This is a genomic window from Enterobacter sp. SST3 (assembly GCF_000286655.1).
Lineage (GTDB): Bacteria > Pseudomonadota > Gammaproteobacteria > Enterobacterales > Enterobacteriaceae > Enterobacter > Enterobacter roggenkampii.
In genome coordinates this window covers 1-57,671 of the sequence record NZ_ALNS01000015.1, presented here as the reverse complement: position 1 = coordinate 57,671, position 57,671 = coordinate 1, and the positions used below count along the sequence as shown (strand labels likewise).

The 57,671-nt window shown below is 54.5% G+C and carries 54 protein-coding genes and 1 pseudogene (1 of these 55 running past the window's edge); 25 read left to right on the top strand and 30 right to left on the bottom strand.

The genetic code is table 11. The features are described from left to right. The 3 genes from B498_RS11595 to B498_RS11600 form a co-directional block, all read left to right on the top strand. Positions 1-398: the final stretch of a sensor domain-containing diguanylate cyclase gene (locus B498_RS11595; protein ID WP_008501261.1), read on the top strand. 838 nt of this gene lie to the left of the window's left edge; only the last 398 of its 1,236 coding nucleotides appear in the window; its start codon lies beyond the left edge, outside the window; its stop codon occupies positions 396-398. A 74-nt stretch (positions 399-472) separates the two neighbouring features. Beyond that, positions 473-613 (top strand): Ecr family regulatory small membrane protein, encoded by a 141-nt coding sequence (locus B498_RS23110; protein ID WP_021240268.1) that lies wholly within the window; start codon positions 473-475, stop codon positions 611-613. A 217-nt stretch (positions 614-830) separates the two neighbouring features. Further along, positions 831-1,394, top strand: a complete 564-nt coding sequence (locus B498_RS11600; RefSeq protein ID WP_008501260.1) for a DJ-1/PfpI family protein — start codon at positions 831-833, stop codon at positions 1,392-1,394. 89 nt (positions 1,395-1,483) lie between these two features. On the opposite strand, the gene B498_RS11605 is transcribed toward B498_RS11600, so the two are convergent. Then, positions 1,484-3,100: a peptide ABC transporter substrate-binding protein gene (locus B498_RS11605; protein WP_008501259.1), complete on the bottom strand. Its 1,617-nt coding sequence runs from the start codon at positions 3,098-3,100 to the stop codon at positions 1,484-1,486. A gap of 185 nt (positions 3,101-3,285) precedes the next feature. On the opposite strand from B498_RS11605, the gene mpaA reads away from it, so the two are divergent. Next, positions 3,286-3,999, top strand: a complete 714-nt coding sequence (gene mpaA / locus B498_RS11610; RefSeq protein ID WP_008501258.1) for a murein tripeptide amidase MpaA — start codon at positions 3,286-3,288, stop codon at positions 3,997-3,999. On the opposite strand, the gene ycjG is transcribed toward mpaA, so the two are convergent. Then, positions 3,990-4,955 (bottom strand): L-Ala-D/L-Glu epimerase, encoded by a 966-nt coding sequence (gene ycjG / locus B498_RS11615; RefSeq protein ID WP_008501257.1) that lies wholly within the window; start codon positions 4,953-4,955, stop codon positions 3,990-3,992. The two genes, mpaA and ycjG, sit on opposite strands and share 10 nt — an antisense overlap. A gap of 107 nt (positions 4,956-5,062) precedes the next feature. On the opposite strand from ycjG, the gene tpx reads away from it, so the two are divergent. Both tpx and B498_RS11625 read left to right on the top strand, forming a co-directional pair. Further along, entirely contained in the window at positions 5,063-5,569 is a 507-nt protein-coding gene (tpx, locus tag B498_RS11620) for a thiol peroxidase (RefSeq protein WP_008501256.1), read from the top strand. A 275-nt stretch (positions 5,570-5,844) separates the two neighbouring features. Next, a complete protein-coding gene (locus B498_RS11625; RefSeq protein WP_008501255.1) occupies positions 5,845-7,053 on the top strand; it encodes an aldose 1-epimerase family protein in 1,209 nt (402 codons plus the stop codon). A gap of 44 nt (positions 7,054-7,097) precedes the next feature. Here the strand turns inward: B498_RS11625 and tyrR are convergent, their stop codons facing one another. The 3 genes from tyrR to B498_RS11640 all read right to left on the bottom strand — a co-directional run bounded on the left by tyrR (position 7,098) and on the right by B498_RS11640 (position 11,198). Further along, positions 7,098-8,639 carry a transcriptional regulator TyrR gene (gene tyrR / locus B498_RS11630; protein WP_008501254.1) on the bottom strand — a complete coding sequence of 514 codons (1,542 nt, stop codon included), beginning with the start codon at positions 8,637-8,639 and terminating at the stop codon, positions 7,098-7,100. Between the two features lie 112 nt (positions 8,640-8,751). Beyond that, on the bottom strand, positions 8,752-9,804 hold the full coding sequence (locus B498_RS11635) for a YcjF family protein (RefSeq protein WP_008501253.1): 1,053 nt from the start codon (positions 9,802-9,804) through the stop codon (positions 8,752-8,754). Then, a complete protein-coding gene (locus B498_RS11640; RefSeq protein ID WP_008501252.1) occupies positions 9,801-11,198 on the bottom strand; it encodes a YcjX family protein in 1,398 nt (465 codons plus the stop codon). Before B498_RS11640 ends, B498_RS11635 begins: the two co-directional genes overlap by 4 nt. A 155-nt stretch (positions 11,199-11,353) precedes the next feature. On the opposite strand from B498_RS11640, the gene B498_RS11645 reads away from it, so the two are divergent. After that, the gene (locus tag B498_RS11645; RefSeq protein ID WP_008501251.1) at positions 11,354-12,364 is read left to right on the top strand and encodes a LacI family DNA-binding transcriptional regulator; all 1,011 of its coding nucleotides are present in this window, start codon (positions 11,354-11,356) and stop codon (positions 12,362-12,364) included. A gap of 35 nt (positions 12,365-12,399) precedes the next feature. Here B498_RS11645 and B498_RS11650 read toward each other — a convergent pair whose 3' ends face one another. The 15 genes and pseudogenes from B498_RS11650 to pspA all read right to left on the bottom strand — a co-directional run bounded on the left by B498_RS11650 (position 12,400) and on the right by pspA (position 26,833). Continuing rightward, on the bottom strand, positions 12,400-13,314 hold the full coding sequence (locus B498_RS11650; protein ID WP_008501250.1) for an OmpG family monomeric porin: 915 nt from the start codon (positions 13,312-13,314) through the stop codon (positions 12,400-12,402). A gap of 65 nt (positions 13,315-13,379) precedes the next feature. Further along, entirely contained in the window at positions 13,380-14,462 is a 1,083-nt protein-coding gene (locus B498_RS11655; RefSeq protein ID WP_008501249.1) for an ABC transporter ATP-binding protein, read from the bottom strand. A gap of 13 nt (positions 14,463-14,475) precedes the next feature. Continuing rightward, complete coding sequence (gene pgmB, locus B498_RS11660; protein WP_008501248.1) at positions 14,476-15,141, bottom strand: beta-phosphoglucomutase; 666 nt, start codon at positions 15,139-15,141, stop codon at positions 14,476-14,478. Further along, complete coding sequence (locus tag B498_RS11665) at positions 15,131-17,410, bottom strand: glycoside hydrolase family 65 protein (RefSeq protein WP_008501247.1); 2,280 nt, start codon at positions 17,408-17,410, stop codon at positions 15,131-15,133. The genes pgmB and B498_RS11665 overlap by 11 nt, the downstream gene beginning before the upstream one ends. Beyond that, positions 17,404-18,462 (bottom strand): Gfo/Idh/MocA family protein, encoded by a 1,059-nt coding sequence (locus tag B498_RS11670; RefSeq protein ID WP_085930302.1) that lies wholly within the window; start codon positions 18,460-18,462, stop codon positions 17,404-17,406. The genes B498_RS11665 and B498_RS11670 overlap by 7 nt, the downstream gene beginning before the upstream one ends. A gap of 11 nt (positions 18,463-18,473) precedes the next feature. Next, positions 18,474-19,262, bottom strand: coding sequence for a sugar phosphate isomerase/epimerase family protein (locus tag B498_RS11675; RefSeq protein WP_008501245.1), 789 nt, complete (start codon positions 19,260-19,262; stop codon positions 18,474-18,476). 17 nt (positions 19,263-19,279) lie between these two features. Further along, the gene (locus B498_RS11680) at positions 19,280-20,332 is read right to left on the bottom strand and encodes a zinc-dependent alcohol dehydrogenase (protein WP_008501244.1); all 1,053 of its coding nucleotides are present in this window, start codon (positions 20,330-20,332) and stop codon (positions 19,280-19,282) included. Positions 20,333-20,360: 28 nt separating this feature from the next. Further along, positions 20,361-21,203 carry a carbohydrate ABC transporter permease gene (locus B498_RS11685; RefSeq protein WP_008501243.1) on the bottom strand — a complete coding sequence of 281 codons (843 nt, stop codon included), beginning with the start codon at positions 21,201-21,203 and terminating at the stop codon, positions 20,361-20,363. Then, positions 21,190-22,071, bottom strand: coding sequence for a carbohydrate ABC transporter permease (locus tag B498_RS11690; RefSeq protein ID WP_008501242.1), 882 nt, complete (start codon positions 22,069-22,071; stop codon positions 21,190-21,192). Before B498_RS11690 ends, B498_RS11685 begins: the two co-directional genes overlap by 14 nt. A gap of 22 nt (positions 22,072-22,093) precedes the next feature. Continuing rightward, positions 22,094-23,386 (bottom strand): annotated as a pseudogene (locus B498_RS0121440) (ABC transporter substrate-binding protein). A 14-nt stretch (positions 23,387-23,400) separates the two neighbouring features. Then, on the bottom strand, positions 23,401-25,098 hold the full coding sequence (locus tag B498_RS11695; protein ID WP_008501239.1) for a sugar phosphorylase: 1,698 nt from the start codon (positions 25,096-25,098) through the stop codon (positions 23,401-23,403). 196 nt (positions 25,099-25,294) lie between these two features. Beyond that, the gene (pspD, locus tag B498_RS11700; RefSeq protein WP_008501238.1) at positions 25,295-25,519 is read right to left on the bottom strand and encodes a phage shock protein PspD; all 225 of its coding nucleotides are present in this window, start codon (positions 25,517-25,519) and stop codon (positions 25,295-25,297) included. A gap of 12 nt (positions 25,520-25,531) precedes the next feature. Continuing rightward, positions 25,532-25,891: an envelope stress response membrane protein PspC gene (gene pspC / locus B498_RS11705; protein WP_008501237.1), complete on the bottom strand. Its 360-nt coding sequence runs from the start codon at positions 25,889-25,891 to the stop codon at positions 25,532-25,534. After that, positions 25,891-26,115 carry an envelope stress response membrane protein PspB gene (gene pspB, locus B498_RS11710; RefSeq protein WP_008501236.1) on the bottom strand — a complete coding sequence of 75 codons (225 nt, stop codon included), beginning with the start codon at positions 26,113-26,115 and terminating at the stop codon, positions 25,891-25,893. The genes pspC and pspB overlap by 1 nt, the downstream gene beginning before the upstream one ends. Before the next feature lie 49 nt (positions 26,116-26,164). Next, entirely contained in the window at positions 26,165-26,833 is a 669-nt protein-coding gene (pspA, locus tag B498_RS11715; RefSeq protein ID WP_008501235.1) for a phage shock protein PspA, read from the bottom strand. A 151-nt stretch (positions 26,834-26,984) separates the two neighbouring features. Between pspA and pspF the strand changes: the two genes are divergently transcribed. Then, positions 26,985-27,977: a phage shock protein operon transcriptional activator gene (gene pspF / locus B498_RS11720; protein ID WP_192812205.1), complete on the top strand. Its 993-nt coding sequence runs from the start codon at positions 26,985-26,987 to the stop codon at positions 27,975-27,977. 81 nt (positions 27,978-28,058) lie between these two features. After that, positions 28,059-28,334 (top strand): hypothetical protein, encoded by a 276-nt coding sequence (locus B498_RS11725; RefSeq protein ID WP_008501233.1) that lies wholly within the window; start codon positions 28,059-28,061, stop codon positions 28,332-28,334. A gap of 62 nt (positions 28,335-28,396) precedes the next feature. Here B498_RS11725 and B498_RS23105 read toward each other — a convergent pair whose 3' ends face one another. Next, entirely contained in the window at positions 28,397-28,945 is a 549-nt protein-coding gene (locus tag B498_RS23105) for a hypothetical protein (RefSeq protein ID WP_008501232.1), read from the bottom strand. Positions 28,946-29,322: 377 nt separating this feature from the next. On the opposite strand from B498_RS23105, the gene sapA reads away from it, so the two are divergent. From sapA to B498_RS11755, 6 genes are all read left to right on the top strand, one after another. After that, entirely contained in the window at positions 29,323-30,963 is a 1,641-nt protein-coding gene (gene sapA, locus B498_RS11730) for an ABC transporter substrate-binding protein SapA (RefSeq protein ID WP_008501231.1), read from the top strand. Beyond that, the gene (gene sapB, locus B498_RS11735; RefSeq protein WP_008501230.1) at positions 30,960-31,925 is read left to right on the top strand and encodes a putrescine export ABC transporter permease SapB; all 966 of its coding nucleotides are present in this window, start codon (positions 30,960-30,962) and stop codon (positions 31,923-31,925) included. Before sapA ends, sapB begins: the two co-directional genes overlap by 4 nt. Then, positions 31,912-32,802, top strand: a complete 891-nt coding sequence (sapC, locus tag B498_RS11740; RefSeq protein WP_008501229.1) for a putrescine export ABC transporter permease SapC — start codon at positions 31,912-31,914, stop codon at positions 32,800-32,802. The genes sapB and sapC overlap by 14 nt, the downstream gene beginning before the upstream one ends. After that, on the top strand, positions 32,802-33,794 hold the full coding sequence (gene sapD / locus B498_RS11745; RefSeq protein WP_008501228.1) for a putrescine export ABC transporter ATP-binding protein SapD: 993 nt from the start codon (positions 32,802-32,804) through the stop codon (positions 33,792-33,794). The genes sapC and sapD overlap by 1 nt, the downstream gene beginning before the upstream one ends. 1 nt (position 33,795) lies before the next feature. Further along, the gene (gene sapF / locus B498_RS11750; RefSeq protein ID WP_008501227.1) at positions 33,796-34,602 is read left to right on the top strand and encodes a putrescine export ABC transporter ATP-binding protein SapF; all 807 of its coding nucleotides are present in this window, start codon (positions 33,796-33,798) and stop codon (positions 34,600-34,602) included. Between the two features lie 148 nt (positions 34,603-34,750). After that, positions 34,751-35,692: an ATP-grasp fold amidoligase family protein gene (locus B498_RS11755; protein ID WP_008501226.1), complete on the top strand. Its 942-nt coding sequence runs from the start codon at positions 34,751-34,753 to the stop codon at positions 35,690-35,692. On the opposite strand, the gene B498_RS11760 is transcribed toward B498_RS11755, so the two are convergent. Together B498_RS11760 and B498_RS11765 are read right to left on the bottom strand one after the other, a co-directional pair. Continuing rightward, complete coding sequence (locus B498_RS11760; RefSeq protein WP_008501225.1) at positions 35,673-36,737, bottom strand: ATP-binding protein; 1,065 nt, start codon at positions 36,735-36,737, stop codon at positions 35,673-35,675. The genes B498_RS11755 and B498_RS11760 overlap by 20 nt on opposite strands. Beyond that, positions 36,734-37,438: a response regulator gene (locus B498_RS11765; RefSeq protein ID WP_008501224.1), complete on the bottom strand. Its 705-nt coding sequence runs from the start codon at positions 37,436-37,438 to the stop codon at positions 36,734-36,736. Before B498_RS11765 ends, B498_RS11760 begins: the two co-directional genes overlap by 4 nt. Before the next feature lie 271 nt (positions 37,439-37,709). On the opposite strand from B498_RS11765, the gene B498_RS11770 reads away from it, so the two are divergent. From B498_RS11770 to pdeR, 6 genes are all read left to right on the top strand, one after another. Next, entirely contained in the window at positions 37,710-38,096 is a 387-nt protein-coding gene (locus tag B498_RS11770; protein WP_031274911.1) for a hypothetical protein, read from the top strand. A 95-nt stretch (positions 38,097-38,191) separates the two neighbouring features. Beyond that, the gene (locus tag B498_RS11775; protein WP_008501222.1) at positions 38,192-41,287 is read left to right on the top strand and encodes a multidrug efflux RND transporter permease subunit; all 3,096 of its coding nucleotides are present in this window, start codon (positions 38,192-38,194) and stop codon (positions 41,285-41,287) included. A 270-nt stretch (positions 41,288-41,557) separates the two neighbouring features. Further along, positions 41,558-42,346, top strand: coding sequence for an enoyl-ACP reductase FabI (gene fabI / locus B498_RS11780; protein WP_003856831.1), 789 nt, complete (start codon positions 41,558-41,560; stop codon positions 42,344-42,346). Positions 42,347-42,500: 154 nt separating this feature from the next. After that, the gene (locus B498_RS11785) at positions 42,501-43,487 is read left to right on the top strand and encodes a CMD domain-containing protein (protein WP_008501221.1); all 987 of its coding nucleotides are present in this window, start codon (positions 42,501-42,503) and stop codon (positions 43,485-43,487) included. 88 nt (positions 43,488-43,575) lie between these two features. Further along, positions 43,576-45,510, top strand: coding sequence for an exoribonuclease II (locus tag B498_RS11790; protein ID WP_008501220.1), 1,935 nt, complete (start codon positions 43,576-43,578; stop codon positions 45,508-45,510). 323 nt (positions 45,511-45,833) lie between these two features. After that, the gene (gene pdeR, locus B498_RS11795) at positions 45,834-47,825 is read left to right on the top strand and encodes a cyclic di-GMP phosphodiesterase (RefSeq protein WP_008501219.1); all 1,992 of its coding nucleotides are present in this window, start codon (positions 45,834-45,836) and stop codon (positions 47,823-47,825) included. Here pdeR and B498_RS11800 read toward each other — a convergent pair. Continuing rightward, positions 47,822-48,691, bottom strand: a complete 870-nt coding sequence (locus B498_RS11800) for a crotonase/enoyl-CoA hydratase family protein (RefSeq protein ID WP_008501218.1) — start codon at positions 48,689-48,691, stop codon at positions 47,822-47,824. The two genes, pdeR and B498_RS11800, sit on opposite strands and share 4 nt — an antisense overlap. A gap of 193 nt (positions 48,692-48,884) precedes the next feature. On the opposite strand from B498_RS11800, the gene B498_RS0121435 reads away from it, so the two are divergent. The 3 genes from B498_RS0121435 (at position 48,885) to osmB (ending at position 50,342) form a co-directional block, all read left to right on the top strand. Beyond that, positions 48,885-49,067: a hypothetical protein gene (locus B498_RS0121435; protein ID WP_021240294.1), complete on the top strand. Its 183-nt coding sequence runs from the start codon at positions 48,885-48,887 to the stop codon at positions 49,065-49,067. 44 nt (positions 49,068-49,111) lie between these two features. Beyond that, entirely contained in the window at positions 49,112-49,864 is a 753-nt protein-coding gene (locus tag B498_RS11805) for a DNA-binding transcriptional regulator YciT (protein WP_021240295.1), read from the top strand. Between the two features lie 259 nt (positions 49,865-50,123). Beyond that, the gene (gene osmB, locus B498_RS11810; protein WP_008501216.1) at positions 50,124-50,342 is read left to right on the top strand and encodes an osmotically-inducible lipoprotein OsmB; all 219 of its coding nucleotides are present in this window, start codon (positions 50,124-50,126) and stop codon (positions 50,340-50,342) included. 105 nt (positions 50,343-50,447) lie between these two features. On the opposite strand, the gene yciH is transcribed toward osmB, so the two are convergent. The 5 genes from yciH to pgpB form a co-directional block, all read right to left on the bottom strand. After that, a complete protein-coding gene (gene yciH, locus B498_RS11815) occupies positions 50,448-50,774 on the bottom strand; it encodes a stress response translation initiation inhibitor YciH (RefSeq protein WP_008501215.1) in 327 nt (108 codons plus the stop codon). Further along, entirely contained in the window at positions 50,774-51,511 is a 738-nt protein-coding gene (gene pyrF / locus B498_RS11820; protein ID WP_008501214.1) for an orotidine-5'-phosphate decarboxylase, read from the bottom strand. The genes yciH and pyrF overlap by 1 nt, the downstream gene beginning before the upstream one ends. Before the next feature lie 185 nt (positions 51,512-51,696). Next, the gene (gene lapB / locus B498_RS11825; RefSeq protein ID WP_008501213.1) at positions 51,697-52,866 is read right to left on the bottom strand and encodes a lipopolysaccharide assembly protein LapB; all 1,170 of its coding nucleotides are present in this window, start codon (positions 52,864-52,866) and stop codon (positions 51,697-51,699) included. A 6-nt stretch (positions 52,867-52,872) separates the two neighbouring features. Then, complete coding sequence (locus B498_RS11830; protein WP_008501212.1) at positions 52,873-53,181, bottom strand: LapA family protein; 309 nt, start codon at positions 53,179-53,181, stop codon at positions 52,873-52,875. A 148-nt stretch (positions 53,182-53,329) separates the two neighbouring features. Next, positions 53,330-54,097 carry a phosphatidylglycerophosphatase B gene (pgpB, locus tag B498_RS11835; protein WP_008501211.1) on the bottom strand — a complete coding sequence of 256 codons (768 nt, stop codon included), beginning with the start codon at positions 54,095-54,097 and terminating at the stop codon, positions 53,330-53,332. Between the two features lie 196 nt (positions 54,098-54,293). Between pgpB and ribA the strand changes: the two genes are divergently transcribed. Then, positions 54,294-54,884 carry a GTP cyclohydrolase II gene (gene ribA, locus B498_RS11840; RefSeq protein ID WP_008501210.1) on the top strand — a complete coding sequence of 197 codons (591 nt, stop codon included), beginning with the start codon at positions 54,294-54,296 and terminating at the stop codon, positions 54,882-54,884. A 184-nt stretch (positions 54,885-55,068) separates the two neighbouring features. Here the strand turns inward: ribA and acnA are convergent. Continuing rightward, a partial coding sequence (acnA, locus tag B498_RS11845; RefSeq protein ID WP_008501209.1) for an aconitate hydratase AcnA occupies positions 55,069-57,671 on the bottom strand: 2,603 nt, incomplete at its 5' end.

Genomic DNA, 57,671 nt, shown 5'->3' with positions numbered 1-57,671 from the left:
GACCTGCCCAGCAGCAGTTTAGCCTGCTGCTGGTTGACACCGATCACTTCAAAAACATCAACGACCTGTTTGGTCATTTGAAGGGCGATGAGGTGCTTATTGCCCTCTCCCGAACGCTGGAAGCCTGTAGTCGGGAGAACGACATGGTGTTCCGCTGGGGGGGCGAAGAGTTCGTCATCCTGCTGCCGCATACCTCTCTCGACACCGCGTTGCAGATTGCCGAGTCGATCCGTGCAGCCGTTGCCCGCATTACGATTCCGGGCTTACCACGGTTTACCGTCAGCATTGGCGTGGCGCGACATAACCCGGGGGAGACGATTGATGAGCTGTTTAAGCGTGTAGACGATGCGCTGTATCGCGCTAAAAATGATGGGCGCAATAAAGTCCTTGCAGCATGAAACTGGAGTATACGGGAAAGCCCCGCTACAATGCCTGCCTCGAATAAATTAACGTCAGGTGGGTAAAATCTGCAATGGGCAAAACAGAAATAATACTCACCTTAATTATTTTGCTCCTTATTATATTTGGCTTCTGGTTTATTTTTAGCGGGGAAATCTGGTATCTCGTCGAGTTTCTCGAAAATAGTCTTTACCCGACCTTCGACGCCCCTTAACGCACGTTTAATATCGTGTTTCACCTACCGAATTTGTCAGGTATCTGCCAGCCTGACGGCCGCGTAAGATACGCGTCGTTATCCTCCAACTACGTTGATAACGAATCACTTATTCACTTGCTTATGTTGCCCGTGCTCTGACGGGCTTTTTTATTTCCGGCATTTCAGCCACGCCAGGCTATATCTTAATCATCTTTAATGACAAGGGAGAGGAATGATGAGCAAGAAGATCCTGATGCTGGTTGGCGATTACGCCGAAGATTACGAAACCATGGTGCCTTTTCAGGCGTTACAGATGGTTGGTCATCAGGTGGATGCCGTCTGCCCCGACAAACCGAAGGGCGACTACATCATAACGGCAATCCATGATTTCGACGGCGCCCAGACCTATAGCGAAAAACCCGGTCACCGCTTTACCCTCAACGCCGATTTTTCCGCCGTAAAGGAGCAGGACTACGACGCGCTGCTCATCCCCGGCGGGAGAGCGCCCGAGTATCTGCGGCTAAATGAGGATGTGTTAAAGCTGGTACAGGCGTTTGACGCCGCGCGCAAACCGATTGCAGCGGTGTGCCATGGCCCGCAGCTGCTTGCCGCCGCGGGCATCCTGAAAGGCCGTACCTGTAGCGCCTACCCGGCGTGTGCACCTGAGGTCCGTCTCGCGGGGGGACACTACGCCACGATCGGCATCGATCAGGCACATGTCGACGGCAACCTGGTGACGGCTCCCGCGTGGCCCGCCCATCCGCAGTGGCTGGCGAAGTTTAATGCGTTGTTAGAATAATACGTCCCGGTCTCATCGCTGCCGGAAAGCACAGCGCGGTATCATCCATGGTAAAACTGGCGCTCACGTGCGCCAGTTCGCATTAACCATCAGTGCTTCTCAATATACATCGTCCGGCTATACGCCACGTCTTCAGGGTTATTAATCGGATACCCTTTCACCCACGGCTTAATAAGACGACCGTTGGTGTACTGGTAAATAGGCGCGATCGGCGCTTTCTCCATGAGGATTTTCTCCGCCATGTTGTAGTCCGTATTACGCGCTTTCGCCGTGGTTTCGAGCGTCGCCTGGTGGATAATTTTATCGTAAGCCGGGTCGTTGAAACGCGAGATATTGCCGCTGTGGGTAGAGGTCAGCAGGGACAGGAAGGTCGAGGGCTCGTTGTAATCCCCCACCCATGACGCGCGGATCACATCAAAATTGCCGGTGTTGCGGCTGTCGATGTAGGTTTTCCACTCCTGATTTTGCAGCTTGACATCCACACCGAGGTTTTTCTTCCACATGGACGCCACCGCAATGGCGATTTTCTGGTGGTTTTCCGACGTGTTGTACAGCAGGTTCAGCTTCAGCGGACGCTGAGGGCCGTAGCCTGCGGCCTGGAGCAAGGTTTTGGCCTGAGCGTTCAGCTCCTGCTGGGACATCTGCTCAAACGGTGAAGGTTCAGGCGTGAAGCCCGCCGTCACGTCAGGGGTGAAATGCCAGGCCGGTTTCTCGCCGGTACCCAGTACCTTATCCGCCATAATGCGGCGATCGATAGTCATGCTCAGCGCAAGACGGACCCTGGCATCGGCGGTCGGGCCCTTTTGTGTGTTAAACGCGTAGTAATAGGTCCCGAGCTGAGGCGGCGTATACACCTGGCCAGGAATATCCTTCAGGAGCTTCTGATACATGTTTTTCGGGAACGATTCGGTAATATCGATATCCCCTGCCAGATAGCGTTTCGTGGCGGACGATTCCTGATTAATCGGAATAAAGGTCACTTTTTGCAGGACAGTTTTCGCATTGTCCCAGTAGTGGGTGTTCGGCACGACAACCAGTTTTTCATTCACCACGCGCGCGTTCAGAACGTAGGCCCCGTTACCGACCAGCGCTCCCGGACGCGTCCACTCTTTCCCGCTTTCAACATTGGCTTTTTGCACCGGATAGAAGGCGAAGTTTGCCGTTAGGTTGCTAAACCACGGTAGCGGTTTATCCAGCTGGACGCGCAACGTTCTGGCATCCACCGCCGTCACGCCCAGGGTATCTGGCGCCGCTTTACCATCAATAATGGCCTGCGCGTTGCTGATGCCTGCCAGCGCCGCAAACCAGGCAAACGGAGAGGTCGTTTTCGGATCAACCAGACGCTGCCAGCTGTAGACAAAATCCTGCGCGGTAACCGGCGTACCGTCAGACCATTTTGCGTTATCGCGCAGGGTGAACGTCCAGATTCGGTTATCGTTGCTCTGCCAGCGCGTCGCCACGCCCGGAGTCAGTTCCCCTCTCTCATTCTGATTTACCAGCCCTTCGAAAAGATCGCGAATCACCTGAATCTCTGGCAACCCCACCGCTTTTGCGGGATCGAGCGAAGCCGGTTCGTCTTTAATGTGTCTGACCAGCTCCTGTTTTTGCGCCAGCACCGTGCCCTGTGGCACATCAGCAGCGTATGAGAGTGAAGAGAGTCCGCACAGGCACAGTGCGGCAAAAAGACGCGAAACAGGATGCTTCATAAGATCCCCTTTAAAAAATTCAGGTAAAAAGCAGATGCGTAATTATTTGTTTCGACAGTAAGAAATGCAAACAACTTACGCCTGAATAGTGATTTAAGGCAATTCTCAGCCGTTAAGGAAACTATTTGATTAACAGCGGCTTTTGCACAACACTGCCTGTAGAGACTTCGTTATCAGGATATCGTATGGCAACCACCCGACCCCGCGCGGAACGCGGCGCCTTCCCTCCGGGCGCTGAACAATATGGCCGCTCATTTTTAGGCGCATCGCTGATCTGGTTCCCGGCCCCCGATGCCGATCGCGACAGCGGTTTGGTTATTGCCGGCACGCACGGAGATGAGAACTCGTCTGTCGTCACGCTCTCGTGCGCGCTGCGGACGCTGACCCCGGCATTGCGACGTCACCACGTGATTCTTGCCGTGAATCCGGACGGCTGTCAGCTTGGATTACGGGCGAATGCGCGAGGAATCGACCTAAACCGTAATTTCCCGGCGGCAAACTGGCGCGCAGGGGAAACGGTATATCGCTGGAACAGCTCCGCCGAGGAGCGGGACGTGGTGCTGCTCACGGGCGATAAACCCGGATCGGAGCCGGAAACGCAGGCGCTGTGCCAGCTTATCCATAAGATCCACCCCGCCTGGGTTGTCTCCTTTCACGATCCGCTGGCCTGTATTGAAGATCCGCGCCACTCTGACCTGGGCGCGTGGCTGGCCCAGGCGTTCGCCCTCCCGCTCGTCACCAGCGTGGGCTATGAGACACCCGGTTCATTCGGCAGCTGGTGCGCCGACTTGAGCCTGCCCTGCATCACCGCTGAGTTCCCGGCGATCTCCTCCGACGAAGCCAGCGAAAAATACTTAAAGGCAATGATGGATCTGTTGCGCTGGCAGCCTCAGAGGTGAAGTACGCCGCTGGTAAAATTAAGCGCCGGTGAAACGTCAACGGCCAGCCACGTCGGGCCATCCAGATCGGCGAAACGGACCTGATTGACCAGCGGCAGCGCCGCACCGATCGCCCGCGAGGTGCAAAGCATGCATCCCAGCATCAGGGCGAACCCCTGCGCCCGGGCGTCCGCCGCCAGGGCCAGGGCTTCAGTCAGTCCGCCAGTCTTGTCGAGTTTGATATTGACCATGTCATAGCGGCCCTTAAGCGCGCTCAAATTCTCACGGGTATGACAGCTTTCATCCGCACAGACGGGCAACGGATGGATAAAATTCTTCAGCGCCGCATCCTCTTTTGCCGGCAGAGGCTGCTCCAGCATCGCCACGCCCAGATCGGCCAGCAGCTGGCATCGCGCGGCCAGCCCTTCGGGATGCCACGACTCGTTGGCGTCAACAATGAGCGTGGCTGACGGCACCGCCGAGCGAATGGCGACCATCCGCTCGCTGATCAGACGATCGTCGAGCTTCACTTTTAACAACGTGGCCCCGGCGTCATAGAGCGCTTTCGCACTGGCGGCCATCTGCTCGGGCTCCCCAATCACGACCGTTTGCGCGGTCACGACGGACTCCGGCACGACCACGCCCAGCAATGACGTCAGCGATTTTTGCTGCTTAGCGGCTTCAAGGCTCCAGAGCGCACAGTCGATGGCGTTGCGCGCCGCCCCGGCGGATAAGCGCTGCTGTAACGCGTCGCGCGTGAGGCCTTTTTGCAGGTCAGGTACCAGGGTCATGATCTGCGCCATCACGGATGGCAGACTTTCCCCATAGCGCGGGTAAGGCGTACATTCCCCGACGCCTTTAAACCCCTCTTCTTCGATTTCGACCACAACCACGCTGGCTTCACTTCGGCTGCCGCGAGAGATCACAAACGGGGTATGCAATGGCCAGGCTTCTTCATAGACCTTAACGCTTCTCATCACTGACTCCTTGCGGCCCGGAAAGGCGAAAAATTTGGTTTGCCGTGTTATCTGCTGATGGCATACACTAGCCACGACGTTAACTATATGTAAACAGGAAGATATCTATGTCACAACTCGTTCATTTCCAGGGCAACCCGGTTGCTGTAGCAGGTTCCATTCCGCAGGCTGGCAGCAAAGCGCAGGCTTTTACTCTGGTGGCTAAAGATCTGTCTGACGTCACACTGGCTCAGTTTGCGGGCAAACGCAAAGTACTGAACATTTTCCCAAGCATTGATACCGGCGTTTGTGCCGCATCCGTGCGTAAATTCAACCAGCTGGCGACTGAAATGGACAACACCGTGGTGCTGTGCATTTCCGCTGACCTGCCGTTTGCCCAGTCCCGTTTCTGCGGTGCCGAAGGCCTGAGCAACGTTATCACCCTTTCCACCCTGCGCAGCGCTGATTTCCTCGAGAACTACGGCGTCAGCATCGCGGAAGGCCCACTGAAAGGTCTGGCAGCACGTGCTGTACTGGTTCTGGACGAAAACGACACTGTCGTTTTCAGCGAACTGGTTAACGAAATCACCACCGAGCCGGACTACACTGCCGCGCTGGATGTGCTGAAAGCATAATAAGTCCTTAGCATTCTATACAACTTATTCTCAACCTCGCCACGGCGGGGTTTTTTATTAGAAAATAGCTGAATCGTTAAAGCCAAAATATTCATCGATCACAAAAATAATGCAATAAAGGCAGCCACATGTAACTTCCGCGTGATCATTAACGCATTCTAATTGTTAAAATCACCTAATTTTAACCTCAGTGAAGCCCATCACATTTCCCTTTTTGTCTAAACATTAGATTTGCTTACGAAAGTAAATAATCGTTTCAGCAAAAAGGATAAAATATGAAGATCAAATTCGCTTTTACGCTCCTGGCGGTCCTGGTTTCTGGCCATGCCGCGGCTAAAACCTGGGTGCTGACAAGTGCTGAAAGCAGCGTAGAGAAAGGAAACTGGAAGATTTCCAGTGATGAGCTGAAAGTTAAAGATAAGACGTTCAGCATTGAGCAAAAAGTCTTGCGCGGCGGCAAGCAGGAAGGCAGTAAAGTCATCATTATTAGCAGTAAAGATGGCCTGACGATTGCCCTGAGCCCGACACGCGGCATGAACCTTCTACACGTTGAAGGGTTTGGCACCCGACTGGGGTGGGATTCCCCTGTCAAAGAGGTCGTGAATCCGGCTTATATCAACCTTGAGAGCCGCAACGGTCTCGGCTGGCTGGATGGTTTCAACGAGATGATGGTGCGCTGTGGCTACGAGTGGACAGGTCACCCTGTCACGGCGGACGGGCAAATTTACACCCTGCATGGCAGGGCCGGGAATACACCGGTATCACAGGTGGAAGTTGAGGTGGCGGATGCCGCCCCGCATGAGATCCGCGTTCGGGGTTTGATCAAAGAGAGCACGTTCAAAAAAGCGGATCTGCAGACCATGACCGAACTGCGCTACGTTCCCGGAACCAACCAGTTCAGCCTGCATGATGTTCTCACTAACCATGCCGATTATCCTCACGATTACCAAATTATCTATCACAGCAACTTCGGGACGCCGATCCTCGAAGAAGGCGCACGTTTCCTTGCGCCAGCGGCGAGCGTAAGCCCATTCAATGACTACGCCAAAGCGGGCGTTAACGACTGGCAAACCTATGCCGGGCCGACAAAAGGCTTTGATGAGATGGTCTTTAACATTCAGCCGCTCGCCGACAACAACCACGAAACGCTCGCGGCGGTGGTCAATAAAGCCGGCGATAAAGGCGCATCAATCCAGTTTGATACGCGCCAGCTGCCCGTGCTGACCTTGTGGAAAAACACCGATACGCTGAAGCAGGGTTATGTCACGGGCATCGAACCGGGCACCAGCTACGCCTACCCCGTGACGATTGAACGCCAACAGAAGCGGGTTAAGCAGCTGCAGCCTGGCGCCAGCGCGCAGTTTGATCTGACCTATACCCTGCTCCACAGCCCGCAGCAGGTGAAAGAGGTTGAAAGCAGGATTGCGTCGATTCAGGGCGAGACAAAAACAGACATCGTTAACACGCCGCTGGCGAAGGAATAAATCTAAAGTGAAAAGTAAAAAGCCTCTTTGCAGAGGCTTTTTTGTTATTCGTCACCTTTCTTATGATTCAAACCATACTCACGTAGCTTATTGGCGATTGCGGTGTGCGAGACGCCCAGGCGTTTTGCCAGTTTGCGGGTGCTGGGATAGCTGCGGTACAGCTGCGTCAGCACAGAACGCTCGAAACGGCTGGTGATGTCATCAAGTGACCCTTCCATCGCCTCTTCCCCTACCGATACCGTTCCGGCGTCGTAATCCGGCAACAGGATATCCTGCGGGCGCAGCTCATACCCTTCAAGCTGGGTCAGCGCGCGATATACGGCGTTTTTGAGCTGACGAATGTTCCCCGGCCAGCCGTAGCGCATAAGCACCGTGCCAAGATCGGCTGACAGCTTCGGACGAGGAACCCCCTGCTCATCGGCAAAGCGGGCGACGAACAGCTCCGTAAGCGGCATGATGTCCTGCGGACAATCGCGCAGCGGCGGAATGTTCAGCGTCAGGACGTTAAGGCGGTAATAGAGATCCTCACGGAAGATCCCCTTTTGCACCAGTTCCACCAGGTTCTTCTGGGTGGCGCAAATGACGCGCACGTCCACATGCACCTCGTGATCCTCACCGACGCGGCGGAACGTGCCGTCGTTCAGGAAACGCAGCAGCTTAGCCTGCATACGCGGCGACATTTCGCCGATCTCGTCCAGCAGCACGGAGCCGCCGTTAGCCTGCTCGAAGAACCCTTTCTTGCCCTCCGGCGCGTGACCAAACAGCTCGCTTTCAACGGCATCTTCCGGAATCGAGGCGCAGTTAAGTGCCAGATAAGGCTTAGCCGCACGCGGGCTCGCCAGATGCACGGCGTGAGCCAGCAGGTCTTTCCCGGTGCCGGTATCGCCGGTAATCAGCAGCGGCGCGGTCAGGCTTGCGAGCTTACGCGCCTGATCAACCACATGGCGCATTTTCGGGCTGACGGCAATAATCTGGCTGAACGCGCCAACGTCCTGACTGGAGAGGTTTTGCAGCTGACGACCCATGCGTAGCGTCGAGCGCAGCATGATCACCGCCCCGGTCAACACGCGGGTATTCCCTTCCCCTTTCAGATAGACCGGCGTGATCTCCATCAGGAAATTCTGCCCGTTAATCACCACATGCTCGCTGTGCGTGTTCTGCGGATTGCTGTCCAGCCAGCGCTGGAAGTTAAAACCAGGGATCAGCTGCGCGGCGTGATGATTGCTCAGCTTCTCCTGGCTCTGCGCGAAAAGCTGGCAGCTCGCGTGGTTAACGCGCTCAACTTTGCTTTTCAAATCCAGAGAGAGGAACGGTTCAGGCATGGCTTCCAGCAGCGCGCTCAGCGCCAGGTGCTCACGCTCGGACGGCATCCAGGGAATGGTGCGTACATCCGTAACGCCAGCGATACGGCGGATTTCCGCCATCAGGCTGCTGAAGGTATTAAATTCAATTTCGGCAAAATTGAGGTAAATTCGCCCGACAGGATCGATCTCAATGCCACGTAAATCAATGCTACGTAAAACAAGAAGATCGAGTAATTCGCGGGTCAGACCGAGACGGTCTTCACAGAAGACTTCAAGACGCATGGGAAATTCACCGTTTTAAGCCAATAACAGTAAAATGATATGTCAGAACACGGTGATCGGGAAGATGGCTGTCAACAAATATTGACAGCCAGCACGATTAGTGAACAAAACCTCACGGCGAAGGTTTTTTATTGAGCGTCTCTTTGAGCTGGCCGATCAGTTCACGCCTGAAATCCCCCAGCCGGGGCTTATCGCCGTCAATCCAGGGCAGCGGACGGCAGACTTCCATCGCTTTAATCCCCAGGCGTGCGGTTAATAATCCCGCACCGATGCCCTGAGCCGCACGGGCAGAAAGACGCGCCGCCAGATCCTGCGACATCCAGTCCATACCCACTTCGCGCACCAGCTCACTCGCCCCGGCAAACGCGATATTGAGCAGGACCAGCTTAAACAGTCTGATCCGACTGTAGTAACCCAGCTCTATGCCGTAAAGGTTCGCAATACGGTTGATCAGGCGCAGGTTACGCCAGGCGATAAAGGCCATATCGACCAGCGCCAGCGGGCTGACGGCAATCATCAATGTGGATTCCGCCGCAGAACGGCTGATTTCGCGCCGCGCCTGAGCATCCAGCACCGGCTGTACCATGTGGGAATAGAGCGTCACCACTTCCCGGTCATTCTGAGTTTCATGGATGGCGGCATACCAGCGCTGAAGCGCCGGGTGCGACTGATCGATTCCGGCCTGACTGGCCAGCTTTTCACAGAACGCGCGGCCTTTCCCGGTGCCGTGGCTGTGGAGCAGATCCCGCGCTTCATCACGCTCGTGCGCGCGCTGGCGCAGACGCCAGAGTCGACGCCATTCGGTGGCAACCGACCCGACGCCCGCCCCCACAATCAGCGCGCCTGCGGCACATCCGCCCAGCGCGACCCAGTCCTGAGTTTGCCAGGCATTCATCGTCCACTGCACGCCCTGAGCCACCACGCTTACGCCAAACAGCGCCAGACCGGCGGTAACCATCCTGCGCCACAGGCTGCGTTTTGGACGCAGCGCGGCGTCCACGACCGCCTCCGCCGGACCGTCTTCAACAGCGGGCTCGTCCTGCAGCGCCGGGGCAAAGTTATCGGCCTGGCTTCCGCTGAACGTCTGCGCCGTTTTGAACGCCTCCTGAGGGTTCTGCTCAAGCGTTCCGGTAAAGTCAATGCGCGGTTTTAACGGTTCCGTCATCGCAATTTATCTCCAATCAAAAACTCCAGCGCCGCATCCAGACGGATGTGCGGTAAAGGCCTGTCGACGCTCATGGCCTGCGGGCGGAAGGCTTCAAACTGAAAGCCCTGTTTCTGCCAGAAGGCCTGGCCCGGCAGCCGCGCAGGCACTTCGCCTGGGTAGACAGTAAGCGGTTCACCGTCGCTGAGCCGGTTCCCGCGTAATGCCGGTATTTTCTCGCCGTTAAGGTCAATTAGCCCGCTTTGCGTCGCCTGCACGGACGCGAGCCCAAGGCAATCCATGCCGATCCCTTCGAAGGCGGCGTTTTGCCAGGCGTCCTGTACCAGCTGCTGTAGCAGCGACACCATATTGGCATGCTGGTCGACGGTGACGTGATCGGCTTTTGTGGCCGCAAAGAGCAGTTTATCGATCACCGGTGAGAAAAGACGGCGGAACAGCGTCCGCTGCCCGTAGTGAAAACTTTGCATCAGCTGCGTCAGGGCAAGACGCATATCGTTGAATGCCTGTGGCCCGCTGTTGAGAGGCTGCAGACAATCCACCAGCACAATCTGACGGTCAAATCGTAAAAAGTGGTTCTTATAGAATCCCTTGACCACCTTCTCACAATAGTAATGGTAGCGCTCGCGCAGCATACCGGCGTTAGTATGCTTATCCGCCTGCGCCAGCGTCGACTCGCCAACCCCGTCCACATCCGGCCAGGGGAAAAACTGAAGCGCAGGCGCGCCCGCTAAATCACCCGGCAGAACAAAGCGCCCCGGCTGAATGAAGTGTAACCCTTCCTGTTTACACTGGTGTAAATACGCCGTCCAGGCGTCGGCAATGGCCGCCAGACGGTTTTCATCTGCTGGCGCAAGCGGGTCCAGCCCTTCGCACAGCTGTCGCCATTTGGCCGACCACTCGGCGCGTTGCCCCTGCAGCAATCCCGTCATCTGGCGTGACCAGCTGAGGTAATCCTGCGCCAGCATCGGCAGGTCGAGCAGCCATTCGCCGGGGTAATCGACGATTTCAAGGTATAACGTGGAGGTATCCTTGAAATGGCGCATCAGGGATTCATTCGAGCGGAAACGCAGCGCAAGACGAATTTCACTGACCCCTCGCGTCGGCGTCGGCCACGCGGGCGGGTCGCCATAAAGCTGTGCCAGCCCTTCGTCATAGGTAAAACGGGGAATGCCAAAATCACGCTGTGGAACGCGCTTAACGCCCAGCAGACGCTCTTCCCGCACCGCGCCAAGCAACGGCAGACGCGCCCCGGCGTGCAGGTTCAGGAGCTGGTTCACCATCGCGGTGATAAACGCCGTCTTACCGCTTCGGCTCAAGCCCGTCACCGCCAGTCGAAGATGACGGTCAACGCCGCGGTTTACCAGTGAATTGATTTCGTTTTTAAGTCGCTTCATCGCCGTCCTTCGTTGCCTGGAAACCTTGAATGCATGGCTTCAGAATACAATAAATGGGGGCAGATCGTTGATTATCAATTCTTATTTATTGCTATTGCCGTTTTTTCTCCAGTAAGATGAACGCCATTGCTGTCAGTCCTGAGTGAGTAAGGTGTATGTCACCCACCATTTATGATATCGCACGGGTTGCGGGCGTATCGAAATCAACCGTTTCCCGCGTTCTGAATAAACAAACGAATATTTCTCCTGAAGCGCGTGACAAAGTGCTGAAGGCGATTGACGAATTAAATTATCAGCCCAACAAACTGGCCCGTGCCCTGACCTCTTCAGGATTCGATGCCATTATGGTTATTTCGACCCGTTCAACCAAAACCACTGCCGGCAATCCTTTTTTCTCCGATGTTCTTCATGCCATTACGGCAAAAGCGGAAGAAGAAGGATTCGATGTTATTTTACAAACCTCAAAAAGCAGTGAAGACGATCTCCTGAAATGCGTGAGTAAAATAAAACAGAAGATGATCAAAGGGATCATCATGCTGAGTTCGCCCGCAAATGAATCCTTTTTCACCACGCTGGACGCGTATGGCGTACCGGTAGTGGTTATCGGCAAAGTGGAAGGTGAGTATCAGAATATTTATTCCGTCGACACGGATAATTTTCATGACAGCGCCACGCTGACGGAAACCTTTATCAAAAACGGCCGCCGGAAAATTGCCTGCCTGCATGCGCCGCTTGAATATCATGTTTCGATCGATCGCCTGGCGGGTTATAAAGCCAGTCTGGAAAAGCACCATATTGCGATTAACCCGGACTGGATCATGGATGGTGGTTATACCCATGAGAGTGCGCTTAAGGCGGCTCTGGAACTGCTCTCTTCACCCACGCCGCCTGATGCCGTATTTGCTACCGACAGCATGAAGTTACTCGGCCTTTATCGCGCGGCGGACGAGTTAAATCTGATGATACCGGAACAGGTAGTGATAGCCGGATACAGTGACCCGATGCTGTCTCTCATTTTAACGCCCGCACCAGGCGGCTTTGATATCCCCACCCGCAAACTGGGGGAAGAGAGCTGCGATCTTCTCTTCAGGCGTATTGCGGGTCACCCCGCCCCGCAAAAAGTGCTGGTTGATACCCATTTTTTACTGGCGGCCTCGCTGCGCTAAAACCAGGGGCACCAGGCCCCTGGAAGACCCACGGGTCAGAACGCGTAATTTACCCCAACGCCCGCATAGTGGAAGCGGTCGTTTTTACCTTCGTCATGGTTTTCCCATTCGTAGGCGTATTCAAGCGTCATGGATAAACCGTTGTTGAAGTCATAGGCGTACTGCATACCCAGACGGTTGAAATCATGTCCTTCACGCTCAGGATCGTCCTGCCAGTCCCAGTTCGACCAGCGATCGAGCCCCAGTCGGGTGTAAGGCGTTAAGGTCGTCTGACCCAATGAAATAGGCAGGTAGGCGCGAATTTCCTGAGTGGAGAACTCGCCGTTATTACGTGAGCCGTCCATATTGAAACCGCGCTCTAAATAGTAATTCACTTTAGCGGCAAAGGTGTCGTTAATGGTCCAGGTAAAGCCCGTTTCGGTTTCGACGCGGCTGTCTGAATAGCCGGTTTTTTCCAGATCGTTGGCAAACTGATACATGGCAAACCAGCCGCCGAAACGCCAGTCGTCGGTTAATTTAATATCCCAGTCCGGCTGAATTTTGTAGCGCTGCATATTTGCGCTGCCGTCTCTGGCGCCGTGTTCATCCTTAAAGTGATAGCCATAATTACGGAAACCACCGGTCAGACCGAACGTGAAATCATCGGTACCAATAAAACGATAGCGTAATTCAAATTCCGGGCGATCGAAATAGGTCCCACGGGTCATGCTGCTATAATCAACCGGTCCTTCCTGATACATCGCCAGCGAAATAGTCCAGGCATCCCAGGTCGCATTAAACCACACGGAGGGTTCATATAATCCGTCTTTATCTTCTCCCTGGCCTTCGACGTTTTCAATTTCATACATCGCGCCAATATTAAATTCCCATTGTTTAGCCGTTTCTGTTGCATGTGCGCAGCTCACCCCTGCGCACAGCACGAGCGCAGCACTTTTTAGTAGAGTACTCATAAAATATTCCCTTTATAATTAACAAACAAAAAACCGGAAATTTGCATTTCCGGCAAACACCTTTCTTATCTAATAGCCGCTTCGGTATCGGCGTCGAAGAAATGGCACTTATTCATATCGAACTGGATGCCGATATTATCCCCTGCGGCATAATCATTCGCTGCTCCCGCGCGAACCACCAGCTCATGGCCGCCAACGGTGGCGTAGAGCATGAACTCCGCACCGGTCAGTTCGGCTACGCTGACTTTCGCCGCGATATTTTCACCGCTACTCTGCTGGGTGAGAATATCTTCCGGGCGGATCCCAAAGACCACAGCTTTACGCTGATATCCAGCGGCTTGCAGTGCAGCGAGCTTGTCTTCCGGGATCGCCGGGCGCAGCGTTTCCGTGACGAAATAGCGGTCGTCGATGGCACCACGAACAAAGTTCATGGCTGGCGAGCCAATGAACCCCGCGACAAACATGTTTGCCGGCTCGTTGTATACCTGCTTCGGTGCACCGACCTGCTGAATAATACCGTCTTTTAAGATCACAATGCGGGTCGCCATCGTCATGGCTTCCGTCTGATCGTGGGTCACGTAAATCATCGTGGTATTGAGCTTCTGGTGGAGCTTGCTGATTTCAGCCCGCATCTGCACGCGAAGCTTGGCATCGAGGTTGGAGAGCGGTTCATCCATCAGGAACACGCCCGCTTCCCGCACTATCGCCCTGCCCAACGCCACGCGCTGACGCTGACCACCGGACAGCGCGCCGGGTTTACGCTTGAGGTACTCCCGTAAGCCGAGGATTTGTGCGGCCCAGTTGACGCGCTCTTCGATAACCGCCGGAGCGATTTTCTGCATCTTCAGGCCAAACGCCATGTTGTCGTAGACCGTCATATGCGGATAAAGCGCATAGTTCTGGAACACCATGGCGATGTCACGCGATTTGGCGGGCACATCGTTCATACAAACGCCGTCGATCACCAGTTCACCGGCGGAAATCTCCTCCAGCCCGGCAATCATGCGCAGCGTCGTCGATTTACCGCAACCGGACGGGCCGACAAAAACGATAAACTCTTTGTCCTCGATTTCGAGGTTAAAATCCTTCACCACGTGGACCTGGTTATCGTAAATTTTCTGAATATGTTTCAGTGACAGTTGTGCCATTTTTAATTCCTTATCAATACGCCCGGGAGGCCCAGAAATCGGTCAGGCATTTCCAGGTCAGTTCCTGCGTCGAATGAAGCTGTAGTCCCGCATGGGCCAGGCCTGAGCCAATCCCGACCGACAGCATGCCCGCCGCGTTGATCGCCGCCACGCCCGCGGGCGCATCTTCGACCCCAATGGCCGCCTCGGGGCAGACGTCCAGGCCTGCACACGCGGCGAGGAAGATCTCCGGGTCCGGTTTTGAACAGACGATACGGGAAGCATCAGCGCAAAAATCAAAGGCGTCATGAATACCCAGGGCATGCAGTATTCCAGGTGCATTGAGGGAAACGGAGGCGAGCCCAATTTTGACCTTCGCCGCCCGAATGTCCGCCAGCACCTCCCGGATGCCCGGCAGCAGCGACGCCTCGGTCAACGACGACAGCGATGCGACGTAGAGCGCATTTTTCTTCCCCGCCAGCGCCAGGCATTGTTTGTCGTCAAACGCCCCCTCTTTCCCACCGTGTCGCAGGATCCGCTGCAGGGATTCCATGCGGCTAATTCCCTTCAGCTCCTCGTTAAACACCTCATCAATAGTGATGCCGATCTCCTGCGCGACCGAACGCCAGGCGAGAAAATGGAGATGCGCCGTATCGGTGATGACCCCATCAAGATCGAATACAACAGCTTCAGGCTTCATGGCTGGCCTCCGTGGTAGCGGTCCCATTAAAAGACGTAAGAAATTCCCTACGGGACAGTGCCTGCCGCTCCGATACGCATACCGTTTTTCCCCACAGGGTTAACGTGACGGGCGCGGTGGTCTCGATGGTTAAAACGTCATTTTCAAACGCGAAGTGCAGGCGAGCGTTCTGCCAGCGCAGCGGGAAGGCAAGTTTTCGCCAGCGAGCGGGTAGCTTCGGCGCAAGATGCAGCTCTCCCTCAACAATCTGCATGCCGGCAAACCCCTGAATAACGCCGGACCAGATAGCCCCCGTGGCAGCGGCATGAATGCCGTCATCGCTGCTGTGCGGATCGTCGCCCAGATCGATAGCCACGCCAGCGCGCCAGAAGGCGTATGCCCCTTCCGTATCGCCACAGCGGGCGGCCACAATGCCGTGAATAGCCTTGCTCAGCGAAGAGTCATGGATCGTACGTGGCTCGTAAAACGCCAGGTTGGCCGCGCACTGGGCGGGGGTAAATTTCTCCGGCAACAGGTAGTTAAGCATCACCACGTCAGCCTGCTTGAGGATCTGCATCTCGTTAACTTCCGCGCGAGAGTAATCCAGCAGGATGGTCTGCTTACCCGCTTTGGCTTTATAGCGGCTTAAATCGATCGCCGGTTTCGCCATGAACGAATCGTCCTGCGGGATAACGCCCCCGGCGTCGGCTTCCGGCAGCCACAAGCGGGCCAGGAAGGTGGTCGCCTTCTCCATGAAGCAGGCATCTTCACGCTCAAACAACGACATAAACCGACATGCGCTGGCCACGTTGTACCAGGCCAGATAGTTGGTGTAGGCGTTGTTATTCACATGTTCGGTGTATTCGTCCGGCCCAATCACATCATGAATTTCCAGGCGCCCGTTAATCTCCGTAGCGCGGCCCATCCAGAACGTTGCCGTCTCCACCAGCAGGGTCAGCCCTTCATTGCGCATAAATGCGTCATCACGCGTGGCCTGCCAGTAGGCCACAACGGCCCAGGCAATGTCCGCCACGATGTGGTGTTCGGCCAGGGCGGAGGCCACTTTCTGCTGCATGCCCGTACGGATGTTGATGGCTGCAAACTCCGGCGTCTCCTCTTTGCCGCTTGCGGCGCTCTCCCACGGGAACAGCGCGCCCGGCCAGCCGTTGCGGCGGGCTTTTTCCCGGGCCCCGGCCAGGTTCAGCCAGCGATAGCGCAGCAGACTGCGGGCCACCTGCGGACGAGTGAAAAGATGGAAAGGCAGCATGAATATTTCGGTGTCCCAGAAGACATGGCCTTTATACCCCTCGCCGGTCAAGCCCTTAGCGGCAATACTGCTCCGCTCATCATGGGCTGGCGTCATGGTGGTCAGATGCCAGACGGCATAGTCCAGCGCCATCTGATCGTCAGGAGCTGCAGAAGCCACTTCTACCCGGGCGTCACGCCATACGTCTTCCCATGCGCAGGCTGAACTCTCCAGCAGCGAGGCATAACCTCTTGCCGCACAAACCTTGAGATCCGCCAGCACGCTGCGCGCGAAAGATTCCTGCGACAGGGCTTTATCGCTGCGATGGGCCACCCAGACCAACTTATCAAGCGTGACAGTGTCACCCTGCGGTATCGTCAGGGAATAGTGAGCAGAGAGCCGACGATTTTTAGCGGTAAAGCAGCTTTCGCTGTCGGCTGATAGCTGACAAAAAGCCGAGATGACAACGTCAGAGGCCCGGTCCTGTGTTTCATACACACCCTGCATATAGTGCTGGTCGAATACCCTGACAGAAATTTCATCCAGATGCTGACGGCCGGTATTGGTTTGTGTTGCATCAATACCGGTTTTCATCACCACCTGCGAGGCTGCGTCAAGCGGGGTGATCGCAAGCTGCATGGCCACAAGCGGCAGCTGATCCAGAGAGACAAAACGACGACTCTCCAGGCGATAGCGCTTTCCGTTGGGCGAGCGCCACACAACGCGGCGATGCAGCTCGCCGGTGGCAAACGCCAGCTCGCGCTGCCACTCAAGAATGTCCCCGGACAGAAGGGTAAAATTCACCCCGTCCAGCTGAACCTCGATACCGGTGATATCGGGCAAATTGATCAGCTCAGTGGTCTCATTACGTCCCGCCTGGTGATACAAGCCCGCAAGATACATCCCTCGGGTTTGCTGGGTGTAATCTTCTTCATGCGCAGCGCGAATGCCCATGTAGCCGTTACCGCATGCCATAATGGACGCGTACTTATTCAGACTGTGCGGACAAAAGCCCGGATCGGTTAATACAGACACGCTCAGCATAATGTTACGCTTTCTCCTGTTTCTGCCGACTGATAAAGCGCCGCGACAAGCTGCTGAATCACCAGCCCCTGTTCAGCATCTGCAATCATTACGGGCTCTCCCTGCACGTGGCGGACAAAGGCCTCCATGCTGCGTAAATGGCGCTGATCGTCAGCCTCTTCACGCTGAATCAGGGTCTGTAACGCCCCGGCGTCATCCTGATAAATATGTGCCGGGAAAAGCGTCGCCCCCGCTTTTTCACCGCAAAACGCGACATTCATGATCGACTGCTCGCGGATATTCAGCGCAAACGAGGTGTCCAGACGCAAAATGCCGCCGTTGCAGAATTCGATGGTGCCAAACAGGGCATCTTCCACCGTAAACTGAGCAGGATCCCACTCGCCAAACTGGCCGCTGCTTTTCCGGATTCCCAGCCTCTGGAAACCGTGCGCCGTGACCCTTTTGACCGCCGGGAAACCCAGCACGTACATCGCGGCATCCAGCATGTGAATACCAATGTCAATCAGCGGCCCACCGCCCTGCAGCGCTTTATTGGTGAAGACGCCCCAGCCCGGCACGCCGCAGCGCCGCAGCGCCTGCGCCGAGGTGAAGTAGATTTCGCCCAGCGTTCCGTTCATCACGGCCTCGCGCAGCAGTTGCGTATCGAGCGCAAAGCGGTGATGGAAGTCATATGCCAGCACTTTGCCCGCCTTGCGGGCAGCGATCCGCATCTCGTCGGCCTCTTGCGGCGTCATGGCAGGCGGTTTTTCGCACATCACATGACAGCCGGCCTCCAGCGCTGCCATCACATGCTCAAAATGGAATCGGTTTGGCGAACAAACGCTCACCACGTCCGGCTTAACCGCCTCCAGCATGGCGCACGCGTCCTGCCACGCCGACGGTATGGCATGGCGCTCCGCAAAAGCCTGTGCCTGTTCGAGGCGGCTGTCCATGACAGCCACCATCTGAACATCACTGCGCGTGGCGTAATACGAGGCATGCACTTTGTCCGCAACCTGCCCGGCGCCAATGATGGCGACGCGCAGTGGCGACGTTGTTGAAGCACTCATCACGCTCGTCATCCTTAGCATTCGCGTAAATAAGTGAGTGAATCCCGGTAAGCCTGAGCGGGGTCCTCAGCGCGTACGCGGCACTCGTATACCACATAGCCCTGGTAATTATCCGCACGCAGCTGATTGAACAGGCTGGCAAAATCGAGGCTACCGCTTCCCGGCTGATAACGGTGATTATCGGCGATGTGCACATGGCCCAGCAGATCGCTGTGCTGATGCAGCGCCTCCGTCAGCGAATCTTCTTCAATGTTCATATGATAGAAATCGCCGATGATCTGCACGTGCTTGAGGCCGTTCTCTTCGATATAGCGACGTGCGTCAGCCAGGGTGTTGATCATATGATCCTGATAGCGGTTCAGCGGCTCCAGGTAGACGGTGGTTCCGGTGCGCGCGGCCACCTCATCCAGCCAGCGCAGCGATGCACTCACCGCTTTGCGGTCGCCTTCCAGACTGCGTGGAGAGGTCATCGGCGGCAAACGGAAGGTAAACATTCCCCAGGCTGCAGGCACGATAATGCCCTTGCCGCCCACTTCGGCCAGGGCTTCCAGAATGCGTTCAATCTGCGCTAAACCGTTCAGACGACGCTCTTCGATAAAGTCACCAATCCAGCCATCGTATCCGCCGCAGGCGGTCGTGACCGGCAGGCCGGTGGCCTTAATCGCCGCTTTCACCTCGGCGAGATTTTCCACCAGCAGCTTGCCGTCAATCTCATAGCCATCAAAACCCATCGCCTTGATGTACTCGAATTTTTCCAGGATGTTGGACGGGAAAAAGGCCTGATTTTGTGTTGCGATTTTCATGAGTTGCTTTCCTTAGCTTAAAAAGTGACGCCCATTTTGATGCTCAGTTCCGGATGTTGATCCACATATTTCATGTAGCTTTCAGCGCTGGTGGTGAAGGTCACAACCGGGTCGATCAGATCTTCACAATTCAGATAACCGTTCATCAGCAGTTCCCAGCAGGTCTCTTCAATACGCTTGCGGCTCCAGCGCGGGTAATCCGGGTTTGGCTCACTGCAGGCGCGGGAGAAGACAATCTTCGCGTTGTTGAAATGCGCTTCACGCCCCAGGTTAAAGCCTGCTGAGAACGGTTTAGCGAACGCAACGTAGGAGATGGTGCCGCCGTAGGCGAGGCCGCGCAGCGCGGACTGCAGCGCATCGGCAAAGCCGCTGGTCTCGATGATCACGTCTGCGCCCTGCTTTCCGGTCAGCTTTTTAATTTCCAGACCAACGTCTGTGCCGATTGGGTTCAGGCAGTAGTCCGCACCGTGACGACGGGCGATCTCGCAGCGGTGTTCGATCGGATCAACGCCGATAACAACTGACGCGCCAGCTTTTTTCGCCAGCTGAATCGCAATCTGTCCGATGGCTCCCAGGCCGACCACGACAACAAAGTCGCCCACGCGGACGTTGGCATCACGCACGCCGCTCATGGCAAACTGTGCCGGATCGTAGCAGACGGCGTTCTTCCAGGATGCGCCCTGCGGCATTTTGCGCAGCTTGTAGTTGTTGACGGCATTCACGATAACCGTCTCCTGCAGCGGACCGTAGCAGCAGACGCGATCGCCAGCCTGGTATTCCGTGACGTCCGCACCGCATTCAATAATGTCGCCAACAATCATGTTGCCCAGCTGGAACTTACCGAACTCGATTCCGCGCGCTGCGCCCTCTTCACGCGGCGTGAACATCTGCCACTCCGCGTTGAACTCTTCATCGATAAACGGGCTTGCGGCGCGGAAATCGACCACTTCAGTGCCGTGCTTCGGGGCACCAAAGCGGGCACGAATTTTCACTTCATGTGCTTCCACAGCACGATCTTCATATTCCACCAGCGCCGCCACGCGTGGCGCTGTCGCAACTAATTTTTTCATGATTAACTCCTTGTTAAAATTGGCCGCCTCAGCCCTTCACGCCACCGGCGGTCAAACCACTTTTAATAAAACGTTCAGACAGGGCGTACATGATGACCACCGGAAGTGCCGTCACCAGAGATGCCGCCATCATGCGACCCCAGATATAATCGGGTGTGCTAAAGAGCGTATTCAGCCCGACCGGCAAGGTGAAGTTGCTGGCGCTGGACAGGAAAATGGACGCAAACAGATAGTCGTTCCACGCCACCATGAAGCAGTAGACAAACACCGATACGAGCCCGGATATCGCCAGCGGTACGGTAATACGGAAGATAATTTGCAGGCGGTTAAGGCCGTCCATCATTGCGGCTTCTTCTATTTCGTCCGGGATGGTGTCGAAGTAGCTGCGCAGCATGAACACCGCCGTCGGTAACGTCTGCGTCACCATGGTGATAATCAGCGCCAGCTCGGTGTCGTAGATCCCAAGCGCGGTGATGATTTTGAACAACGGCACCACCAGCAAGATGCCGGAGAACATGTAGACGGTGTAAAAACTCGCGTTGATCGTCGTGCGTCCCTTAAAACGCAGCTTGGACAAGGCGTAAGCGCCCAGCGTACCGAGAAACACGGCAATCACCGATGAGGTCAGCGACACCACCATGCTGTTTCGGAAGTAATCCACAAACGGGAAGATCAGCGGGTTAAAGATGTCGATGTAATGCTGCAGCGTCCACGCCTGCGGCAGAATGGTCGGGTGGAGCGAGATCGCCTCTTTGGCGCTCTTGAATGACGTCATCAGCATCACGAAGAACGGGAAGAGCGTGATGATCAGAAATACCGCCAGCCCGAGATAAAAACCAATACGGCTCAGTACGCGTTTATTTGTTGCCATTGAGGTTCACCCTTTTTCTGGTCAGCAGAATCACAGCGAAGATGATCACGAACAGCACCACGGAGATGGCCGCTGCTTTACCCAAGTCGTTGAAAGCGAATGCGGTTTTGTAGAGATAGACGCCCAGAATATCGACCTTCGTGGTCAGCAGGTAGACGTCAGCAAACATGTAGAACATCCAGATGGTGCGAAGCGTGACCACCGTGGCCAGCACCGGCATAATCGCGGGCAGCGTGACGATCCGAAAACGTTGCCAGGCATTCGCGCCGTCCATTTCCGCCGCTTCATACAGGGATTTATCAATCGTCTGTAAAATCGCCAGGAACGAGATAAACGCGTACGGGAAGTAACGCCAGATCGCGAACAGCACCACCAGTACGAAGCTGCTGTTCGGGTTGTCGAACCACAGCGGCGCCTGGTCATACAGATGCAACAGGTCTACGCCCAGATAGTTCACAATGCCGTAGCCGTTGTTGAACATGTATTTCCAGGCAAACACCAGCGAAATAGACGGCGTGACGTAGGATAAAATCACCAGTGAACGTGCCGTCTTACGCAGGCGAAACTCGCGATTAAAGAAGATGGCCACGGCCAGCCCCAGCACCGTGCTGCCAATCACCACCAGCGCGGTGTACCAGAAGGTCATCCACAGCGAGTGCCAGAAAGCGGCATCGCCGAGGATGCGAATGTAATTGTCCAGGCCGACAAACACGGCGCTAATGCGCGGATTGAGCGGCAAGCGTAAAAAACTGATTTCAATATTGGAAATCATTGGCCAGGCCACCAGGCCCCCCAGCAGAATCAGGCTGGGGGCCAACAGCAGCATGGCGAAAGGCATATCTGAACGACCAGAAAACAACGTCTTCATAATTTCCTTCCGCAGAGCGCTCCTATCGTTGTGTAATGAGATCAGTCAGTCGCTTCTGGCTGCTGCTTAACGTTGTGTTAAGTTCCTTCTGCCCCACCGTGACGTTATGCACCATGGAGCTGATAATGCCGGAGCCCGTCACGTCGCCCATGCGGGTGAAGTTTTTATCCCCAACCGCGCCAAACACCTGCACGTTCGGGAACTGTGCGATCAGCTCATATGGCAACTGCCCAAACGCTTTAATCACGTCGTTGTTTTTCCAGGTATCCGTGCCCACCACCCCTTTGTTTACCGGCAGCGCCGCGCCCGGCGACATCATGACCCAGTCCGTCGCGTTTTGAGCCTGTTCCATCCAGGTAACAAACTTCTCGGCCGCTTTGGTCTCCTCTTCGGTTTGTCCGGTGGTGATCGTCAGCGAGGTGATCATGCCGTACACCGCCGAAGAGTTTTCAGTCGGGACAACGAAGCCCAGGTTGGCAGGGTTTCCGTCCTTGTAGACGGCGGGCAGGATGTAGGTGGAGTAAACCGCCATCGGCGCAGAACCGTTCATGAAGGCGTCTTTGATCTCCATAACATCGTTCGAACCCGGCATGGTGGTCGCAGCCAGCGCTTTATAAAACGCCAGCGCTTTGGCCATTTCCGGGGTATCGATGTCGACATTCCCTTTTGCATCAAACACGTTCGCGCCACCGGAAAGGGCAAACTGAGAGAACGACTGTTCGGTCATCACGCTTTCCGCAGTCGGTAACGCGATGCCGTAATGTTTTTTAGCCGGGTCGTTCAGGCGCTGGCTGGCTTGAAGAAGCTGTTCCCAGTTATGCGGCTCCTCAATGCCCGCCGCGGCCAGCACATCTTTGTGGTACCACACGCCGGAGAGCCAGGCGCTGATCGGCACGCCCGTCCAGGCTGCGCCATCTTACGTGCGAACAACGCGCAAGATGCCGTCATAGAAGGTGTTTTCCCCCACCGCCTTAATTGCTTCAGCGATTGCGTCACGATCCAGAAGCTGTTCTTTATCCATCACTTTTGCATAGTCATGGCTGACCTCAATCACTTCAGGCAGCGCGCCGGTTCGCGCCAGCGTAATCACCTTGGTGTTGTAGGCATCCTCTTCTACCGGTACCTGTTTTATCGTGATGCCCGGGTTCTCTTTCTCGAATTTTTCGATCAGTTTCGTAATAACGGCCTGACGCTCCTGCTCTACCGACGAGTGCATAAACTCAATGGTGACAGAGGACGCTTTGTCATCCTTACAACCTGATAACAGGGCGCACGAAACCAGTGCTGATATCAGCACAATTCTGGGTATTTTCATGTTTAAGGTCCTTTTTAGTTTTCTTTAATCCACAATACCTGCCATGGATTTAGGATCAGAGTCGTGTCGGTAATATCTTTTCCGCTAATCAATTCCCTTCCCGAGTGAATATCGGACTCAATCGTTTGAGAATTATCACTGAAATTAAACAGCGCTGTTATTTTCTCACCACAATCCGCCACGCGGACAATTTTTAAAACATGCTTCCCTGACGTACTAAAATAAGCATCACTGTCAGGATGGAATGCTTTTTCCGCCCGGCGCAATACGATTAACTGACTTAACGCACTGTAAACCTGATAACGGAGACTATTTTTATCTTCAAGCGCGCAATCAATTTGACCCGCGGCATATTTCTCACGATTTATCGCACGGTTATATCCAAGACGCTCTACGCCATCATAATCATTACGGGAGCCGAGAATACTCTGAATATAAACTGCAGGCACGCCGGGGAAGCTTAACAGGACAGCGTGGGCCAGAATAAACCGGGCAATGCGTTCGCTATCATGACTTTCTCGCGTACTTAAGGCATCAAGATAGGTCACGTTAATTTCATACGGGCTTCGTGTGCCATCCGGGTTATTTTTCCAGTTAACCAACGCACCTTCGGTCTGGAGCTTTTCTACAAGCGAGAGGATCTCCGACTCCGGTAAAATTCCGCGCAATGGGTTAAGACCAATGCCGTCATGCGAGGCCAGGAAGTTGAACCAGGTGGTTTTGGTGGAAGGCAACGCCAGCGACGCAGCCCACTGGCTCAGCGTGCTGACATCCTGGCTGTGCACCGCATGTAGCACCAGCGGAGGCAACGAGAACTGATAAACCATCTGCGCTTCATTTTCGCCGTTACCGAAGTAAGAGACGTTATCTTTATGCGGAACGTTCGTCTCGGTGATAATCACCGTGCCGGGGGCAACCGCCTCGGTAATGGCGCGGAAAAGCTGGATGAGCTGGTGGGTTTGCTCAAGGTGAATGCAGCGCGTTCCCGGTATTTTCCACATGAATCCTACGGCATCCAGTCGAATATACCGCGCCCCTTCAATAAGGTAATGCAGCAGCACGTCGACCATCGCAATCAGTACCTGCGGAGAGGCGAAGTTGAGATCGATCTGGTCCTCACTGAAGGTGGTCCACAGATGTCGCACGCTGCCATCATGAAGTGTGAAAGGCGTGAGAAGCGGTAAGGCGCGCGGACGCGTCACCGCGGATAAATCTGTCTCGGGATCGACAGAAATGAAGAAATCATCATATCCCGGCATTTGCTTCAGATAATTAGCAAACCAGGCACTTTTGGCCGACATATGATTGCAGACGAAATCAAACATCAAACTGGTTGATTGTTTTAATTCAGCAACGTCTCGCCATGTTCCCGTTTCAGGCGCAACTTCATGATAATCAATTACAGAAAATCCATCGTCCGAAGACCACGGATAAAAAGGCAAAAGATGGACATGAGAAAAAGAATGCGAAAGCCATTTGTTATAAAAACGTGTAAAAACAGGGAGTGCTTTCTCCCCTTTCGCGGAAAACTGATCGGCATAGGTTATCAGAACGATATCTTTTTCATCCCAGCCCATTTTACGCCTTTCAGTAATAACAGAGGCGGCCTTTTCAATATTTTCCAGCAGCATATGAAGATGTGCTTCAGAAAACGTTTTTCCATAAACAAGATTAATGAGTGCTTTAATTTTTTCGTTCACTTGATTTTCCATGGTAGCGGTCCCACTGAGTGGCAATCTACTCCCATGAAAAATATCTGTCAACGGAGCGGGCAGGAGAAAAATGCGATTGCAAAGCAGCTCAGCGCAATATTGTGAGCTGCCGCAAAGAAAGCAGGTGAAATGATGAAGTGCGGGTAATCATCGCCAGCCCCTCTCCTGGAAGAGAAAGGGCTGCTGCGAGCGGAAACTACTGGGATAAGTAGCGGCGTGACAGCCGTTTCGCCACCTTTTGCAACAGCGGTTCGAGCGCCACGGCCAGTACCATTCTGACCGGCTTGCGGGCAACCGATTTAATCGCCCACCCCGCCACGCCGGCCGGACCAAAACGTAACGCGGTCATCAGGACCAGCTTACCTGCGATTTTCAGGCCGGGTTTTACCTTCTGACCGGCCTGTTGCCAGTGTTGTTTCATCTCTTTTCTCTCTTAAAGCTGACGGAAACGACTTCTCAGCGTAAAGGTATCGGATGTGACATAACGTTCCATTTCCCGTAACCGCTTCTCACCGGCGGCGAGTTGCGCATCCACAGCATTGAGGAGATCGCTGCTGGTGGGAGCGCCTTCCGCCGCCAGTTCTCCTTCCGGCATCGGGTCAAGCACAAACGACAACACGATGTACGCAACCAGGGTAATAAATGCCAGACCGAAGAAGATCGACAGCACCGTCACCACGCGTACCAGCTTAACCGGGACGTCAAGATAGTGAGCCAGCCCGGCGCAGACGCCACGCACCATGCCCTGCTGTGGAATTCGCCACAGCTTTTTGTTCAGATTCAGTCCAGACATTAACGGTCCCTCCAGTTTGGATGTTCAGCATCCAGAATGGCTTCCAGCGCCTGAATGCGTTCACGCATTTTGTTCGCCTCATCGGAGAGCTGTATCAGACGCTGTTGTTCACTCTGGGAAAGTTCGCCCCGTGAGGAACGGTTGCTGTAGTGCAGCCATAACCAAATCGGCAAAACGAACAGCACGAAAATCGTCAGGGGAATAGCCAGAAAAAGCGCGCTCATGTGTACTCCTTGTCTTACGATGCGGCACGTTCAGGTGCCGCAGGCATTATTATTGGTTGTCTTGCTTCATTTTGGCTTTCAGTGCCGCCAGCTGCTCGCTGATTTCATCATCGGCCTTGAGGTCAGCGAACTGTTGATCCAGGGACTTCTGCTTACCGATGCCGTGGCTTTCGGCTTCCGCTTCCATCTGGTCGATACGACGCTCAAACGATTCAAAACGGGCCATCGCTTCATCCAGCTTACCGCTGTCAAGCTGACGACGCACGTCGCGGGAGGAGCTTGCCGCCTGGTGACGCAGGGTCAGCGCCTGCTGACGCGCGCGGGTTTCGCTCAGCTTGTTTTCCAGCTCGCCAATCTCTTTCTTCATGCGGGTGAGCGTGTCATCCACCAGGGTCACTTCATGCTCGAGCGTCGCGACCAACTCTGCCAGCTTCTGTTTTTCGATCAGCGCCGCACGGGCCAGATCCTCTTTGTCTTTGCGCAGCGCGAGTTCTGCTTTTTCCTGCCATTCGTTCAGTTGAACGGTGGCCTGTTCAATACGACGCGTAAGCTGTTTTTTCTCAGCCAGCGCGCGGGCGGAGGTAGAGCGGACTTCAACCAGCGTGTCTTCCATCTCCTGAATCATCAGACGCACCAGCTTCTGCGGATCTTCCGCTTTCTCCAGCAGTGAGTTGATGTTGGCGTTCACGATGTCGGCAAAACGAGAAAAAATACCCATAATTGACTCCTCATAGTTCTGTTATCGGGCGAAGCCCTGCTGTACAGATAATACAAATCTCATGCCAACTTTTTATCTTATTGATTTAACAAGAACTGATTGATTTTTATGCAGTAAAGAATTATTCTTACCTGGTGAATATCGCTAAGGAGTGGTTAATTTCATCATGCCCGGATACAAAGACAATTTACTCGGCGAAGCAAACAGTTTTCTTGAGGTGCTGGAACAGGTGTCTCGCCTGGCGCCGCTCAACAAACCGGTGCTGATTATCGGCGAGCGGGGTACGGGTAAGGAACTCATCGCCAACCGTCTGCACTACTTATCCGGGCGCTGGGACGGCCCCTTCATTTCCCTTAACTGCGCGGCGCTGAATGAAAACCTGCTTGATACCGAGCTCTTCGGCCATGAAGCGGGCGCGTTTACCGGCGCCCAGAAGCGCCATCCGGGACGGTTTGAGCGCGCCGACGGCGGTACGCTGTTTCTTGATGAGCTGGCCACCGCGCCCATGCTGGTGCAGGAGAAACTGCTGCGCGTGATTGAGTACGGCGAGCTGGAGCGCGTCGGCGGTAGCCAGCCGCTCCAGGTGAACGTGCGCCTGGTGTGCGCCACGAATGCCAACCTGCCGGAGAGGGTGGCGGAGGAAACATTCCGTGCCGACCTGCTTGACCGCCTGGCCTTTGACGTCGTGCAGCTTCCTCCGCTGCGCGAGCGAATAAGCGACATTATGCTGCTTGCAGACCAGTTTGCGATTCAGATGTGCCGTGAGCTCGGACTGCCGCTGTTCCCCGGCTTCAGCGATTATGCACGGGAGACGCTGCTCGCGTACCACTGGCCGGGCAATATCCGCGAGCTGAAAAACGTCGTGGAGCGTTCCGTCTATCGCCACGGCAGCAGCGAGACGGAGCTGGACAACATCATTATCGATCCTTTTCAGCGCAGCGCCCCGTCCTTGCCCCCACCAGCATCTCCAGGCGACGCCCCTGCTCTTCCCCTTGATTTGCGCCAGTTCCAGCACGACCAGGAGAAACAGCTGATGGAGCAAAGCCTGAAGATGGCGAAATACAACCAGAAACGGGCGGCTGAACTGCTGGGTCTGACCTACCATCAGTTAAGGGCATTGCTCAAAAAGCATCAAATGCGATGACAGTGTCTATCACTTTAAAATTCACTTATTTTATGAAAAAAAAGCAATAGATGAATCAAGAAGAATAAGGATATTATTAAGATGGCTATTTTAGATTTTTTGATTTCTCTCGCATTCTGCTTAGGCGGTATTTTCTACATCTGGCATACAAGTAAAGCTCTGAGGACAGGAGTTTTTATTGGCTGGCTCAACGGAACCTATGAGAAGTATTATGTTTATTGCTCTAAACACCCCTGGAAATTCTATTTTAACCTTTTAACCATGGCGAGCGGTGGTTCGTTACTTTTAGCTGTCGGCATCATTTCACTTGATCAAAAAAACTTTATTTTCAAGACACTAAGCTCACTATTCCAGTGATGCGCTTGCTTCTGGGCACTCTTATTATTCATTATGTAGCTATCTCAGGACACTCTTTTGAATTAGTGAATTGCCTCATGGCTTATTATTTTACCGCCGTGAGCATTGACTTTTTTGACCACACGAATAGAGTCTGTGTAGAAAAAAGACGAAGCGTCATCCCACTGGCAGAATTCAATTTCACGCTTTAAGAATTCGTCATAATACACAACCCCAGCCTTGCAACGGCAATGTTTTCCGCATGAAGGTCCTGGGTAGTTCATCCTGAAAGGGTAAGTTCCGCTAACTGTTTGCGTTGCACTTGAAACGATGATTGCTTCAGTGCTTTCCCAGAGTGTGAAAGATACGACACCCACTACAAACACAAAACAAGCCAGGAAAAACTTAACGCGCTCCAGTTTACCCTCTTTGCTTTTGACGCGTGACGAAACGCGCCATGATGCAAAGGCACCTATAGCGACTGAAATCAAGATAATTGGCCAATAAACAGAACCTGGTTCTATCAAGTACGCATCGCTTGTATAGATGTCAAGCCGACACATCCCGTAAAACCATAATCCCAGGCAAAAGCATGCAAACACTTCGCGTTTGGCGGGTAGTCTGAATGCCATAATTTGTTTTACTTTAGTAAAAAATCATAATATATCAGACACATATTAGAATTAAAATGATATCGCACCTGGAATGTACCCTGCATTCCTGTCATTTTACCCAGCGAAGACGTAACTATACCGGCCGACTTTGCGAAACCCTGTCTGCCGGGTTAAATCCTTCGTTTATAGCGAGTCAGATACGCCACGAAAATGCTAAGATAGTCCATGAGGTATATTCAAAGTGGATTGCAGGTATGAACGTGCATCGGGTTGTGACGCTGAGTGACCGACTGCAAACGTTACTGCCCCCATTATGCCCTCAGGCTTAAACGATACTGGATAATGTCGTTTAAAATTAGTAGGATAGCCACTTCATATTTAATACCTTAAAAATTATGCGTCTGGTTTTATCGTCCTTTTTTGCACTTGGTCTGTTTAGCAGCCAGGCCTTTGCCGCGCCCGGGCAAACGCCGCAGCCTGACATTCGTGACAGCGGCTTCGTCTATTGCGTAAGCGGCCAGGTGGATACTTTCAACCCGCAAAAAGCGGGCAGCGGCCTGATTGTGGATACCCTTGCCGCGCAGCTTTACGATCGTCTGCTTGATGTAGACCCGTACACTTACCGTCTCGTGCCCGAGCTTGCGGAAAGCTGGGAAGTGCTGGATAACGGCGCAACCTACCGTTTTCACCTGCGCGATGATGTCGCGTTTCAGCGTACGCCGTGGTTTACCCCCTCGCGCAAGCTGAATGCGGATGACGTGGTCTTCACCTTCCAGCGTATCTTCAACCGCAATCACCCGTGGCATAACGTTAACGGCAGCAATTTCCCCTATTTCGACAGCCTGCAGTTTGCCGACACCGTGAAAAGCGTGCGCAAGCTGGATAACCGCACGGTTGAATTTACGCTGACGCGCCCGGATGCCTCATTCCTGTGGCATCTGGCAACCCACTATGCGTCCGTCATGTCGGCCGAATACGCGGCGAAGCTGACGAAAAAAGATCGTCAGGAACTGCTCGATCGTCAGCCGGTCGGCACCGGTCCGTTCCAGCTGGCCGAATACCGCGCCGGGCAATATATTCGTCTGCAGCGCCACGAACACTTCTGGCGCGGTACGCCGCTGATGCCGCAGGTGGTGGTCGATCTCGGCTCTGGCGGAACGGGACGTCTGTCAAAACTGCTCACCGGGGAATGTGACGTGCTTGCCTGGCCCGCGGCCAGCCAGCTCACGATTTTGCGCGACGATCCGCGCCTGCGTCTGACGCTACGCCCGGGGATGAACATCGCGTATCTGGCCTTTAACACCGATAAGCCGCCGTTGAATAACCCTGCCGTTCGTCACGCCCTTGCGCTGGCCATCAACAACCAGCGCCTGATGCAGTCGATTTATTACGGTACGGCGGAAACCGCCGCCTCAATTTTACCGCGCGCCTCGTGGGCCTACGACGGTGAGGCTAAAATTACGGAATACAATCCGGCAAAAGCACGTGAACAGCTGAAAGCGCTGGGCGCAGAAAACCTCACGCTGCAGCTTTGGGTGCCCACCAGCTCCCAGGCGTGGAACCCGAGCCCGCTCAAGACCGCCGAACTGCTGCAGGCGGATATGGCGCAGGTGGGCGTAAAAGTGATCATCGTACCGGTAGAGGGCCGTTTCCAGGAGGCGCGCCTGATGGACATGAATCATGATTTAACCCTCACCGGCTGGGCCACCGACAGCAACGACCCGGACAGCTTCTTCCGGCCGCTGCTGAGCTGTGCGGCGATAAACTCGCAGACCAACTACGCCCACTGGTGTAACCGGGAGTTTGACGCCGTGCTGCAAAAAGCGCTGGCTTCCCAACAGCTGGCCTCGCGCATCGACGCCTATGATGAAGCGCAGAAGATCTTAGCCCAGGAACTCCCGGTGCTGCCGCTGGCCTCTTCCCTGCGCCTTCAGGCGTATCGCTATGATATTAAAGGCCTGGTGCTGAGCCCGTTCGGCAACGCCTCGTTCGCCGGCGTATCGCGTGAAAAAGAACAAGAGGTGAAAAAACCATGATTATTTTTACCTTGCGTCGGCTCCTGTTGCTGCTGGTGACGCTCTTTTTCCTCAACTTTGTCGGCTTTAGCCTGAGTTATTTCACGCCCCACGCCCCGCTCCAGGGATCGTCGCTGTGGGATGCCTGGCTCTTCTGGTTTAACGGGCTGCTGCACTGGGATTTCGGCGTATCCAGCATTAACGGGCAGCTTATTTCTGAGCAGTTGAAAGAGGTTTTCCCGGCCACGATGGAGCTGTGCATTCTGGCCTTCGGGTTTGCCCTGATGGTCGGGATCCCCGTGGGCATGCTGGCCGGGATATATCGCAACAAATGGCAGGATAAGTTTATCAGCGCCCTCGCCCTGCTTGGCTTCTCCATCCCGGTCTTCTGGCTGGCGCTGCTGCTGACGCTTTTCTTCTCGCTGACAATGGGCTGGCTCCCGGTTTCTGGCCGTTTTGACCTGCTCTATACGGTTAAATCGGTGACGGGCTTTGCCATTATCGACGCGTGGCTGTCTGATTCCGTGTGGCGGCATGAGATGATCGTCAGCGCTCTGCGCCATATGGTGCTGCCGGTACTGACGCTGGCGGTTGCGCCAACAACCGAAGTGATCCGCCTGATGCGCCTGAGCACCATTGAGGTGTTTGACCAGAACTATGTCAAAGCCGCCGCCACGCGCGGACTGTCGCGCCTGACCATCCTGCGCCGCAACGTCCTGCACAACGCCCTTCCGCCGGTTATTCCGCGTCTGGGATTACAGTTCTCCACCATGCTCACGCTGGCCATGATCACCGAGATGGTCTTTAGCTGGCCTGGCCTCGGGCGGTGGCTGATTAACGCTATCCGCCAGCAGGACTACGCCGCGATTTCCGCAGGGGTGATGGTGATTGGTTCGCTGGTGATTATTGTTAACGTGTTGTCCGATATTCTGGGTGCCATGGCCAACCCATTGAAGCATAAGGAATGGTATGCCCTACGATAACGTATACAGTGAAAAGCGCACGCCCGGTGTGCTGCGTACCGTGTGGCGTAAATTCTATGGTGATACCACGGCAATGATCGGCCTTTATGGCTGCGCCGGTCTGGTGTTGCTCTGTGTCTTTGGATCCTGGTTTGCGCCTTATGGCATTGACCAGCAGTTCCTTGGCTATCAGCTGCTGCCGCCGTCCTGGTCCCGCTACGGAGAGGTCTCCTTCTTCCTGGGAACGGACGACCTCGGACGTGACGTGTTGAGCCGCCTGCTGAGCGGTGCAGCCCCGACGGTGGGCGGCGCGTTTGTGGTGACGTTCGCGGCCACGATCTGCGGGCTGGCGCTGGGTATTTTTGCGGGATCCACGCATGGCCTGCGCTCGGCGGTGCTTAACCACATTCTGGATACGCTGCTGTCGATTCCGTCTCTGCTGCTGGCGATCGTTGTGGTTGCCTTTGCCGGTCCGCACCTGTCGCATGCCATGTTCGCCGTCTGGCTGGCTATCCTGCCCCGCATCGTGCGCTCGGTTTACAGCATGGTGCATGACGAGCTGGAAAAAGAGTATGTCGTCGCTGCGCGTCTGGACGGCGCGACCACCTTCAATATCCTGTGGTTTGCCGTGCTGCCTAACATCGCGTCCGGGCTGGTCACCGAGATCACCCGCGCCCTGTCGATGGCGATTCTGGACATCGCGGCGCTCGGCTTCCTCGACCTCGGCGCGCAGCTGCCGTCGCCTGAATGGGGCGCGATGCTCGGTGACGCGCTGGAGTTAATTTACGTGGCTCCGTGGACGGTTATGCTGCCGGGTGCGGCCATTATGGTGAGCGTGCTGCTGATCAACCTGCTGGGCGACGGTATTCGCCGTGCAATTAACGCGGGGGTGCAATAATGCCGCTTCTTGATATTCGCAACCTCACCATTGAATTCAAAACCGGTGAAGGCTGGGTCAAAGCCGTCGATCGCATCAGCATCACCCTCGCGGAGGGTGAAATCCGCGGGCTGGTGGGTGAATCCGGCTCAGGCAAAAGCCTGATCGCCAAAGCCATCTGCGGCGTGGCGAAAGATAACTGGCGCGTCACCGCAGACCGTATGCGGTTTGATGATATCGACCTGCTGCGCCTCTCTCCCCGCGAGCGGCGTAAGCTGGTCGGGCACAACGTCTCCATGATTTTCCAGGAGCCGCAGTCCTGTCTCGACCCGTCCGAGCGCGTGGGCAAACAGCTGATGCAGAACATCCCCGGCTGGACCTATAAAGGCCGCTGGTGGCAACGCGTGGGCTGGCGCAAGCGTCGCGCCATTGAGCTTTTACACCGCGTCGGGATTAAAGATCACAAAGATGCGATGCGCAGCTTCCCGTATGAGCTGACCGACGGTGAATGTCAGAAAGTGATGATTGCCATCGCGCTGGCCAATCAGCCGCGTTTGCTGATTGCGGATGAACCGACGAACGCGATGGAGCCCACCACGCAGGCGCAAATTTTCCGCCTGCTGTCGCGTCTTAACCAGAACAACAACACCACCATTTTGCTGATCAGCCATGACCTGCAAATGCTCAGCAAATGGGCGGATAAAATTGACGTGATGTACTGCGGACAAACGGTCGAAACCGCGCCGAGTGAAGACCTGATCACCGCGCCGCACCACCCGTATACGCAGGCGCTAATCCGCGCTATTCCCGATTTTGGCAGCGCCATGCCGCATAAGAGCCGCCTGAATACCCTCCCCGGGGCGATTCCGCTGCTGGAATCGTTGCCGATAGGCTGTCGTCTGGGGCCGCGTTGTCCGTATGCTCAGCGTAAATGTATCGAGACGCCACGCCTGACCGGGGCCAAAAATCATCTTTACGCCTGTCATTTCCCGCTGAACATGGAGAGAGAGTGAAATGGTCGAAACCTTGCTGGAAGTCCGCAACCTGAGTAAGACCTTTCGCTACCGCACGGGGCTGTTTCATCGTCAAACTGTCGACGCGGTAAAACCGCTCAGCTTTACCCTGCGTGAAAAACAGACCCTGGCAATCATCGGCGAGAACGGTTCCGGGAAATCCACCCTGGCGAAAATGCTCGCCGGCATGGTTGAACCTACGGCTGGGGAAGTATTGATTGACGATCACCCTCTCACGTTCGGGGATTACTCTTTCCGCAGCCAGCGCATCCGCATGATCTTCCAGGATCCGTCGACCTCGCTCAACCCGCGCCAGCGCATTTCGCAGATCCTCGATTTTCCGCTGCGTCTGAACACCGACCTGGAGCCCGAGGCGCGCCGCAAGCGTATCTTCGAAACCCTGCGCATGGTTGGGCTGTTACCGGATCACGAAAGCTACTACCCACACATGCTGGCACCCGGCCAGAAACAGCGTCTGGGTCTGGCGCGTGCGTTGATTTTGCGCCCGAAAGTGATCATTGCTGACGAAGCGCTTGCCTCGCTGGATATGTCGATGCGTTCACAGCTGATTAACCTGATGCTGGAGTTGCAGGAAAAACAGGGCATCTCGTATATCTACGTCACCCAGCATCTGGGGATGATGAAGCACATCAGCGATCAGGTGATGGTTATGCACCAGGGTGAAGTGGTCGAACGCGGCAGCACGGCGGATGTGATGGCCTCCCCGCTTCACGAGCTGACAAAACGGCTGATAGCCGGGCATTTCGGTGAAGCATTGACGGCCGATGCGTGGCGCAAAGATCGGTAAACAAACGTTGCACCGCATAATAAGGATTAGATAGCCTTAACACGCTGTTTAATCCTTAACTTTTTCATCTCCATAGCTGCTCCATATTCTCAGCAAAATACATCAACAGTTCTTCTCCAGAATATCCGGACATTACGGAGGAGAAGAAATGAACAACGCCACTTACGTTCTCAAATATACCGAGTACCTCATCAGAAAATGTCGTTCATTTTTAATGACGGACCTGTACTTTCATACTGTGAGGCTCAAGAAAAAATCGGGGAAGCACCCTGACATTAAATCCCCCACGACGTTGAGTGAAAAAATATGTCATCGTCTGGTCTATGACCACAATAACGTCTATACCCTGCTTGCCGATAAACTCGCCGTTCGGGAATACGTAATCTCCAGAACAACGCGTGCGAAAACGGTGCCATTACTTGGCGTCTACAGTAAGGTGTCCCAGATTGATTTTTCGACGCTCCCTGAAAAATTTGTCCTTAAGTGCAACCATGACAGTGGCAGCACAATAATATGTACGAACAAAGCGCAATTTAACATCAGGGAAGCGTGTAAAAAACTCAGTCTCGCGTTAAAGAAAAATATGTACTACACCACGCGCGAATGGCAGTACAAAAACATTACGCCAAAAATACTTTGCGAACCGTTTGTCGATCTCTTCGATGATGCAGACAGGAACACAGCGCCCGAAATGCTAAGGTTCCATTGCTTTCATGGCGTTGCCCACTATGTTGAAGCGGATTTTACGGATGATAGCGGCAAAGGTTTCATCAACGTTTACGACAGGTACTGGAACTTACAACCCTTTCAGATGGAATATCCGAATACACCGTTGGCGCCAGGCGAACCGGCCTTGTTCCGACAAGCGTTGCTGGCATCCCAGGAGCTGGCGGATGGTATTGACTACTGCCGCGTTGACCTCATGCTAAAAAAAGATGAAATCTATTTCAGTGAAATAACCTTAAGCCCGAGACGCGGTAAACTGTCGATTACCCCGCAGGAATGGGATGATAAGCTAGGAAAAATATGGCATTTACCGCCGGCAGGCACATTTGACCTGCCGCTGACGCTCACGAGTCGGGCCAGGTGAGTTTAAATATCGAGTGGTTTTGCGTTGATAAGGTATAGGTAACATCGCCACCATGCGCCAGCATGATGGCTTTTACCACCGACAAGCCCAAACCACAGCCTTCCGGGTTCAACTGTCTGGCACCGTTATCGCGCTGAAAGGGCTGAAACAGGAAGTCATGAAACTCCCTGGGAATACCCGGCCCCCCATCCTGAATCAGGATAAAATTGCCTTTATCCGAAACACCATTTTTTACCGTGAGCTTGCGCGAAGTTGAATAATGTAAGGCATTGTCAAATAAAACGGTCAGACACTGATTGATGCGTAAGGGATCGAATACGCACTGCAGCTCCCTCAGTTCAGTATGGACGGTAAATGCCTTACGGTTGAACTCGGGCATGAAGGTATCGAGCGCGTCCTGTATTGTCCCTTTCAGATCCGTTCTGGCCTGGTATAACGTGTATCCTGCCCCGCCATCCGAACTGATAACCCGGAGATCTTCAATCAGACGGGTTAATCCTTCCGTCTGTTTGAGGAGGTTAGTAAACAGCACCGGGTCCGGGGTAAACACCCCGTCAACCAGCCCCTGAAGCCTTCCGCGTAAAATGGTGACCGGGGTTCTCAGTTCATGCGCAATCGCAGCATTCCAGGATTTCCGCTGGATATCCAGCGTTTGCAGCTTTTCTGCCATTTCATTGAAATCCGTAACCAGGTGATTGATCTCTCCCAGCCGGGAACTGGCACAGAATGCCCTGGCGTCCAGATCGCCCTGAGAAATTTTTTTCAGGCTGGACGCGACCGCGTTTAGCGGGGTGAGTATTCGCGATGAAAGTTTGACCGTAAAGAATACGGCAATGATCAGGCTGATCGTTGTCGCGGTCCCAATCCATACCCAGTCCCACATCGTCATCTGCTCGTCATCGCCCGCAGCAGGGCCGCCGGGAAGATGATCCAGAATAAAGGAGTAAAAAAACCAGGAGCCCAGTATGGCGATGGCAATTATCGTAAACGTCAGCAACAGCATATACGTTAAGATCTGACGACTCAGGACAGACTCTTTATTCATTTCTTTTCCCCAAGCCGGTAACCCATGCCCCTGATGCTCTCGGGAACGCCATAAAGACCGGCCAGCTCCAGTTTTTTTCGCAGCTTGCTCATATGGCTGTCGACGGTTCTGTCGAGCGTATCGCCTTCCGGCAAACACGCGTTGAGCAACTCTTCACGGGAACAGACCTTGCGCGGATACCGCACCAGGTAAGAAAGCAACTTAAATTCGGTCGTCGTTAAGACCGGGGAGATAACCTCAGGCCCCGCAGTAACCTCCACGTAGAAATCATCCGGATAGACCGTAATGAATGGCGTTCTGAGCGGCAGGGCCCCCGCCTGCTGAAGCGCAGGCTTTGTTCTACGCAGCACCGCCTCAACCCGCGCGACAACTTCCGAAGGGTTGAAGGGTTTGATGACGTAATCATCCGCGCCGAGCCTCAGACCCATAAGTTTATCGACGTCCTGATCGAGAGCGGAAACCATAATGACGGGGACAGCGCTTTCATGGCGAAGCGTGGTAAGCACGCTCCAGCCGTCACACACGGGCAGGTGAATGTCCAGCAAGATGAGATCCGGTTTATGGAGGCGATTGAGCGTTATCGCCTGCTCGCCCTGCCTGGCCCTGAGCGTTTTCATTCCCGAACGCTCTAAGTAGCTCATCAGTATATCGGCGATTTCGTCTTCATCTTCAACAACAAGGATAAGCGTATTTTTGTTCATATTATCTCCGCGGGTGAAATCCCTTTAAGCACGCTATCAGATATCTTGAGCACAATAAGACACAGCCTCCGGGAAAAAGTGCCGTAGTCACGAAAATTTCCCGGTTGATTTAAATGCCCGGTTATTTCTCCACACAGCCTACACATTCAGTCAATAAAGACTCGACAATGTCCGTTCAAAATCGCTAATGAGGCATAACGCGTTGTGCATTGCGCGCTGCAAATTACCACTGTTTCTTAAAGATTTTATGAAGTTGGCTGAAATAATGAACATGGAACTTTCTAAATATTTTTCTCCTAAAAAACTGGGTATATATTCCCTGTTTCTGCTGCTGTCGTGGGGATTACTTTATGCCTGGCTGGTGCTGGTACACAGAATGGATGAGAAAGTCGCCTCGACGCTGCTCTCTTCACCCCTTATCTATGGCTGCATCGCATTGTCAGTGGTTTCTCTGGTCATACAAAATAAAGCCGGCGCGTTCATTGAGCTTCTTATCATCGCCTTCTGGCTGATGGTGATTTTTGTTTATCTCATTATTACGTTCACCGTGCTGTTAAACGCGATGCCCGATATTGAGGATCTGATCTTTTACTATGAATGTTATTTGATCATTTTTTTTGGTGGAGCACCGCTGTACCTCATTATGAGAATGATCTGAGCCCTTGCTCCACACATCCTCCATAAACCGCCCACTTCCGCTAAACAGGTGCGCGGTAGAGTCTCTGCCTCACTCTTTTGCACAAAAATAACCCAATGCCTCATTTTTTTATCGAACGTCCCATTTTCGCCTGGGTTGTGGCGCTGTTTATCGTCCTGACGGGTCTCCTGTCTATTCCTCGTTTGCCGGTTGCGCAGTATCCGGCGGTGGCACCGCCGGGCATCATTATTTCCGTCAGTTACCCGGGGGCCAGCCCCGATATCATGAATACGTCGGTGATATCGTTAATCGAGCGCGAAATCTCTGGCGTAGATAATTTGCTCTACTTCGAATCATCCAGCGACACAACCGGTTCGGCGTCTATTACCGTCACGTTTAAACCCGGCACGGACATCAAGCTGGCACAGATGGATCTGCAGAACCAGATTAAGATCGTCGAGCCTCGTCTTCCTCAGGCGGTAAGACAAAACGGCATTAACGTCGAGGCCGCTAATTCTGGATTTTTAATGATGGTGGGGCTGAAGTCCACCAGCGGTCAATTCGAGGAAGCCGACTTAAGCGACTATTTTGCCCGAAACGTCAGTGACGAGCTTCGTCGCGTGCCCGGCGTAGGGAAAGTTCAGCTGTTTGGCGGCGAAAAAGCGCTGCGTATCTGGTTGGATCCGATGAAGCTCCACAGCTACGGCCTTTCGGTGAGCGATGTACTTACTGCTGTTGGCCAGCAAAATGCCCTGGTTTCGCCCGGCAAAACGGGAGATGAACCAGCATCTGCGGGACAAGGCGTAACGTATCCCATCACCGTGAAGGGGCAACTCACTTCGGTAGAGGCGTTCAGAAACATTACCCTGAAATCAGATGCATCGGGCGCGAGGCTGAAACTGTCCGACGTCGCGCGCGTTGAGTCCGGCCTGCAAAGTTACGCTTTCGGTATCCGCGAAAATGGCGTGCCTGCAACGGCTGCGGCAATCCAGCTCTCGCCGGGTGCCAACGCAATGAGTACAGCTTCAGGCGTACGCGCGCGCATCGGCGAGCTTTCCCAGGTATTACCGGAAGGAATGGCGTTTACGGTTCCCTTCGATACCGCGCCGTTTGTGAAACTGTCTATCATGAAGGTGGTTCAGACCTTTGTAGAAGCGATGGTCCTGGTCTTCCTGGTGATGCTTCTGTTTCTGCATAAGATACGCTGTACGCTTATCCCGGCGATTGTTGCTCCCGTCGCACTTCTTGGCACCTTCACGGTGATGTTATTGAGCGGATACTCCATCAATATTCTGACGATGTTCGGCATGGTGCTGGCGATAGGGATTATCGTTGATGATGCCATTGTGGTAGTGGAGAACGTCGAACGACTGATGGCGGAAAAAAGCCTCTCCCCACGGGACGCTACCCGACAGGCCATGCAGGAGATCGCCCCGGCGATTATCGGGATCACGCTGGTGCTCACAGCCGTCTTTATCCCCATGGGGTTTGCTGAGGGTTCGGTCGGGATTATCTATCGACAATTTTGTATTTCTATGGCGGTCTCCATACTGCTGTCCGCGTTTCTGGCCCTGACGCTGACGCCTGCCCTGTGCGCAACGTTACTCAAGCCGCACAAGGCAGGAAAGAGCGGAAGTGGAAGGTTCGCGGCCAGGTTTAACGCGCGCTTCCGTTTGCTCACCGTCTGTTACGAAGCCGGGCTGGGTGCCGTTCTGAAGCGAACCGGGCGTATGCTGCTCCTGTACGTTGCGCTCTGCACGGCGCTGTTTGTTGGATTGTCTTCGCTACCGTCGTCCTTTCTGCCGGATGAAGATCAGGGCTACTTTATGTCCTCTATCCAGCTGCCTTCTAATGCCACGATGCAGCGCACCCTCGACGTGGTCAAAAAATTTGAAGCGGAAATTGCGGCCCGGCAGGACATTGAAAGCAACATTATGATCCTGGGGTTTGGCTTTTCAGGTTCAGGACCGAATTCGGCTATGGCCTTCACCACGCTGAAGGACTGGAAAAATCGGCAGGGCTCGACGGCTCAGGATGAAGCCGACCACATACAGGCCAGCATGACGAACGTCTCTGATGCCGTCACGATGAGCCTGCTCCCGCCGGCCATTTCGGATATGGGCACCTCCTCGGGCTTCACATGGTACGTTCAGGACAGAGCGGGAGCGGGCTATGACGCTCTAAAGAGGGCCGCCGACGCGCTGGTTCTGCAGGCTAATCAACGCCCTGAACTCAGCGATGTCTATATAGACGGTCTGCCGGAAGGAACCAGCCTTGCGCTCCAGGTTGACCGGGAAAAGGCGGAAGCGATGGGCGTCTCATTCGATGAAATCAACCAGACGCTCTCCGTCACCCTGGGCTCAAATTACGTCAACGACTATACGAACAACGGCCGCGTTCAACAGGTGATTATGCAGGCCGATGCCCCTTACCGAATGCAGCCCGAGCAGATACTGAAACTATCAGTGAAAAACCGGATGGGTGAGATGGTGCCGGTATCATCGTTTGCGACGATCTCCTGGAACGTTGCGCCGCAGCAGTTGACGCGCTACCAGGGTTATTCTGCTATACGGATTACCGGAAGTGCGGCGTCAGGCGTATCCAGCGGCACCGCAATGAAGGCCATGGAGGGCTTGTCCAGGACTCTACCTCAGGGCATGGCGGGTGAGTGGGCCGGGAGTTCGCTACAGGAGATAAAATCGGAATCGCAGCTTCCGGGCCTGATCGCCCTGTCGATACTGGTCGTGTTTATGGTGCTCGCCGCCCTGTATGAGAGCTGGTCTATTCCTTTTGCGGTCATGCTGGTCGTTCCTCTGGGCCTTATCGGCGCGGTGATAGCGGTGTTTGTTGCCGGCATGACCAATGACGTGTTCTTTAAGGTCGGTCTGATTACGCTCATCGGCCTGTCGGCCAAGAACGCCATTCTGATTGTGGAGTTTGCCAGGCAGCTGCATCGCGAAGGGCAACCCCTGCTGGCGGCGACCATTCATGCCGCCAGTCAGCGTCTGCGCCCCATTCTGATGACATCGTTAGCCTTTACCTTAGGGGTTGTTCCTCTGATGCTGGCCACCGGTGCGAGCGACAGTACGCAGCATGCCATCGGTACCGGCGTATTTGGCGGCATGATTAGCGGTACGCTTCTCGCGATCTTCTTCGTACCGGTTTTCTTTATCGTTATTGCGCGCTTCATCGGCAACATCAGGAAAGCATGAACACCCTTGCGGGATCGCGCCTCCTCGCTGGTTGGATGAGGCGAAGCTGTTGCCGGGTGATATACTGGACGAATGCTGAAATTTCGCGCCCCCGCGAGTCCGCGGCGCATTCTTCGGGGCATGCGACTTCGGAGAAGTGCGAGAAATATCGTGACACAAAGGGCCGTGAGTGGGCTATAATTTCGAGCTAATTTCGAATGATTTTGAAATACTGCCTGTAACGCTATGAATTACAAGGCAAAATAAGCAATGAATATAAGGATTAAAGCTATGGGTTTTCTTTCCGGTAAGCGCATTCTGGTGACTGGCGTTGCCAGCAAACTGTCCATCGCATACGGCATCGCACAGGCAATGCATCGCGAAGGCGCTGAGCTGGCGTTCACCTACCAGAACGACAAGCTGAAAGGCCGTGTTGAAGAGTTTGCCGCGCAGCTGGGTTCCAGCATTGTTCTGGAATGTGACGTTGCACAAGACGAAAGCATCGACGGCATGTTTGCTGAACTGGCAAAAGCATGGCCGAAATTCGACGGTTTCGTTCACTCCATCGGCTTCGCGCCTGGCGACCAGCTGGACGGCGACTACGTGAACGCGGTAACCCGTGATGGCTTCAAAATCGCGCACGACATCAGCTCCTACAGCTTCGTTGCGATGGCGAAATCCTGCCGCGCGATGCTGAACCCGGGCGCAGCCCTGCTGACCCTGTCCTACCTGGGCGCAGAACGTGCGATCCCTAACTACAACGTAATGGGTCTGGCTAAGGCGTCTCTGGAAGCCAACGTACGCTATATGGCGAACGCAATGGGTCCTGAAGGCGTGCGCGTTAACGCCATCTCTGCGGGTCCAATTCGCACCCTGGCCGCTTCCGGTATTAAAGATTTCCGTAAAATGCTGGCACACTGCGAAGCGGTTACCCCGATTCGTCGTACTGTTACCATTGAAGATGTGGGTAACTCTGCAGCATTCCTCTGCTCTGACCTTTCCGCGGGTATCTCCGGCGAAGTGGTTCACGTTGACGGCGGCTTCAACATCGCTGCAATGAACGAGCTGGAAATTAAATAAGCTGTGACTCTCTTCCCGCCCGGGAAGAGAGTATTTCCCCCCGCGTCACCCTTTCGTTATTCCGTTCTGCTATTTGTTATCACCTAACAATATTTTTCCCTTTATGTGCCTTACGCCAGGATATTGATCGCCATTTTGAGATCAAGGAACGCACATGGAACAACGCCGTTTTTCCGGCAAAGGCCACTGGTATCATGAAACCCAGTCAAACCACGCGCAGACGGATGTTCTGCCCCTGGTGCCCGAAGCCGCTAACGTCGACGATCGTTTTTTGCTCGATTTAGCCCTGCCTGATGAGATTGTCGCCGCCTGTTCTGGCTGGCTTACTCCTGCCAGAGCCTTATGCCACCAGCTGTTTCCACTCTCAATTCCCGTGAACCGACTGCATACGCTCAGCGCTTACGATCGGCTCAGTACCGCGTTAACGGTCGCACAGGCCTGCGGCGTTCAGCGGCTCTGTAACCACTACGCCGCCCTCCTCGCCCCGCTTCCCGGCCCGGACTCCTCGCGCGAAAGCAACCGCCGCCTGGCGCAAATCACCCAGTATGCCCGCCAGCTCGCCAGCTCGCCTGATGTCATTGATGATAAAGCCCGGAACCAGCTTGATGAGGTGGGCCTGTCCACGTACGACATCGTGGTGATTAACCAGATTATCGGCTTTATCGGTTTTCAGGCGCGCGTGGTCGCGATTTTTCAGGCGCTGTTGGGACATCCTGTTCGCTGGTTGCCGGGGCACCATATTCAGCCGCACACGCTTCCCGCGAGCCACGATGCGTGGATGCCGCTTTTACCCGTCGTCGAACTGCGCTACGCGAATGCGCATCAGCTGGAGTCCCTCTCCCGCTGGCAGGCCGAACCCGCGCTCGAGGCGTTGACGCCGGTGCTTTGTCATGAGCCGACGCTGCTCGACCTGACCGGAGAAATCCTGTTAAACAGCCGCGCGGAGATCCCGCAGACGTCACCCGCACTTTCGGCAGCGGTCGAACTGCTGACCCGCTCGCCGGACCGCTTCAGTGCCGCACAGTTTACCCCGCTCACGGATCAAGGACTCCAGGGCGAATATGCCATCACGCTGCTTACCCAAAGTGCGTTTGATGGCTGGCTTAATCGTCTGAAAGTGGCGTTTGGTAAAGAGGAATAACCACACTCATTACCCAAAGACCGCTTGCTGAGACAGTGAGAATCGCGTAAAACTGTCAGCCGCTCAATGGCTACGAAAATAGAACATTATGTTTCAGGACAACCCGCTGCTAGCGCAGCTTAAACAGCAACTGCATTCCCAGACGCCGCGTGCAGAAGGGGTCGTAAAAGCCACGGAAAAGGGCTTTGGCTTCCTTGAAGTTGACGCGCAGAAAAGCTACTTCATTCCGCCACCGCAGATGAAGAAAGTGATGCATGGCGACCGCGTCATGGCCGTCATTCATACCGAAAAGGAACGTGAGTCCGCCGAGCCGGAAGAACTGATCGAACCGTTCCTGACCCGCTTTGTGGGCAAGGTGCAGCGAAAAGACGATCGTCTTTCTATCGTGCCGGATCATCCTCTGCTGAAAGATGCCATTCCCTGCCGCGCCGCCCGTGGCGTTGAGCATGATTTTAAAGAAGGTGACTGGGCCGTAGCAGAAATGCGCCGTCATCCTCTGAAGGGCGATCGCGGTTTTTATGCGGAACTGACCCAGTTCATTACCTTTGGCGCCGATCATTTCGTGCCATGGTGGGTTACGCTGGCACGCCACAATCTTGAAAAAGAAGCGCCGAACGGCGTGGCAACCGAGATGCAGGACGAAGGTCTGACGCGTCGCGATCTCACCGCGCTGGAGTTTGTCACCATCGACAGCGCCAGCACCGAAGATATGGACGATGCGCTGTACGCTGAAGAGAGTGCCGACGGCAAACTGCACCTGACCGTTGCCATTGCCGATCCCACCGCCTGGATTGTTGAAGGCAGCAAGCTTGACGAAACGGCGAAAATCCGTGCGTTCACGAACTACCTGCCGGGCTTCAACATCCCAATGCTGCCGCGTGAACTGTCAGACGATCTCTGCTCGCTGCGTCCGAATGAAGTGCGTCCGGTCCTTGCCTGCCGCATGACCATTGCCGCGGATGGCGCGATTGAAGACGATATCGAGTTCTTTGCTGCCACCATCGAGTCGAAAGCCAAGCTGGCCTACGATAACGTCTCCGACTGGCTGGAAAATACCGGTAGCTGGAAACCGGAATCAGACGCCATTGCCGCGCAGATCCGTCTGCTGCATCGCATCTGTCTGAACCGCGGCGAGTGGCGTCAAACCCATGCGCTGGTGTTCAAAGATCGCCCGGATTATCGCTTTGTTCTGGGTGAGAAAGGCGAAGTGCTGGATATCGTGGCCGAGCCGCGACGCATTGCGAACCGCATCGTTGAAGAAGCGATGATTTCCGCCAACATCTGTGCCGCACGCGTGCTGCGCGACAAGCTGGGCTTTGGTATTTACAACGTCCATACCGGCTTCGATCCGGCGAATACCGAAGCGCTGGCGGCCCTGCTGAAGAATCACGACGTGCACGTCGATCCGGAAGAAGTGCTGACCCTGCCGGGCTTCTGCAAGCTTCGCCGCGAACTGGACGCGCAGCCATCGGGCTTCCTGGACAGCCGCATTCGTCGCTTCCAGTCCTTCGCTGAAATCAGCACTGAGCCTGGCCCGCACTTTGGTCTCGGCCTCGAAGCCTACGCGACCTGGACATCACCGATCCGTAAGTATGGCGATATGGTTAACCACCGTCTGCTGAAAGCGATTATCAAAGGCGAAACCGTTGCCCGCCCTCAGGAGGAGACCACGCTGCAAATGGCCGATCGTCGCCGTCTGAACCGCATGGCAGAGCGTGACGTTGGCGACTGGCTGTACGCGCGCTTCCTGCAGGATAAAGCCGGTACGGATACCCGTTTCGCCGCCGAGATCATTGATATCAGCCGCGGGGGGATGCGCGTCCGCCTGGTCGATAACGGTGCTGTCGCGTTTATTCCGGCGCCATTCCTGCATGCTGTTCGTGATGAAATGGTCTGTAGTCAGGAAAACGGTACGGTGCAAATTAAAGGTGAAACAGTTTACAAAGTCACCGACGTGATTGACGTCACTATCGCTGAAGTCCGTATGGAAACCCGCAGTATTATCGCGCGTCCTGTCGCCTGATAACCTGTTCAATTGTCGGTCATTTCCTTTCCGGAAAGGCCGACAATTTTTCTTTTTATCCCCGCCACAAAATCATTATTTTTTCTTACTATTTTCAGCCTCTCCTCGCCCAAATTCGCCATAATTATCTACAGTAAAAGAGTGTTGTTATATTCGGTTACGTGAATTTTTATACGCTTAGTATCCTTTTAAATCTGACTCGTTTTATTATAAGAATTCAGCGAAAAACAATAAGTTCACTTCGGTTTTGCCGCTGCTTCTCAACGGAAAAGTCGACTGCAAATGAATAATTGGTGCGCTACTGAACAGCTGCGGGAGAAAACATGATGGACGATCTGGAGCAGAATTTGCTGTTTCGCTACATGGGAACCCACAGCCCATGGTGGCGCTTGTCAGCTGACAGCAACGCTCTGCACCTTGCCGCCAGTGAAAATGCCGATGTCACTCAGGTGATTGCGCTGGACGACGATCAGGCCGATCTCATCCGTCATTTAACCGTTATTACCTCCAGCATTTCCATGACGCTCTCGTTATTCGGGGAAGATGTCCCGGTTCACCTTGTGGGCCGTAAAATTACCCGTAATGAGTGGGCCGGTACGGCTTCCGCCTGGAACGATACGCCCTCCGTGGCGCGCGACCTGGCTCAGGGACTCTCTTTTGCGGAACAGGTGGTGTCAGAGGCTAACTCCGTGATTGTTATTCTCGATCAGAATGGCAATATTCAGCGTTTTAACCGACTGAGCGAAGAGTATACCGGCCTCAAAGAGCAAGAAGTGATTGGCCAGAACGTGTTTAAGCTCTTTATGAGCCGAAGCGAAGCGGCTGCCTCAAAGCGCAATATTACCGGTTTCTTCCGCAACGGCAGCTCCTACGAAGTCGAACGCTGGATCAAAACGCGTAAAGGGCAACGACTGTTTCTGTTCAGAAACAAATTCGTTCACAGCGGCAGCGGTAAAAATGAAATTTTCCTTATCTGTTCCGGTACAGATATTACCGAGGAACGCCGCGCTCAGGAGCGGCTGCGCGTGCTGGCCAATACCGATACCATCACCGGCTTACCAAACCGCAATGCGATCCATGACCTGATCTCTGACGCCATCAGTCACCGCGGCGACACGCAGGTTGGCGTGGTGTATCTCGACCTGGATAACTTTAAAAAGGTCAACGACGCTTACGGGCATATGTTTGGCGATCAGCTGTTACAGGCTGTCGCGCTCGCCATTTTGAGCTGTCTGGATGAGGGACAGGTGCTGGCACGACTTGGCGGAGATGAATTTATCGTCATGGCCACCCATACCTCTCAGGGCTCTCTGGAAGCGATGGCGTCGCGCATTTTAACCCGCCTGCGCCAGCCGTTCCGAATCGGCCTGATCGAAATTTACACCGGCTGTTCCCTGGGCATCGCCCTCGCCCCGCAGCACGGTAACGACCGGGAAAGCGTCATTCGTAACGCCGATACCGCCATGTACACCGCTAAAGAGAACGGCCGGGGCAAGTTCTGCGTCTTCTCGCCCGAGATGAACCAGCGCGTGTTTGAGTATCTCTGGCTGGATACCAACCTGCGTAAGGCGCTGGATAACGACCAGCTCCTGATCCACTACCAGCCTAAAATCACCTGGCGCGGAGAGGTCAGAAGTCTTGAAGCGTTGGTCCGCTGGCAATCGCCCGAACGCGGGTTGATCCCACCGCTGGAGTTTATCTCTTATGCCGAGGAGTCAGGGTTGATTGTGCCGCTGGGCCGCTGGGTGATGCTGGATGTGGTTCGCCAGGTGGCGAAATGGCGCGATAAGGGAATTAACCTGCGCGTGGCCGTGAACGTCTCTGCGCGTCAGCTGGCCGACCAGACTATCTTTAGCGACTTAAAGCAGGCGCTGAAGGATCTGAACTTTGAATACTGCCCGGTGGACGTCGAATTAACCGAAAGCTGTCTCATCGAGAACGAAGAGCTGGCGCTCTCCGTGATCCAGCAGTTCAGCAGGCTGGGGGCGCAAATTCATCTCGACGATTTTGGTACCGGCTACTCCTCCCTTTCGCAGCTGGCCCGCTTCCCTATTGACGCCATAAAACTCGATCAATCGTTCGTCAGGGATATTCATAAGCAGTCCATCTCCCAGTCTCTGGTGCGCGCCATCGTCGCGGTGGCGCAGGCGTTAAACCTGCAGGTGATTGCCGAAGGGGTCGAAAATGCAAAAGAAGACGCCTTTCTGACCAAGAACGGCGTCAACGAACGGCAGGGTTTTCTGTTTGCTAAGCCGATGCCCGCTTCCGCATTCGAGCGATGGCTAAAACGATATCAGGCGCGGAAACAGCATTAACTGGCTTTACGCAACCCCGCCGCGTGATGGCGGTTTTGCAGCATGACCAGACGCTCCATGTAGGCGATATCTTTCGGTTCCAGGCAGAAAGCCGCGTCTACCCAGTCTTCCGTGATGTCCATCAATTCACTGCGCGGCAATTGCAGAACGCGCGTACGGGCGCGCAGCATCGCTCTTACGCCATTCAGTTTTGGCCGTAGCGTGTCGATGAAGGTTCGTGTGGAGACATAGCTTTGTCCGGGTTCAAACAGGAGATCCACTAGGCCATGTTGTTCGTACCATTCCGCCGTATGGGATTCCCCCTTGTAGATGAGTTCCTCAGCCAGCTTCATTCCTGAACGGCGAGCTACCAGGGAATATCCCCCCATGCCCGGGAACAGGTTAAAAGCAATCTCGGGAAAACCTAAACGTGCATCGCGCTGCGCCAGAACGAAATGGTGCGCAAGAGCGGCCTCAAACCCGCCCCCTAACGCGCTGCCTTCGACCATGGCCAGCGAGATGGCCCCCGTATCAAACCCCCGGGAGGCCGCATGCACGCAATCGACACAGGCGCGCGCATAGGCCCGTAACGCTTCACGTCGACCGTGCTGAATGCACTCGACGAAAAACTGCAGGTCACCGCCCACATTGTACATCTCAGGCACCAGCGATCCGGTCACCCAAAAATCGACCGCAAAACCAGACTGGCGGACGAGCCATGAAAGGTTCATGATCTCCTCTATTAACGCATGGTTGAAGCAAGGACGTGGCTGAGCCCGCAACATCATCCAGACTGTATGTCGCTCTGCCTCGTAATAGCCTGACAGCTGGGTGAACCGTTCAGTATCGGTAAACAGTGTGCAGGTAGGCTGATTGATAACTGTCATAGTCTAATTCCTCTTATAAAAAAGCGCGTTGCGCGCAGTTTTAGACTAATCCACTCAATAAGCCCGCAGCATGAGGGGGAATAATTTTATCACTTCCGTTTATGTAATTTGGTTATTGCATTTTTTCCCTTCTCTTTTGAACCCAATTTCTGCATCATTGAAAATATTAACTTTTCGCGCCTGGGGTGAGATTATGTCAACTATTGACGCACAAGCTGTAGCACAACGAATTGATACCGTGCTGGATATCCTGGTGGCGGGCGATTATCACTCTGCTATCCGTAATCTTGAGATCCTGAAGTCTGAACTTCTTGCTCAGAATGGCGCTGACGATGCGCCCGAAAACAGACAGCCAAAAGCGCCGTGGGAAGTTTAACCCCCACCGTTTCCGACCTCGTTTCGCTTTATTAAATGGATGCTATGAATTCCCGACAACAACTCATTTTGCAGATGGTCATCGATCAGGGACGCGTAAGCGTAGTCGATCTCGCTAAAACCACTGGCGTTTCTGAAGTCACCATCCGTCAGGATCTTAATCTGCTGGAAAAACAGAGCTACCTGCGTCGCGCGCACGGCTATGCGGTCCCGCTGGACAGTGATGACGTTGAGACGCGCATGATGAACAACTACGCGCTCAAACGTGAACTGGCGGAATTTGCTGCGTCCCTGGTGAACAACGGCGAGACCGTCTTTATTGAAAACGGCAGCAGTAATGCCCTTCTGGCGCGAACGCTTGCCGATCAAAAAGACGTTACCATTATCACCGTCAGCAGCTATATCGCGCATTTACTTAAAGAGACGCGCTGCGAGGTGATTCTGCTGGGCGGCATCTATCAGAAAAAAAGTGAAAGCATGGTTGGCCCGCTGACCCGTCAGTACGTCCAGCAGGTTCATTTCAGTAAGGCCTTTATCGGGATTGACGGCTGGCAGCCGGAGACAGGCTTTACCGGCCGGGATATGATGCGCTCTGACGTGGTGAATGCCGTACTGGAAAAAGAGTGCGAAGCCATTGTGCTCACCGACAGCTCTAAATTTGGTGCCGTTCACCCTTACACGATGGGTCCCGCTTCACGCTTTAGCCGCGTGATTACCGATGACCGTTTGAGCGAAGCGCATCGCAATAAACTCGAAGAGAGCGGTTTGATCGTCAATATTATTAAAGCCAGCGCCTGATATCCCTCCGCGCCCGTATTTCGGGCGCACACGTCTTTCTCTGAGATGATTCTTAACCCTGCTTTAAGAGTTTTTACCTGTTTAACCTGCCCTAAAGTCGTAAAATTACTATTAGCGATATAACAGGAAGTGACTATCACCTGCGTGATGAAGTAACGCCTGCGCGACCAGCTTTCACGGGGAAAAGAATTAAGTATTCGATTAGTCTATACTTAACGTGTACATCTTTCCGTGAATCGATAATTCAGGAGAAAGTATTATGACCTTAACCAGCAAAAAATTAGCCGCCGCTGTTCTGGCAATCACTGTCGCTATGTCCCTGAGCGCATGCTCTAACTGGTCTAAACGTGACCGTAACACCGCGATTGGTGCCGGTGCCGGTGCTCTCGGTGGTGCAGTATTAACGGATGGTAGTACGCTGGGTACATTAGGTGGCGCTGCTGTCGGTGGTATTATCGGTCACCAGGTTGGCAAATAACTATTATCTAAGCCTTCCTCGATATTGCGATATTTAAACGCATTTCAGGTCTGACATACGCACGTATATAACACGAGCCACGGCATTTGCCGTGGCTCATTTATTTTAGCCGCCTGCCAGTTTGACTTTCATGCCTTTGGCTTCGAGCAGTGATTTAATTAAATCACGTTTATCACCCTGAATTTCGATAATGCCGTCCTTCACGGCCCCGCCGCATCCACATTTCTTTTTCAGCTCGGCAGCCAGCTTTGTCAGTTCAGCATCATCCAGATCAATACCGGAAATAAGGCAGACCCCTTTCCCCTTACGTCCGCTGGTCTGACGCTGAATGCGCACGATACCGTCCCCCTTCGGACGTTCCACTTTCGTTTTCGGTTCGTCGATACGCCCGCTCTCGGTTGAGTAGACCAGACGGCTGTTGGAATCGGTCATTACGCCCCCTTTTTCAGCGATGCATTGATAGCCTTAAGCGTCTCAGCCGGATTTGCAGACTGCGTCACCGGACGTCCAATGACCATATAGTCAACGCCCGCAGCCAGCGCCTGCTCAGGCGTCATGATGCGACGCTGATCGCCCACGTCGCTGCCCGCAGGACGGATACCCGGCGTAACGAGTTTAAAATCCTGGCCCAGCGCTGATTTGAAACGTACCGCTTCCTGCGCGGAGCAGACTACGCCATCCAGGCCGCACTGCTGCGTCAGACGCGCGAGACGTTCGGCATGTTCCGCAGGTGACAACGTCACGCCAAGGTCGCGTAAATCATTTTCGTCCATACTGGTCAGCACGGTGACGGCGATAAGCAGCGGCGCATCGTTACCGAACGGCAGGAGCGCCTCACGGGCAGCGGTCATCATTCTTGCCCCACCCGACGCATGGACGTTGACCATCCATACGCCCAGCTCGGCGGCTGCAGCAACGGCGTGGGCCGTGGTGTTCGGAATATCATGGAATTTGAGGTCGAGGAAAACGTCAAAGCCGCGCTGTTGCAGATCGCGAACGATTTGCGGTCCAAACAGCGTGAACATCTCTTTGCCAACTTTCAGGCGGCAATCGCGAGGGTCGATACCGTCGACAAACGCCAGTGCAGCGTCACGCTTATTGTAATCAAGCGCAACAACAACAGGAGAATCCGTAATTACGCGGGAAGTGGAGGATGTAACAGACGTCATGACCAGCCCTTTTCGTCTATGGGCGCGCAGCGGCGCGGAACAGATAAACGGCCAGCATTCTACCTGCCGACGCCGCAAATTGACAGAATCCATTTATCTGCCTGCCAGGCCGGCAAACCGCACGGTGCTCAGAAGCCGTTAAAAATCATTAGTATGTTGTAACTAAAATGAAGGCTTTTAAAAAATTACTGCCCGTCCAGGCCGCGGATGGGCTTGATGGTGGACCAGGCCCGGCAGGACGGACAATGCCAGTAGAGCGTGTAGGCGGTAAAACCACACTTCTGGCAACGGTAGCGCGGTTTGCTGCGCACCTGCTCGCCAACCATGTCGCGCAGCACCATCAGGCTCTCTTTCGCGCGCCCTTCTTCCGCGTCGTTCAGGTGGTAATCCATCAGCTTATGGAAGACCCGCATGGTCGGATGACGCTGAAGCTGTCGGGTGATATAGACCTGCGCGGTGTCGCCCCCCTCATACTGCTCAACAACGTCAGCAAGCATCAGTTCCGCGGTTGCGCCGGTATTCTCTTCCACGCAGCGACGCAGAAATGCCACCCACTCTTCCCGCTTGTCCAGCTGTTGATAGCAGGTTTGCAGCATTTCCAGCGTTTCACTGACCAGCTCTTTGTCCTGGTCGATAACCCGCAGCAGGCTTTCAACGGCTTTGGCGTAGTCGCCATTCGCCATAAAAACGCGCCCCATCATGATGGAGATACGGGCGCTGTTGCGGTCCGCGGCGGCACCTTTCTTCAGCAACGTCATGGCTTTGTCCATGTCGTCATTGCCCATCTGCTGAAGGGCAAGCTCACAGTAGAAATGGGCGATCTCAACACGCTGCTTATCTTTACCCAGCTTCACCAGACGTTCAGCCGTATCAATGGCTTTCTGCCAGTCGCTGGTGGCCTGGTAAATCTGCAGCAACTGCTGCAGCGCGCCAATGCGGAAATCCGTTTCATCTACCAGCTGGGTGAACATATCTTCAGCGCGATCGTACAGCCCCGCGGCCATATAGTCTCGGCCCAGCTGTTGTACCGCCAGGAGACGCTGTTCGTAAGTCAGAGACGCGCTTTCCATCAGGGTCTGGTGGATACGGATGGCGCGGTCAACCTCGCCGCGAGAGCGGAACAGGTTACCGAGAGTGAGATGGGCTTCTACGGTCCCCGTATCCTCTTTCAGCATGTCGAGGAACAGGTCTACCGCTTTGTCCTGCTGATTGCTCAGGAGGAAGTTCACCCCCGCAACGTAGTCGCGGGAGAGCCGATTGGCCTCATCCTGTTTTGTTTGTTGCGCACTTCTGCGGCCCATATACCAGCCATAGGCTGCGGCGACAGGCAAAAGCAGAAACAACAACTCCAGCATCGTCGATTATTCCTTCACGACCGGCACGCCAGAGCTTTCCGGCATGTCGGACGCAGGCGCAATGTGATGTTCGAGTCGTTTGATTTTACGTTCAGCGCGCGCAAGCGAAACACGGACTTTTAACCAGAACAAACCGCAAACCAGCCAGCCAATGGCAAAGCCTGCAGCAAATAAGACCGCGAGCAGGCTCGACACGCGATACTCGCCCTGAGCCAGCAGATAGTTAAACGTCACCTGCTGATCGTTTTGTGCACCCAATGTGACTGAAATGACAAAAATCGCCAATACCAGTAAGAAAATGAGTAAATATTTCACATTACTTCCCGTTATGTGGTTCAAGCGAATAAAGTATGTTCAACTTACCGCAATCAGCCTTATAAACTACCATTTTAGTGACGGGCGCGAAATGGAAAAAGTGACGCGCCAGTCATGGATCTATGGGCAAAATGCGCAATATCAACCTTCAGGCGTCCGTTTGGTCCCTTTCGGCTATTTCTTCTTTCTCTTCCGGCGGTGGCGTTAGCGGGCCGCAGAATCGTTCAGCCAGCCAGGTCGCCAACATCACCAGCATCCACGAGATGAGCGTGGCGACGACCAGGTCCCGTGGCCAGTGCATCCCCAGCAGTAAGCGGCTGCCCATCACTCCCGTCGCCCAGACCAGTAAAATCACGATGGTGACCGTTCGACGTCTAGGCCAAAGCAGCCCAACCCCCAGCAGCGCCCAGCTGGCCGCAAACATGGTGTGGCCGGAGGGAAACGCGAACCCGGTCTCTTTCTGCCAGTGTTTACGCAAGAATTTCGGGATATCCTGCTGTTCCGCAAGCTGTTCTTTCACCAGTGCGCCACGATCTTTACGCTTTAAAGTGTAGAACTCATCCACCGGAACATGGTGCGTTTTTTCCAGCCAGACGACAAAAGGACGCGGCTCCTGAACGCGATCTTTCACCCAGGATTTTACGCCCTGACCGATAAGGATAGCGCCGCCGAGGATCGCAAAGAGCATTAGCGCCGCGCGCAGACGAAAGCGTAGGCACCACAGAAACCAGGCGCACAGGAGGACGTGGGTGATAACTCCCCAGGGCTGGGTGACCGTTTCCGTAATCCAGTATAACGTTTTCAGCCACGTGGCGTTCTGCCCGGGCTGCCACATCCACCCTGAAAGCCATACGGCCAAAGGCATAATCAGTAAAATGGCCGCACCTGCTGCCGTACGTCTGGCTATTGAATGCATGTCTTCTCCTTTTTGCTAAGCGTCACAATCATAACTGAAATTTGTTCGCTGGGTGGAGATGTCGGATCGTGCTTTTAACGGTCATATCGCATGGTGCCCATTAGGCGAACCTGCTGAGCTTGTGGCAAAATAAACTGATACAGAAAGCAAAACAGGGCACAGGCACGAAACGTGTCAGCCTACTCTGGAGAATCACATGCAGCTTAAACGTGTGGCAGAAGCCAAACTGCCAACCCCATGGGGCGATTTCCTGATGGTGGGTTTTGAAGAACTGGCAACCGGACAGGATCATGTCGCACTGGTTTATGGCGACATTTCAGGGCAGACGCCGGTGCTGTCCCGCGTCCATTCAGAGTGTCTCACCGGCGACGCGCTGTTCAGCCTGCGCTGTGATTGCGGTTTCCAGCTGGAAGCGGCCCTTTCTCATATTGCTGAAGAAGGCCGCGGCGTGCTGCTTTATCACCGTCAGGAAGGGCGTAATATTGGTTTGCTGAATAAAATTCGCGCCTACGCGCTTCAGGACCAGGGCTACGATACGGTTGAAGCCAACCATCAGCTCGGTTTTGCGGCTGATGAACGTGACTTCACCCTGTGCGCCGATATGTTCAAGCTGCTGGGCGTAGACGAAGTTCGTCTGCTGACCAATAACCCGAAAAAAGTGGAAATCCTGACCGAAGCCGGGATTAACATCGTTGAACGAGTACCGCTGATTGTCGGCCGTAACCCGAAAAATGCCCACTACCTTGATACCAAAGCCGCCAAAATGGGCCATCTGCTGAAAGAGTGATGCTACCTGAAAATTGATGACAAACCCTGTTATCAACAACTTAGCCATTTTTTGCCGGGTGACGCTGCGCTTACCCGGCCTACTGTAATTTGTAGGCCCGTGCAAGCGTAGCGCCGCCGGGCGAAACGTACATCAAGCACTTTGTCAGCAGTCTGAGCCCGGCATGCGTGCCGGGCTCGTTTCATCAATCCAGCATCTTACGAATCACATAATGTAAAATGCCGTCGTTCTGGTAGTAGGTCAGCTCGGTTGCCGTATCAATACGGCACCGACAATCCAGCACCTCGGTTTTCCCGTCTGACCGCGTTAACGTTACCGGCACCGTTTTACCCGGCTGCAGGTTTTGCAGGCCGCTAATATCAATCTGCTCTTCCCCGGTCAGACCCAGCGTTTTACGCGTCACGCCCTGCGGGAACTCAAGCGGCAGGATCCCCATGCCGATCAGATTCGAACGGTGAATACGTTCGAACGATTCGGCGATGACCACCCGAACGCCAAGCAGGCGCGGGCCTTTCGCCGCCCAGTCGCGGCTGGAGCCGGAACCGTACTCTTTCCCGGCAATCACCGCCAGCGGCGTCCCTTCCTGTTGGTATTTAACGGCCGCATCATAGATCGACACGACTTCCGTTCCAGGCAGATGACGCGTCATGCCCCCTTCCACGCCCGGCACCATTTCGTTACGAATGCGGATGTTGGCAAAGGTCCCGCGCATCATGACTTCATGGTTACCACGGCGCGAACCGTAGGAGTTAAAATCGCGGCGTTCCACCCCCCGGTTTTGCAGATAGCGGCCTGCCGGGCTATCGGCTTTGATGCTCCCCGCCGGAGAGATATGGTCCGTCGTGACGGAATCCCCCAGCATGGCCAGGATACGCGCGCCGTGAATATCCTTAAGCGGCGCCGGCTCGGCCAGCATCTCATCAAAGAACGGCGACAGACGAATATAGGTCGAGTCATCCTGCCAGCCATAGGTATCCGAACCTGCAACGTTGATGGCTTTCCATTCCGGCGTGCCTTCAAAGACCTCCGCGTACTCTTTGCGGAACATCTCGGTAGAAACCTTCTCAACGGCCAGCGCGATTTCACGTGAAGAAGGCCAAATATCTTTCAGATAGACAGGATCATTCTTACGATCGTGACCAATCGGATCGGTCACCAGGTTGATATTCATGTTCCCGGCCAGGGCATAAGCCACCACCAGCGGCGGCGAAGCAAGCCAGTTGGTTTTTACCAGCGGGTGAATGCGCCCTTCAAAGTTTCGGTTACCGGACAGTACGGCGCCGACCGTCAGGTCACCCTGCTTGATCGCCGTTTCGATAGGTTCAGGCAGTGGCCCGGAATTACCAATACAGGTCGTACAGCCGTAGCCCACGAGGTTAAAGCCCAGCTCGTCCAGGTACGGCGTCAGTTTGGCCTGAGCCAGGTAATCCGACACCACTTTGGAGCCCGGCGCCAGCGAGGCCTTAACCCACGGTTGAGGTTTTAGCCCAAGCTCTACCGCTTTCTTAGCCAGCAGACCGGCCGCCATTAATACGCTGGGGTTGGACGTGTTGGTGCAGGAGGTAATCGCGGCAATCACAACCGCGCCGTCCGGAAGCTGATACTGATGTCCGTTCAGAACATAGTCGACGGGACGATGGTCTTTCTGCGCCACGTTCACTTCAAGGGCATTGCTGTCGGCAAACGCTTTCGGCACGTCGGTCAGCGCAACCCTGTCCTGCGGGCGTTTCGGCCCCGCGAGGCTCGCTTCGACGCTTCCCATATCGAGTTCAAGCGTGCTGGTGAAAACAGGCTCATCGCCCGGATTGCGCCACATGCCCTGCGCTTTGGTGTACGCTTCCACCAGCGCGACCTGCTCTTCGCTGCGGCCGCTGAGGCGCATGTACTCCAGCGTGACGTCGTCAATGGGGAAAAAGCCGCAGGTGGCACCGTATTCCGGCGCCATATTGGCAATGGTGGCGCGGTCGGCCAGCGGCAGTGAATCCAGTCCGTCACCGTAGAATTCGACAAACTTGCCTACCACACCATGCTTGCGCAGCATCTGGGTGACGGTCAGCACCAGATCGGTGGCGGTAATGCCTTCAGACAGTTTTCCGGTGAGCTTGAAGCCCACCACATCCGGAATAAGCATGGATACTGGCTGGCCGAGCATGGCGGCTTCCGCTTCAATACCGCCGACGCCCCAGCCCAGCACGCCCAGACCGTTGATCATGGTGGTATGTGAATCCGTGCCCACCAGCGTGTCCGGATAAGCCACCCACTCTTTATCCTGCAATTCGCTCCAGACGGCTTTACCCAGATATTCAAGGTTTACCTGGTGACAAATGCCGGTGCCTGGCGGTACCACGCTAAATCGGCTGAACGCCTGCTGTCCCCACTTCAGGAAGACGTAGCGCTCGTGGTTACGCTCCATCTCGAGACGAACGTTTTCACCAAACGCATCGTCATCACCGAAGTGGTCAACGGTCACGGAGTGGTCAATGACGAGGTCAACAGGGGAAAGCGGGTTAACCTTTGCCGTATCTCCGCCGAGACGCTTCACGGCTTCGCGCATCGCGGCTAAATCAACCACGGCCGGAACACCGGTAAAGTCCTGCATCAGTACCCTTGCCGGGCGGTAGGCGATTTCTCTGTCGGCATGGGCCTTCTCAAGCCACCCTGCCAGCGCCTGGATATCATCGAGCGTGACGGATTCACCGTCCTGCCAGCGCAAGAGATTTTCAAGTAAAACTTTCAAGGACTTGGGTAAACGCGAAATGTCCCCAAGCGTTCTGGCAGCCAGCGGCA

Excerpts from the sequence above, each read along its gene's own strand:
- B498_RS23110 (WP_021240268.1), top strand. The coding sequence starts at position 473 with ATGGGCAAAACAGAAATAATACTCACCTTAATTATTTTGCTCCTTATT.
- B498_RS11600 (WP_008501260.1), top strand. The coding sequence starts at position 831 with ATGAGCAAGAAGATCCTGATGCTGGTTGGCGATTACGCCGAAGATTAC.
- B498_RS11605 (WP_008501259.1), bottom strand. The coding sequence starts at position 3,100 with ATGAAGCATCCTGTTTCGCGTCTTTTTGCCGCACTGTGCCTGTGCGGA.
- mpaA (WP_008501258.1), top strand. The coding sequence starts at position 3,286 with ATGGCAACCACCCGACCCCGCGCGGAACGCGGCGCCTTCCCTCCGGGC.
- ycjG (WP_008501257.1), bottom strand. The coding sequence starts at position 4,955 with ATGAGAAGCGTTAAGGTCTATGAAGAAGCCTGGCCATTGCATACCCCG.
- tpx (WP_008501256.1), top strand. The coding sequence starts at position 5,063 with ATGTCACAACTCGTTCATTTCCAGGGCAACCCGGTTGCTGTAGCAGGT.
- B498_RS11625 (WP_008501255.1), top strand. The coding sequence starts at position 5,845 with ATGAAGATCAAATTCGCTTTTACGCTCCTGGCGGTCCTGGTTTCTGGC.
- tyrR (WP_008501254.1), bottom strand. The coding sequence starts at position 8,639 with ATGCGTCTTGAAGTCTTCTGTGAAGACCGTCTCGGTCTGACCCGCGAA.
- B498_RS11635 (WP_008501253.1), bottom strand. The coding sequence starts at position 9,804 with ATGACGGAACCGTTAAAACCGCGCATTGACTTTACCGGAACGCTTGAG.
- B498_RS11640 (WP_008501252.1), bottom strand. The coding sequence starts at position 11,198 with ATGAAGCGACTTAAAAACGAAATCAATTCACTGGTAAACCGCGGCGTT.
- B498_RS11645 (WP_008501251.1), top strand. The coding sequence starts at position 11,354 with ATGTCACCCACCATTTATGATATCGCACGGGTTGCGGGCGTATCGAAA.
- B498_RS11650 (WP_008501250.1), bottom strand. The coding sequence starts at position 13,314 with ATGAGTACTCTACTAAAAAGTGCTGCGCTCGTGCTGTGCGCAGGGGTG.
- B498_RS11655 (WP_008501249.1), bottom strand. The coding sequence starts at position 14,462 with ATGGCACAACTGTCACTGAAACATATTCAGAAAATTTACGATAACCAG.
- pgmB (WP_008501248.1), bottom strand. The coding sequence starts at position 15,141 with ATGAAGCCTGAAGCTGTTGTATTCGATCTTGATGGGGTCATCACCGAT.
- B498_RS11665 (WP_008501247.1), bottom strand. The coding sequence starts at position 17,410 with ATGCTGAGCGTGTCTGTATTAACCGATCCGGGCTTTTGTCCGCACAGT.
- B498_RS11675 (WP_008501245.1), bottom strand. The coding sequence starts at position 19,262 with ATGAAAATCGCAACACAAAATCAGGCCTTTTTCCCGTCCAACATCCTG.
- B498_RS11680 (WP_008501244.1), bottom strand. The coding sequence starts at position 20,332 with ATGAAAAAATTAGTTGCGACAGCGCCACGCGTGGCGGCGCTGGTGGAA.
- B498_RS11685 (WP_008501243.1), bottom strand. The coding sequence starts at position 21,203 with ATGGCAACAAATAAACGCGTACTGAGCCGTATTGGTTTTTATCTCGGG.
- B498_RS11690 (WP_008501242.1), bottom strand. The coding sequence starts at position 22,071 with ATGAAGACGTTGTTTTCTGGTCGTTCAGATATGCCTTTCGCCATGCTG.
- B498_RS11695 (WP_008501239.1), bottom strand. The coding sequence starts at position 25,098 with ATGGAAAATCAAGTGAACGAAAAAATTAAAGCACTCATTAATCTTGTT.
- pspD (WP_008501238.1), bottom strand. The coding sequence starts at position 25,519 with ATGAAACAACACTGGCAACAGGCCGGTCAGAAGGTAAAACCCGGCCTG.
- pspC (WP_008501237.1), bottom strand. The coding sequence starts at position 25,891 with ATGTCTGGACTGAATCTGAACAAAAAGCTGTGGCGAATTCCACAGCAG.
- pspB (WP_008501236.1), bottom strand. The coding sequence starts at position 26,115 with ATGAGCGCGCTTTTTCTGGCTATTCCCCTGACGATTTTCGTGCTGTTC.
- pspA (WP_008501235.1), bottom strand. The coding sequence starts at position 26,833 with ATGGGTATTTTTTCTCGTTTTGCCGACATCGTGAACGCCAACATCAAC.
- B498_RS11725 (WP_008501233.1), top strand. The coding sequence starts at position 28,059 with ATGGCTATTTTAGATTTTTTGATTTCTCTCGCATTCTGCTTAGGCGGT.
- B498_RS23105 (WP_008501232.1), bottom strand. The coding sequence starts at position 28,945 with ATGGCATTCAGACTACCCGCCAAACGCGAAGTGTTTGCATGCTTTTGC.
- sapA (WP_008501231.1), top strand. The coding sequence starts at position 29,323 with ATGCGTCTGGTTTTATCGTCCTTTTTTGCACTTGGTCTGTTTAGCAGC.
- sapB (WP_008501230.1), top strand. The coding sequence starts at position 30,960 with ATGATTATTTTTACCTTGCGTCGGCTCCTGTTGCTGCTGGTGACGCTC.
- sapC (WP_008501229.1), top strand. The coding sequence starts at position 31,912 with ATGCCCTACGATAACGTATACAGTGAAAAGCGCACGCCCGGTGTGCTG.
- sapD (WP_008501228.1), top strand. The coding sequence starts at position 32,802 with ATGCCGCTTCTTGATATTCGCAACCTCACCATTGAATTCAAAACCGGT.
- sapF (WP_008501227.1), top strand. The coding sequence starts at position 33,796 with ATGGTCGAAACCTTGCTGGAAGTCCGCAACCTGAGTAAGACCTTTCGC.
- B498_RS11755 (WP_008501226.1), top strand. The coding sequence starts at position 34,751 with ATGAACAACGCCACTTACGTTCTCAAATATACCGAGTACCTCATCAGA.
- B498_RS11760 (WP_008501225.1), bottom strand. The coding sequence starts at position 36,737 with ATGAATAAAGAGTCTGTCCTGAGTCGTCAGATCTTAACGTATATGCTG.
- B498_RS11765 (WP_008501224.1), bottom strand. The coding sequence starts at position 37,438 with ATGAACAAAAATACGCTTATCCTTGTTGTTGAAGATGAAGACGAAATC.
- B498_RS11770 (WP_031274911.1), top strand. The coding sequence starts at position 37,710 with ATGGAACTTTCTAAATATTTTTCTCCTAAAAAACTGGGTATATATTCC.
- B498_RS11775 (WP_008501222.1), top strand. The coding sequence starts at position 38,192 with ATGCCTCATTTTTTTATCGAACGTCCCATTTTCGCCTGGGTTGTGGCG.
- fabI (WP_003856831.1), top strand. The coding sequence starts at position 41,558 with ATGGGTTTTCTTTCCGGTAAGCGCATTCTGGTGACTGGCGTTGCCAGC.
- B498_RS11785 (WP_008501221.1), top strand. The coding sequence starts at position 42,501 with ATGGAACAACGCCGTTTTTCCGGCAAAGGCCACTGGTATCATGAAACC.
- B498_RS11790 (WP_008501220.1), top strand. The coding sequence starts at position 43,576 with ATGTTTCAGGACAACCCGCTGCTAGCGCAGCTTAAACAGCAACTGCAT.
- pdeR (WP_008501219.1), top strand. The coding sequence starts at position 45,834 with ATGATGGACGATCTGGAGCAGAATTTGCTGTTTCGCTACATGGGAACC.
- B498_RS11800 (WP_008501218.1), bottom strand. The coding sequence starts at position 48,691 with ATGACAGTTATCAATCAGCCTACCTGCACACTGTTTACCGATACTGAA.
- B498_RS0121435 (WP_021240294.1), top strand. The coding sequence starts at position 48,885 with ATGTCAACTATTGACGCACAAGCTGTAGCACAACGAATTGATACCGTG.
- B498_RS11805 (WP_021240295.1), top strand. The coding sequence starts at position 49,112 with ATGAATTCCCGACAACAACTCATTTTGCAGATGGTCATCGATCAGGGA.
- osmB (WP_008501216.1), top strand. The coding sequence starts at position 50,124 with ATGACCTTAACCAGCAAAAAATTAGCCGCCGCTGTTCTGGCAATCACT.
- yciH (WP_008501215.1), bottom strand. The coding sequence starts at position 50,774 with ATGACCGATTCCAACAGCCGTCTGGTCTACTCAACCGAGAGCGGGCGT.
- pyrF (WP_008501214.1), bottom strand. The coding sequence starts at position 51,511 with ATGACGTCTGTTACATCCTCCACTTCCCGCGTAATTACGGATTCTCCT.
- lapB (WP_008501213.1), bottom strand. The coding sequence starts at position 52,866 with ATGCTGGAGTTGTTGTTTCTGCTTTTGCCTGTCGCCGCAGCCTATGGC.
- pgpB (WP_008501211.1), bottom strand. The coding sequence starts at position 54,097 with ATGCATTCAATAGCCAGACGTACGGCAGCAGGTGCGGCCATTTTACTG.
- ribA (WP_008501210.1), top strand. The coding sequence starts at position 54,294 with ATGCAGCTTAAACGTGTGGCAGAAGCCAAACTGCCAACCCCATGGGGC.